Below are 57,671 nucleotides of genomic sequence, written 5' to 3'. Positions count from 1 at the left end.
GAATGCAAATAGGATGCAGCTAATACAATGGCAGGAAAGGTATCTCTTTTTTCAGGTTCAATCAGTAAGGAGACATCCGAGCCTAACTGATTTTGAATAATATCTACTTGTTTAATATTCGTAGAAATATAGACATCGTCCAGGAGCTGACATGCTGCTAATTGCCTCCATAGCCGTTGTACCATGGATTCTCGTTGATCTTGTTCGTTTGCGTTTGTCAGTACTTTCAAAAATTGCTTTGACCTGGAAACGTTAGAAAGCGGCCACAAGCGCTTGCCTGATCCCCCGGATAGTAAGACTAGTTTCATGATTTCACCTCGAATCTATCTCCCTGATGGACTTTATTAACTTGTCTAGATGCAATATTATATGAACAAGTTTTTTGTTAAGGGATAGGTGAAACAATCAAATCAAACGTGAAAAGCCGCCTTGTTTCATAACAAGACGACCTTTGTATCATTGATACGAAAACCTATTTCTTTGTCACATTTACAGTTACTTCGAGTTCTTCCCCACCATATTTGACAACTATTACAGTCGTTCCTTCAGCTTTTCCAGTAATGACACCTTTTTTCACGGTTGCGATGTTTTTGTTTGTAGACAACCAGCTTGCCTTGACCGTGATGTCTTCTTCAAATCCATTGGGATAGTAGGCGGTCAGTACCAACTTGGCGGTTTTCTTTACCTTGATGTCCACTTTAGAGAGGTTAAGCTTGATCTCGTCTGGCTTTTTCTCGTCCATCACCAGCACTTTGATCATGCGTTTCTTTCCACCGTACGTTGCGGTAATCTCGGTTTCACCACTTTTCTTGGCAGTCAGGGTGCCTTCTGCTGAAATAGAGGCAATCTTTGAATCTTTAACGCTCCACTCAATCAGTTCAGTGACGTCTTTTTTGCTTTTGTCCGAAAAGATCGCAGTTATCTTGATTGGCAGTTCATTCTCTGTTTCCAGTACAGCCTGCTGGTGTGTTGCTTCTAGTGAAGTGACGGTTACACTCGTTACCGTAACGGGTATCTCTATCGTCTTACCTTGGTAGCCAATCGTAATGACGGAGGAACCTTCTTTCTTTCCTGCTCGCACCTTTCCTGCTGTTACCGTAACCAATTCGTCTTCTGCTTCATAGAGGGTATCTTTGTTTTTCGTAATATCCTTTTTCTTGCCTCCGCTGACAGCGTAAATTTTGAAAGTCATGGAAGCGTTGGGCTTCAAGCGGAATTCATTCTTGGAAACTTTCAATTGCAAATCTTGTTTCACCACAACCACGGCGGTCGCTGTTTTGTTGCCATCAAGCGTCGTAACCGTAATCTTGGCAGTCCCTTCCGCTTTTGGAGTAACAGTCCCGTTCTGATTGACTTCTGCTACCTCGGGATCGCTACTGCTCCAGGTTACGCTTTTATTCGTCGCATTTGAAGGCAGCACATCCGCTTTCAAGGTGACAGATGCTGCATGCAGCAACAATTCCAATTCAGATTGATCCAGTTGTACTCCTGTAACCGGGTAATAGGTTTGTGGAGGTGGCGGCGGTGGTGGTAGTTGCAGGTTCAGACGGAATTCCACTTTCGTCACATGCTCTGCTTTGTCTGTTACCAACAATGTATAAGAACCGCTCGTACTAACCGTGTTGCCTGATTGGAATGGCGAACCATTCAACGTTGCCGTTCCTTCATTGAAGGTAATGGTTACGGCTTTTTGATAGGTCTCCCCATTCTTAACACCTGTGACGACGGGTGCTGTCGTATCCAGAGTGATGGTATCTGATGCAGTAACGATATTACCTGCAACATCCCGAAGCTCCAAATAAACCGTCTTCAAGCCATCCCCCTCTGCCAGTTTCCACGATTTTGTCTCTTGTGCCGGCTCCCAATCACTCCACGACTTACTATCGTGAGAAAAGCGCATCTTCTTGTTTCCGATCTCACCAGATACATTGATGGCTAATGTCACATCTCTATTTGTCGTATATTCAGCCTCCTGATTGATTACCACGGCAACAGTTGGTGCAGCAATCTCCAGTTCAAAGGAGAGGGAGGTAACATTTCCTGCATGATCGGTGACAATGAGCGTATGCTGTCCATTTGTGCTTACAGTGTCGCCTAATTGGAACGGATTTCCGTCCAGTACCGCTGCTCCTTCATTCCATAATGGTGTCACAGGCGCCTGATAGCTCTTGCCTTCTTCCACTCCAGTAATCTCGGGGGCAGTCGTATCCAAAATGATGTTATCTGATGCAGTAACGATATTCCCTGCAACATCCCGAAGCTCCAAATAAACCGTCTTTAAGCCATCTCCTTCTGCCAGTTTCCACGATTTTGTCTCTTGTACTGGCTCCCAATCACTCCACGACTTACTATCGTGAGAAAAACGCATCTTCTTGTTTCCAATCTCACCTGAAACATTGATTGCTACTATCACATCGGTTTTGGTCGTGTATTCAGCCTCCTGATTAATTACCACGGCAACAGTTGGTGCGGCAATCTCCAGTTCAAAGGAGAGGGAGGTTACATTTCCTGCCGGATCGGTGACAATGAGCGTATGCTGCCCATTTGTACTTACAGAATCGCCTAATTGGAACGGATTTCCGTCCAGTGTCGCAGTTCCTTCATTCCAGGATGGTGTCACAGGCGCCTGATAGCTCTGTCCTTCTTCTACCCCTGTGACGGCGGGTGCTGTCGTATCCAGAGTGATCGTATCTGACGCAGATATTAAGTTACCCGATGCATCCTTCCACGCCAGGTAAACCGTCTTCTTCCCATCACCTGCATCGACATGCCAAGTTTTTGGTGATTGCACTGGTTCCCAAGGTCCCCATGTCTTCTTGTCGTTGGATAAACGCATCATTTCGTTTCCCTTTTCATCGGATGCCTTGATTTCCAGGGTTACTTCTGTCTTGTTGGTATATTCCGCACCTTGATTGATTTGTACTTCAATCGCTGGAGCAAATATTTCCAAAACAAAGGAAACAGTGGTCACATTACCTGCTAAGTCCGTGACAACCAGCGTATGCTGTCCATTTTTTATCACGATTTCACCAGATTCAGTGGAGAGTCCGTCCAGTTTAGCAGTGCCTTCATTCCATTTCGGCGTCACAGGCTCGTGATAGGTCTCGCCATCTGCTACTTCGGTAATGATAGGAGCCGTCGTATCCAGTTCAATGTCATCTGAAACAAAAACGGCCGGATCACCTGATTCATCTTGCAGCTCCAGGAAAACCTTCTTCTGTCCATCTCCATCTGTCAGAATCCAAGGTTTCAAAAGACTTGCACCTGCCTGTTCCCAGTCGCTCCAGGTTTCCTTGTCATGCGAAAAACGCATCTTCAGGTTCCCGCTCCCACCCGATGCTGTTAAGCCTAAGGTTACTTCCTTTTTATTCGTTACGATTGCCCCTTGATTGATTTGTATGGCTACAACCGGTGCAGGGATCGCCATCACAAAGGTAAGCTTTTTTTCATTGCCTGCCGCATCTGTCACCGTCAGCAAATGATTTCCATTTCTTTTCACTATATGACCCTGTTGAATCGATACCCCGTCCAGGATAGCCGTGCCTTCACTCCATGTGAGAGTCACAGGGGCTTGATACGTTTCACCATCTGTTGCTCCCATGATGATCGGTGCCGTTTTGTCCAGCAGTATCTGCTGTTTCAATTTCACCGTATTACCCGCTTGGTCACGCAGCTGCATGTAGACGTTTTTTTGTTCTTCGCCTGTAGTCAAATACCATTCCTTACTACTTCGGTAAGGCTCCCAACTAGACCATGTGGAATCATCATTGGATAACCGCATTTCTACTGATGGGCTATCATCTGATGCGGTGATACTTAATGACACCTTTTCATGATTGGTGCCGAGTGCCCCACCGTTGATCAAAAACTCACCAGTCGGAGGAATGTTATCCGTACGCTCGTACGTTGTAAAGGACATATTAACTAGTCTGCTACCCCATCCATTATGGCTATCATACAGTGTTGCCCACACAGCATTTTCAGGTACAGACTTACCTGTTTGTTCAGTAATTCCATCCGTGCTATACAAATATGTTTGATCAAAACTGTGATTCGGAGCAACGATTACGAATTGGTATATGGTCGCCCATCTCGCATCTGCCGGAATCTTCCATGGATCGTCGATAGTAAGGGTTTCTCCATCCTTGTTGTACATATACCTCGGGCTCTCGATCAATTCATTCCATTTATTTTTGTATTTAGAAACTACAACCCACCTCACGCTATCTGGAATCGTAGTCCCTTCTGATACAAGGCCATCTTTGCTATAAACGTATGTTTCAACCACATAATCAGAATTACCGTTAACAAAATATGATAAAATTTTCCCGGTACGTTCTGCGGCATGGACCACTTGATTCCCATTACCTACTACTATCCCCCAGAGCAATACAAAAACAAAAAACAGATGCAGCCTGCTCCTTCTCATTTCTCCAAATCCCCCCAAGTACGCTATATTCACCCAATGAGTGTAGCAGTAACTAGGGGAAATGTACCCTACCCAAAGGATAGGTAGTTCATATTTTTATTCCCATTTCGGTCACGACAGAGCGAACAATATGTATGGAGTCAAATTGTCCTTCTGAGATTGTGATAATTGGTGCCTCTTTTGGGAATAGTTCTTTGTTTATCTCGGAAATGGTATGCCCTTGCTGATGAAGATAAAGGATTTCTCCACAGATGTTTTCCAGAAAATCCAGTTTCATTTGCAACAGTTGTTTTCCGTCTGCTATATAGCCCGCATGACAGCAAAACATTGATTCGAAATCATGGGTTAGAACCGTTCGGATGGAATGCATAATGGTAGGAACCGATTCGTGGCTCATGATAATCCTTGGCTTCGGAGTAAGAAATAGATCCCCCGAAAATAATTGTCCAGTTTCCTCGTTGTAAAATACGACATGATCTTCAGCATGCCCTGGTGTCTCGATTACCTTCCACGTGTACCGATTGGAATCGATCGTATCGATCAGTGGCTGTGCGGAAAATGGTTCTCGAATTCCCCAAAAATCTTGACGATACTTCTGGTATGTTGTTGGCATCGAACAAAACTCTATGGATGAAGGGTGAATGTAAATCGGGATGCTTTTGTTCTGCTCCAACCAGGCAGCTGTTCCTACATGGTCTTCATGACTATGGGTCAATGCGACGGAGTGAATCGTATTCGTCTCGTAAAACGGGATTAGTTGTTCCAACATGTTATGCGATTGTGTGTCGATTAGCATGCCATCTACTAAATACAGATAGACAGCAAGTGAGGTTCCTCCTTTCACACAAATCACGTTTTCATGGGTGACTATCTCCATCAAATCAGTTCCTCTCCTCTCCATTTCATTTCGGTAGTTTCGTTAGTTTCGGTATAATTTCAAACTCCCTTCTCTCATAGTAAGAAATGGGAGTTGTCTTTCTGTTACAGTTTCTTATTCAAGTTCAATTAGTACGTCTCCTTCATTGACGAAGTCTCCTTCAATGTACGAATCATTGCTGTTACAGCAGATCATCCTTTTATCAAAAGATGAAAAAGTTAAAAATAACGGAAATGTCATCGTTTCAGGTGGAACAATTGTAAGATATGGCAAACAATGCGGTCACAATTAGCGATTTCTCTTGCGGAGCTGATAATACGTGACCGCCAAAGCCAAGGCGAGAACAATTCCCTTGACAATATCGAATGCGTAGTAAGGAAGATTCAACATCGTCAGTCCGTTCAGCAATACCCCGATTAGCACAGCTCCCAAAAATGTGCCAATGACATTTGGCTTTCCAGCACCAAACACAGAGAAGCCTACAAACGCAGCCGCAACGGCATCCATCAGGATCGGTTCACCGCCGTTTACCTGACCTGTTCCAATTCGGGCTGCCATCAGGATACCCGCCATGCCGCAGAACAAACCGGATAAGACGTAGGCTAGCGTCCGATAGCGATCAACAGCAACGCCTGATAAACGTGCTGCTTCGATATTGCCACCAGTCATGTAGAGCAAACGGCCATGTCGTGTGTACTGCAGAAAGAAATGAACGATGATCACGGCCAACAGCATGATAATAACTGGTACAGGCACAGAGAGTACCTCCCCCTGACCAAGCCAAAGAAACCATTTGCCTAACTTGCCGGGTGCTGTTGTATTGTCGGGCAATGGCATGTTGGAATACACGGAATATCCCTTCGTGTATGTTAAATGAATCCCTCTGACGATATACAGCGTCGCTAAAGTCGCAAGTAAATCAGGAATCCGGATTTTCACAATCAAGAACGCATTTAATAAACCTACCAGTAATCCGAGCAGGATTGGTATCAACAAGGTAACCAGTGCGCCTTGTTCATACCAGACCATCATGGATGCTGACACGACAGTAGCAAGCGAGACCACAGAACCTACGGACAGGTCAAATCCATTCACGATCAGCGAAAATGTGACACCAATGGCGACAAGTGTCACGATGGAAATCGACCGCAAGATATCAGTCAGATTGGAATAAGTGAAAAAGTATTCATTCGTGAAGCTAAAAAACGCCAATACAAAAAGAATCACACCGATGGTACCGTATTTATAAATAAATGAGATGAGTTGCTCTTTTGCTTGTATCTGCATGTTATCGACCCCCGCTTGCATAGTACATGATGGATCCCGGGTCCCACTCTTCCTGGCTGATTTCCTTGACGATGGCTCCGTCATACATAACCAGAATTCGGTCAGCGATCCCTAAAGCTTCCTGAAATTCGCAAGTAAAATAAAGAACTCCCTTCTGTTGGGCTGCCAGTTCACCAACCAGGGAGTAAATCTCTCGTTTCGCCCCGATGTCTACTCCTTTGGTCGGCTCATCGAACAAATAAAGCTCGGAATCCGTATACAGCCATTTGCCAATCACGACCTTCTGCTGGTTGCCGCCACTTAAGAAACTAACCTGCTGCTCAATTCCCGCTGTCTTGATTCCCAGCTTCTCAACTAACCCTTTGGCCATGGTGGTTTCCGATCCCTGTTTGATAAAGGAAAGTGTCGTCCATTTCTTCAAGGTTGAGATGGAAAGGTTGTGTTTGACCGTTTCTTCTACTAATAAACCTTCTTTGCGACGTTCTTCGGGTATCAGTACGATCCCCTGCTGGACAGCTTCTCGTGGAGTCGAAACCTTGATTTGTTGACCACGAAGATAGAACTCCCCTTTATCAAGTGGATCTGCAGCAAACAGGATTCGTGCCAACTCTGTCTTTCCTGCACCTACTAATCCGACGATGGCGACCACTTCACCAGCATGTATCTGCAAGTTGACATCACGCACTTTTCTATCCAACGTGATACCTCTGGCTTCAAAAAGCAGTTCACCCACAGAGGGGCCTCGCTCTGGAAACTCTTCCATGAGAGAATGGCCCAGCATGTCATGTATCACGGCATCCATCGTCGTATCTCCCGCTTCCTTCGTACTGATGCGTTGCCCATCACGCATGACGGAGATCCGGTCGCTGATACGAAACACCTCGGGCAATCGGTGGGAGATATAAATGATACCCACTCCGTTTTGTTTTAGCTGAGCAATTAATTCAAATAGCCGTTCGGATTCCGTGGACGAGAGGGGGGCTGTCGGTTCGTCGAATATGATGTATTTCGCCTCCTGAGCAATGGAACGGGCAATCAGAATCAGTTGTTTCTCTGACAAGCTGCATTCTTCCGCCTTTTTGCGGACAGATAGAGAAAAATCCAAACGCTCCAGGATTTCTTCTGCCTCTTGATAAAGCTTCGACCATTTGATTGGGCCTCGTTTGGTGGCTTGCACGAATTGATCCACCAAGATGTTTTCGGCAACGCTCAAATACGGAATCAAGGCCATATCCACTTCTTGATAGACGATTGAGATTCCACTGCGTTTAGCGTCAATAGGAGAATCAATCTGAAGGACCTGACCATCCATCAGAATTTCACCTTCATCGGCTTGGTAAGCTCCCATCAAGATTTTCATGAGTGTGCTTTTGCCAGCCCCATTGGCTCCCAAAAGAGAATGTACCTCTCCTTGTTTCACCTCAAAATCAACGGATCGCAGCGCCGAGACGCCAGAAAACCGCTTGTTTATTCGTCTCATCTGCAAGGTAGCCACACAAATCCCTCATTTTCTTCTGGTAGTAAAAGGTTCCCGCCGGATTACCTCCGGTCGGGAACTCGTTCCATTTCTTATTTTCCTAATTGACTGGCTCCCCAACCTTGTACGTATTTCGCCAGGTCGGTTGTTTTCACTGGTTCTTTCGGAAGTGCCTCACGAGTGACAAGAACGGGATCAAGGACCACGTTTTGCTCAACCGTTTCACCCTTTACTTTCTTAAACAAGTAACGAACTTGCACGCGTCCAATATCTGTTGGATCAACGGCAGCAGACACAACCCACGGAGAATTCGGGTCCTGGATCAATTGCAAATCCTCATCGCTCAAGTCAATGCCATACACTTTGATCTCCGTCCGTCCCGCTTGCTGGATTGCTCTTGTAGCACCTTTCGCAAATTCATCCCATGCTGCCCAAACAGCAGTAATATCACCTTTGTTTGGATATTTTTTGAGGATGGCTTCCATTTGTGTTTGTGTATCAAGCGCTGTATTCGGGGTAGCGGAACCAAATGCCGCTATTTCTTTTATCTCCGGGTATTTTCCTTGAAACGCTTTGTAGGCTTCCTGACGGCGTTCCATTGGAGCGAAGCCCGCTACCCAAACCTTCACGATATTCCCTTTACCGCCAGCATCTTGCGCCAATTTTTCCAACGTCAATTCAGCCATTTTCTGGTCGCCTTGTTGAAGGACCGTCACTCCCGGAACGTTCAGGTTTGCGTCAAATGCCACAACAGGGATTTTACGCTCTACCGCTTTCCTTACACCCTGCTCCAATGCTTCTGGAGTACCGTGGTCAATCAGGATACCGTCAAAGTGCTGGTTGATGGCGGCGTCCAAATTGGAGGACATTTTTCCCAAGTCTCCTTCCGAGTTGAACACCGTTACTTCTGCGCCCTGTTTCTCTACCTCTTCTTTTACTCCGGCAATGTATTGAGAAGAGAAGGTTCCGATATTGAACTGCATCACCAGCGCAATCCTTTTTTTCGACCCATTGTCAGCATCTTCCGAACCTTTCGACTCTTTGTTAGCTGTGCCGCACCCTGTTACAAACAATGCAACTGCAAGAAGTAATGAAAAAGCCCAATGAATTCGTTTTGTTGTTTGACTGTACATGAATCGTTTCCCCCTTACTGATTTTGAAAAATAAAAAAGCCTCTTTCTTGGAGAAAGAGGCTTCGAACCAGGTCTCGCCTCTTATCTCCCAGGTACATGTACCTGCTGGAGTTAGCACCTTAACATTCCTGTAGAATGTTAGGTTGCCGGGCGTCATCGGGCCAGTCCCTCAGCCTGCTCTTGATAAGAGTAATCTACTTATTGTCGATTAAACCCAAGTTAGTCGATCGGGTTTGTATAGATTGGATAATACAATCACCTGTGACTTTTGTCAACAGTCATTCGAGGGTTAAAACAAAAAAGCCGCCCCATCTAGTACAGATGAGACGACCGTTGCTTGTTATAGATCAATGGTGCCTGCTTGCTCAGCACCTTTTTCACCGGCATGGTATACGATTAACTCATTTTTTTCATTTTCTACTACCAGATATGGACAGCAATCATAGATAATTAATCCTCTTAGTTTTCCTTTTACACGGATTGCTTCGTGGTAACCTTTTTTCAAATCTTTAAAATCATTGGCTATAAAAGCTACTGCTTCGTTGCCTGTTTGCTCTGCATAATGGTGAGCCGTCTTGCTTACAATTTTGGCTTGAGGTGTATAAAACACTCGTCCGCTGTCGTATGCTTCTTCTATGTCTTTTTCCTTTCCTTTGGAGAATTCCGGCCATAAATCACTAAAAACCATCAATCCATTTTTATCATTTTTGACCAAGATAAATGGTACCTGTGCAGGTCCATAAGGGAGGACGAATAAGTCTTTTATGGAACCTGCTTGTTGCGGGCCTTTTGTTTGGAATAGTTGTTGACTATCACTGAAAACACGAACGGAGTCGCCGATTTGCAGGGAAGTAAAGGCTCCTGCGGTTTCTAACTTAATATTGCTCGATACTGGAGCGGCGTCTTTGGGTTGCAGTTCTTCAGCACTTACCACACTTGAAGTAGATAAAACTGCTGAAATGACTGCAAAAGAAAAAATCCGAGATAATGCTTTGTTCATTGGGTAATACCTCATTTCTGCGTAATAATTTGTGATCCGATGAAACATATACTACTGTCAAAAAGTGTAAAATTCAGTGGTTCAAACCACAAAAATAAAAACATGTCAAAGCCATTTCGCTCAATCAAAAGCTGACCAAAAGCAGTATACATCTGCAATGGGCCAGCTTTTATCAGTTTTCTTTGTATACAACCTTGTAATTCCCTATTTCCCCTGTCCCTGAGCCTGCTGCTTCGACCGATAAAACTCGTGGAACAGCTTCATTAAGGCTCGCTTTTCGATGCGAGACACATATGAACGGGAGATCCCGAGCTCTCTGGCAATCTCACGTTGAGTCTTCTCCTTGTCTTTATCCAGCCCGAACCGCCCGATAATGACTTCTTTTTCACGGTCATCAAGGATGTGGATATGCTGATAAATTTTGCTGGATTCCAGTTTTAACTGTACGGCATCTACCACTTCGTCGTTTTCGGTGCCAAGGACATCGATTAGCGTAATTTCATTGCCCTCTTTGTCAGTCCCGATTGGATCGTGCAGGGATACGTCCTTACGTGTTTTTTTCAAGCTTCTTAGGTGCATGAGGATTTCATTTTCTATACACCTGGCTGCATAGGTTGCCAGCTTGGTGCCTTTATCCACCTGATAACTTTCAATCGCTTTGATCAAACCGATGGTACCAATAGAAATAAGGTCTTCGCTGTCTTCCCCTGTATTTTCAAACTTTTTGACAATATGAGCAACAAGGCGCAAATTGTGTTCGATCAATTTGTTGCGTGAGTAGGCATCGCCTTTCGCCATCTGTCGTAAAAACTTCTCTTCATCGACCTCCGCAAGCGGCTGAGGAAATGCATTGTTTTTTACATATGCGACGAACATGCACAGCTCTTTAAAAAGTAATGTGAGTACCATAAAGATGCTGGACATAAGCTGCCACCTCCCAAAGTTGCTGTCTACTCTTAACCATATGTAGGCGGGAGCCTATGCGTGCATGTACGATCAGAAAAGACGTAAAAAGCTCCTGAATGACCAGTTTCTAGCCTGAAATGAGAATTTACCAAAAAAAGGACAGGGATAATTCCCCTATCCTTCTTACCGATATCCTGTTTCAATCAAACCAGTCAGTCATTCAAAAAAGTTTCTTCATAATTATAATTAAATAATAATCATCACTATTTGACTCTTTTGCGAATGACACAGGATAATCACCAAAATCAAAATTCAACATACCCATTTGCTTTAAACACTTATGTCCTCCCAAAACTTCTAATCAAATCCCCATTTTATTTAGCATTAGTGGCTCTGTTTGATTATATGTAGTAATGAAGCAATCGAAGGTAAAGTATCAATTCCATAATGTAATGCAATCAAAACCCAAATGTTCCTATATCTCCACCACAAAAATCCTAATATGATACCGATAATAAACACTGGCAAAATAGTCCCTACGAGAACCGAATAAATGTTACCTGCAGTTCCCTCGGCTCCGCTTGCAAGTAAATAACGAGAGGGAAAATGAAATAAAGCAAATAAGATGGCAGATATGGAAATACCTAAAATCGTTCCACATACTTTTTCCAATCGAGTTTGGAGTATATATCTATAGAAAATCTCTTCTGGAATAGCAGCTTGCACAAGTGGCAATAGAAGTCCAACTGTGAATTTTATCCATATCATATCACCACCATTGGCAACAACTCTATAAATCTCAGCTAAGTATTTGCCATTTAGAAGATTTCCAATAATAAAACAACAAAACACAGCCATACATAATTTCCAAGTTAATTTGGTTTTATATATGCAAGAAATTTTATAGCCAAGTTTTCTATAGATATACAAGGGGATAAAAAACAGAAAAATGATTTTAACAAAAACCACATACCATACATCTTGAGTAAAATATATAGCTCCTAATATTGGCATAGGAAAATACAATATCACTACAGAAAATAATGCAACAATGAAGATATATAATATTGAATATAGTGTAAAGATACCCGATTCCTTTATTGGTTTCTCAATTTTCACGAATTTTCATTGCTCCTTAGTGCCGTTTTAATCAAATGCCAATTTGAATTAGTTATTAGGTCATCACTTTATCTCCAACTATTTTATCTCTCCACTCAATAAGTCTCTTTCTGCTTTTATATTCATTAAAGCAATAGCTTTAATAATATCATTGGCTACCTCATAACGGTCATCTTTGCTTATGACTGTTTTCCTAAATAAAAATTCAATTAATACGTTTTCCATCCATGATTTTTTTATACTCAGCATCAATTTTATACTCAACATCAAAATGTGGACGTATGGTTGTTGTTTCTTTTTTTCTTCGGAATATATTAGTTAAAAATTCCATAAACATTTAACTTTAACTACCACCTTCTATTTTGTATTTTGCAAAAATTTATTGCTTAAAATTACTTCCAAATCGCTCTTTTATTGTATTAACTATTTTCTAAAAGTTCTTTCGTAATCTTCGAATCGGATTTTTCTAATTTGCTTTCGGTCTGATGTCCGAACAATGATGCCCTCTGACTTACCAGAAGAGTCAATGCCAACTTTCGTTTTCTCAAATTGTTTTAAAAAATCAAAGGTTTCATCTAAAGATTTGGGAAAATACTCACCATAAACTGTTTCCAGCAACGGAGCATATGCCAGTTCATGACTATCTATAAAACTCATTTTCTCGACTTCAGAGTAAAAAGGCTGTTTGCCGTGCTCACGCCATTCAGCAATTTTCTCTAGTGGTAACTTCATTAAATTATCGAGTTCAACCTGATTAAGAGAGAATACATCAAAAACACGATATCCTTGAGTCTTTTTGTTGGTATAGTTGCTGGCTGCTTTTGTTTTTCCTCCATATGACTCTTGATAAATGACAGTTAATGCCCAATCGCCTTTCGGGAAGATCTCTTCTTGAAGTTTATCGGCTAACGGTTTTAAAAACTCAGCTATATTTCCGTAAGGGTTTCCAATTCTATCTCCTTTGGCATACAAGAGTTCCTCTCTAGATCCAATCAGATAATCAATTTCATTATAGTAATTCTTGAACAAAACAATTCTTGAATTTTCGCCATCAACCTTTTCATACACATAAATTTCATCAGAATAGTTGAATCCTTTGTCTTGAGACAGTTCCTCCCTCAATCGACCTCTATCACCTAACGAATGATAAGTAAGAATACTTGGATACTTAGTTAGCGAATTGATTTTCTTTAAGTCCATATTTTCACTCCTTATAAAATTACCTTTTTATCCTTTAAACTTAGACGGATTTTCAACAAAACTATCAATAACATAACCACAATTTGTACAGATTCTATGAAATATGGCAGAGCCAAAAGCAAACAGCTTATTTAAAGGAATCACCGCCGCATCACCAGCTTGCTTGCCTTTTCCAATCTCATAACTTCCACATCTGGGACACTGGTCTTTTGAGCTTTTCATCTTTTCACCTCGCTTTTGTATCAAGTCTTCATTTTATCTGCTGTTCTAGCTTAACTCTATAAGCAGTTGACGACTCTTCATCGACTAATTTTGTAGCATTTTCAGCAGCATAAAAACGCAATATTATCAGAGTATCCCTCTTTATAAATCCAATAAAGTCTCATAATTAGTCACCTCATTTTTTTGATAGATATGCTTATACTCAGCAATATAACCTGTGCTATTGCATTTCGTACATGTCATAAATGAGATTCCTCCTAATAAAATATTGAATTAGTTCATTACTTGAATTCAAAGACCTATTGTCGATAAGTAGATTTTACACAATTTTACCATATTGGAAATTTTGGATACTGTGACTATTTAATCAAATAGAGTAAAACAAATAATCAAATCAAAAAGGCACTATCCGAAGACAATGCCCTTTGGTTTGATTATTGGATTACCTATAACTTTTTATGCTCATTTATGCAATGAGGATTTCATTTTCTATACACCTGGCAGCATAGGTTGCCAGCTTGGTTCCTTTATCAACCTGATAACTCTCGATGGCTTTGATCAAACCAATGGTACCATTTTTCTAAATGTTCATGTCATTAAGACAATACAGATGGTTTATCCGTGTATTTATAAAACACCTTTTCTTTTTGCTTCGGTCATCCATTGTGGAAATTCATCTAACAGCTTGTCGTACAATTCACTATCGCTAATACTCTCAATATCTGAGATGCTGAAGAAGTTAGCGTTATCAATTAAGCGACCTTTAAGTGTATCAAGCTTTTTTAGAACACCAAAGTCAGAATTGCCGATACCTACGAACTGCCAGAACAAAGGTTGATTTGATGATTCAATGATGATATCGTCAATAGGATCATCTCCACCTTTTTTAACTCCACCATCATTAATAAAAACAACAAAACTAGGTATCTTGCTTGGTTCTTCTTGTAGGTATTTTTTAAGCACATCTCTCATGACTAATGGTTCGTCATTGCGTCCAAACTTTTCTACTGTACTATTGTTAAGAATCTCTCGTTCTACGTAATTAGTAAAATCTTTAGCAGTTACAGAAGGAAGTCTCGTAAAACGATGATCGTAAACCCATACATCTAGTTCCCCATTATCATCAAACGCTTCTGCTACTGATAAAATTCGCTCAACTACTTTCTGAACTACTCCATTTTTGTAAAGAGAGCGCATCGAGCCAGTGATATCTAAAACAAGACCAACTTTAGCAACAACATTTTGCAATTTCTTTTTTTCTAATACTACCTGTACTTCTTTTTTTATAGATATCATATTACACTTCCTCTTTAAGGAATATTTACACTAGTGTATTGGGCAATTTTTACAACATTAAGATATGTGAGGGAAACGCTGATTAGACTTTGCTTCAATCCTCAATAAACTTCTGAAACTCTTCTTCACTCATTACTGCAGCTCTCAATTACAAATAAGACAATTTACCCAATTTTACCATGAATGTAATTTTAATACTGTGACTATTTAATCAATTTTGTTTGGAATGAACCCCTTTTATAATCAAAAAAGCAACTCATTCTTTTTAGATGAGTTGCTTTTTTGATTAGATAAAGCTTGTTTGTACTATTTGAATATAGAGAAAATAGGCTTGGTCCCCATTATCATCATATTTTTTACTCTACTATTTTCACGCAGTGCATTTACAAAATTCACCAAAAGTTAGTATAATTCAACATGTTACCAAAATTAAGGAGGATTTACAGTGAACAAAATACTAAGCGCTGTACTCACACTCGCACTAATATTCGTTCCTATTGTCTCAGCAGATGCACATTCAGGCAGAACTGACTCCAGTGGTGGACACAATTGTTCTGACAAGTCAAAAGCAAAAGGATTATGTACAGGATATCACTATCACAATGGTGGGCACTCTAGCGGTTCCGTTTCTGCTCCTGTATCCGCTCCTGTATCCAAGCCAAAGCCGACCACACCTGCAGCGCCTGTAGTTCAAAAGAAAACAATTGTAGCAGTTGAGAAGGCTAATGTATTTGCTTCTCCATATGATTCAACGCCATCAACTACTTTGTGGTATGGATATGAGATAAACGACCTTGGAAGTATTTACGATGGATTTGTTTCCATTGATAAAGGATATGTATCAAGAAGTTTGCTTACACAGTACATTGTTATCAAGCCAAAAACAGTTAAAGTACAAGCAGATAAAGGTTATTTATTGTCAATTCCTGTTAACACAGCTTCAGCTAGAGGATTTGCTGCAAAGAATTCCGTGGTTTATGTAGTTGGGGAGAATAACGGCTTTTATTATGGATCTACAAAAGATGCAAGCGGAAAAGTGTTAGTTGGTTTTATTTCTAAAACTGTGGCGTATTGATTGAAGACAATACAAAGGACCTCTAAATAGAGGTCCTTTGTTACGTCCTATTTGCTCTTCCTAAAGTAATTCAAGCTGATCATCAAATACATTCCCAACGTAACCACTGTACCCCAAATCGGTGTGGTAAAGAGCACTCCGATAAAGATCGAAACAATCGAAATAATGGCTGCCCACGTGGTATACGGATACCATTTAACGTAATATCCAGTCAATTCCTTCTGATTCTTTCGGCTATTCAAATGAGCCAAACAAATAAAGAACCAAATAATAAGGATCGTATAGCCTAACGAAGCCATGAGGTACTCAAATGTTTTGTTCCCTGCGAAGAATGAGATCAGTACACCGATATAGATGAAAAATGTGCTCGCCAAAATTGCATTCACCGGTACATGTCTTTTGGATAGCGTTGAGAATCCACGCCAAGCTCTTCCATCAACAGCTTGTGTATAGAGCATACGTGAAGCAGCATACATACCTGTATTCATCGCAGATAGCACTGCAGTCAACATAACCGCATTCATGAAATGGCCCACGAACGGAATGCCCATCATCTCAAAAACGGTTACGAACGGACTTTCTTTCGCCCCATCAACCTCATTCCACGGGATCAAGCTGACGATCACCAGGAACGGAAGCACATAAAAGGATAGAATACGCACAAAGGTGCCACGAACCGCCTTGGGAATGACCTTCTCGGGATTACGGACTTCCGCCAATGTCACCCCAATCATTTCGGTTCCACCATAGGAAAAGATGACAACCAGCATTGCTGAGACTATTCCGAAAATTCCATTTGGCAAAAAACCGCCATGGGCTGTCAAGTTCGAAAATCCGACTGCTGGATGACCTCCCATCGGAACAAGCAACACAGCTAAACCAAACAAGATGAACATTACGATGACCGCAATCTTGATCGAAGCAAACCAATACTCTGTTTCTGCAAAGACTTTTACTGAAAAAAGATTTAGCAATGTAATAAATATTGAGACAATTAAGGCTAAAACCCAAATCGGCTGATCTGGCAACCAATATTGCAGGAAGGATGCGGCCGCAACGGCTTCCGCCGCCATCGCACATACCCAAAAGGTCCAATAGGTCCATCCGATAAAATAACCAGCATAGCCGCCCAAAATCGGTTCAAGCAAATCGCGAAATGTTCTGGCTTTGTGATTTTGAACCGCCATTTCTGCCAACCCTTGCATGACAAAAAACATAATAATGCCACCCAGTATAAACGCAAGTACAACACCAGGCCCGGCCATGTTGATAGCGGAACTACTCCCTTTAAAGATACCTGCTCCGATTGCACCACCCAGCGCAATCATCATGATGTGGCGTTCCTTCATTGATCTTTGTAAATCCTGTTGATTACTCTCCATGTCTTCTCCTTCTGACTTATTCTCTCTGTATATATGTTTTTTTCAACTTTTCTGTTATATCTTAAATTGAAGAATAAATCAAATCTATTATTTAACTAATACTATAAAACTATTAAATAAATTTTATTTTTTTAGAAAAAAGTCATGAAAATGACAAATATAATCCTTTCCGATAACAATAGAAATACCCTCCCCGGGCATTCCGAAAAGGGTATCCATCTATACCTCATCATTCTCTTTTGATTCTATCACTACACACCCATCAGCAAGACTTCTTCCCCTTCCTTGATCCCGCTCTTGATTTCGATAAATTCGGCCCCTTCTACGCCAATCTCCACTTGTTTGGGTGTTGGTTCTCCGCTTTTCGGATCTTTGACCATAACTGTACCCTTGCCGTCTTCTAACACTTCAACAGCATTGACGGGGAGGCGCACGACATTCTCTACCTTGTTCACGTTGATGTCGCAGTCACCGGTCATGCCATGCTTGATCTTGCCTCCGTCCTGAATTGCAATCTTTACTTCAAAGCGAACGGTCTTATCTTGTGTCGTGCCTTCTTGTGGTATTTTGATTACTTTGCCAGTAAATACTTGATTGCCAAAAGCGGTAACATAGACGTCTACTGTCTGGTTTTCCTGTATGTAAGGAATATCTACCTCATCCACGGACGCTTTCATAAATACCTCAGACATATTCAGGATCACCATGGCTGGCTTACTCCCATCAATGTTGTTGCCTTCCTTGACATTAACCTTGGTCACTACGCCACTTACAGACGCTGTAACCTGTTTCTTGCTGATATCACGACGCTTTTGCATCAGTTCCAGACGTGCTTGCTTCAGAGAGATTTCTTTTTCTTTCAAATCCATCTCGTTTGATTCCGTATCCATTTCAATTACGAGCTGACCTGCTTTGATCTCATCTTCTTTGTCAATCAACACTTTCGCCACTTTGCCTTCAGTCGTTGCGATGAGGTCGATCTCTTCTGGAGCCTCAAATTTTGTGGCTAAATGACTCATCACTACTTCTCCAGAGGGACTACGGTATTCCACCTGACCAGGATCTCCAACGACTATTCCTGGCACCTTTTTCACCAATACGGTTACGTCAAAAAGAATCCCATTTTTCTCTACGTTCTGACCAACGGAATCAAGCTCAATTACCTCTCCCTCCACAAAAGTAAGGGAGTTCCGTAAGAAAACACGCACTTTTTGCCCTTTTTTGAAGTTATTTGCCTGAGTACCGAAGAACCTCCCGTTGATTTTCAAATGATTCACGTCAATTATTTTTGCGAGTACGGTATTGGGTGTTACTTCGTCTCCCACTTTCACCATGACTTCTTTAACCTTGCCTTGCTTATCCGATTTGATTTCCGGCAACCGCTTGGCTAGCTTCCTGATTTCCTGTTCTGTTTTGGCCAAGGAAATCTCCAGCTTCTGATACTGTAGCTCTGCATCTTCACTGTCGAACGTGAAGAGTACATCACCTTTCTGAACCGATTGGCCTTCTTTCACGAGCAGCTTTTCTACTTTGGCGGACAGTTCCGGTTTTACTTCCTCGTACTCTTTCGCCTCCACAGTACCTGTAGCGTAGATTGTTTTTTTCACTTCGCCTTTATCTGCCATAGCTGTAGGCATCTCTACTTTTTGCTCTGGTACTTGCTCTTCTGCAACAGACTTTGATTCCCAATATTTCCATCCAAAAAATCCCCCAACCAAAACAAGTACAATACTCCCCATAATGATCCACTTTTTCTTGCTCATGTGAACCCTCTCATTCTTCTCACGATATTTTTATTTGATTACATCTCTTCGTCTCTTCTTTATTCCGAACGGATGGCTTGCATTGGACTCAAGCGGGATGCCCGGTATGCGGGGAAAATTCCGGCAAGAATGCCAATGACAAACGAAAAACCAATCGCAAACAGTGCGAGCCATAATGGAATGGTCGCCAATTGAGCGGCAGCCTCTTCGCCTCCCATACTGGCACCGAACAAATTGAAATCTGGATTTTGTTTGGCAAGATAATTGAGTCCATAAACGGCTCCATAAGCCAACCCTAATCCAGTAATTCCTCCGATCAGACCGATAAAGCCAGACTCGATCAGAAAGAGCCAGCGAATGTTGTAAACAGTAGCTCCAATTACCTTCATAATACCGATCTCTTTGGTTCGCTCGAGAATGGACATGATCATCGTGTTTACGATACCGATGGTCGCAACCAGCAATGAAATAGCAGCGATTCCACCCAGAATCATCTGGATGACGAAGAACATTTTGTTGATTTCCTTCAGTGCGCTTGCTGGCGAGTAGATTTCATAGCCCTTCCGTTGGGCTTGCTCCACAACCGCTTCCACATTCTCTCGCTTATCTACCTTGATGAAGATACTTTCAAACTCTTTGTCGTCCGCATTACGCCCCTTTTTTTTGCGTTGTGGTTCACCAGAAAAATCACTGTTTCGCTTATCCTGAGTCTCCATCCACTTTTGCAATTCATCTACCATGGCAAGTGGAACATAGGCAGCTGCCCCTCTTCCTATTCCGTTGTTCTCTTCTTTTTTCAGTTGACCGACAACGCGGACACGGATCTCTTTTTTCTCAAATTTACGATTCCCGTCCTCGTCTTCAAAATCGCGGGTCAAAGTGATTGTCCCGGTTTTTCCCACAGCGTCAAACGGTGCAGAAACCCCTTCATTTTCGCCGCCGAATGGAACACCTCCACCCGTACGTCCAGCACGCTCGCTTGCCCGACGCTTTCGTTCTTCCCGTTTTTCTTTCTCAATATCTCGCATTTCACGGGTAACTTCATAAGAAACGACGATCTCGTTTGCCGCGCCTTTGAGGTACTCCCCTTTTTCAACATCGTCACTTTTCATGAAAGATGATTCCTTGACATCCACGCCGATCAATTGAACATGGCCTTCTCGTCTGCCAATTTTCAGTTTGGTTGACTCGTGCAACGAACGGATCGGCATCACTGCCTTGACCCCGTCGATCTTCTTTAATTCATGGACCGCATCCCAGTTCATGACTTTTATTTCATCTGGTGGAATCTCTTTGTCTTCTTTCTCATTCCAAAACATAGGAGCAACTTCCATTTCCGTCAAACTGCCCCAGCTTTCCAGACCCTTGACGGCATTCTCTTTCAATCCCAAACTAAGCGAAATCATGGCAACGATTGCTGCAGTCCCGATCATGACACCAATCGAGGTGAGAACCGTGCGAAGCTTCATCCGCCACAGGTTCCGCCAGACAATTCGAAAAGAATCAATTATTTTCATGTTTTCCACACCTTCTCATGCGATTAAGCAAGCATGCTTTCTCCCTGCATCACTCGTCCGTCCTTCAAAAAAATCACACGATCTGAATTTTGTGCCACTCCCTGATCGTGTGTAACGATAACGAACGTCGTTTTATGTTCACGGTTCATCTGCCGCAACAGGATAAGAATTTCTTCTTCTGTTGCACTGTCCAGATTTCCAGTCGGTTCATCGGCAAGGACAATACTCGGCTTGGCTACCAAGGCCCGAGCAATACTCACCCGCTGCTGCTGGCCCCCAGAGAGCTCATTTGGACGGTGCTTGACCCGCTCATCCAAACCAACCATTGCTAACATCTCCGTCGCCCGTTTGATTCGCTCACGTCTACCAACTCCGAGAAAAGTCAGCGGCAGCTCCACATTTTCCAACGCAGTCAGGTTGGGCAGGAGATTAAATGACTGAAACACGAAGCCCATGCAACGCCTGCGAAACAGGCATAGCTGGTTTTCATTGTATTTGGAGATTTCTTCTCCATTAATAAAAATTCGCCCTTCCTCAGGTCTGGTCAAACCTGCCATCAGGCTCAACAAGGTTGATTTGCCTGAACCTGAAGTACCGCAAAGTGCGACAAATTCTCCATTGTTGATGTGCAAACCAATATCGTATAGCACTGGAACTCTCATTTTTCCCGCTCCATAGCTGTGATTTACTCTCTCTACCGTGAGTTCTCCCGGTTGATTACTCATCCCCACGACACCTCATTACTCTCTTCTCATTTTTTTCCACTTATATATGACGATTAACTAGTAATACCGTTACATCTTTTTGGAATAAATTATCTTTTTTAACTAATCCTTAATAGATTGAAAAGACCCCAAGTGTTGGCGCACCTGAGGTCTTAGATACTAATTTCGATTTGCTTCCTGTGTATATTTGCTTTGATTGCTTTGATTACTTGGCTTCCTTGTTTTCCCAACCATGATGATTATCCCGGTTATTCCGACGAAGAGAAGAACGGATAGCCAGCCATACTGTGCCACAATTGCACCAATTTGCTCAATATATTGACCAAACGTTCTCCCAATCAAAAACAATATTAGTGTCCAAACAAACCCGGTTGTATAGGAATAGAGGGCATAGCGGGCGAATGACATTTTATTAATGCCGACCAGGTAAGGGACAACATGACGTACCACCGGAAAGAAGTAGCTAATGATCAACGATCGGCTTCCATATCGCTGTATTAACGCATTCCCTTTCTCCACATAGTTACTCATTTTCTTTTTCCGCATGATCGTTTGCAAGGCTGGCGCTCCAATGGTTCTCCCGATCACATATCCGATCGAAAGCCCGGTTACTACTCCCGCATAACACAACAAAAAAGAGGGGAGTGGTTCCAATATTCCTAACGTAGTGACAAACCCTCCACTCATCACTACGACTTCATCTGGAATGGGCATTCCCACAATTCCAAGCCAAAGTAAGAAGAATAGGGCCGCATATCCGTATTGCTCAATGCCCGAAAGTACAAATGCCATATCCATGAATACTTCATCCCCCCACTAGCTTATTTTCTTGCATGTATAGATAAAGGCTGGTGGAAGATTGAATGGGACAAACTCGATGGTCACTTCTTGAAAATGTTTCTCCAGCATCTTCTTCATCTGAAGCGAATATTGAAAAGCAATAAAAAGCCCGCCAGGTTTTAACGTACGAAGGCTAGCTTGCAAGATCCTCTCTCCCTCCGCTGGTGAGAAATTCGCAAACGGCAAGCCTGATATAATGCAATCGACTTGTTTGCAATTTCGTTCTTGGGTAAACTCTGCCAAATCTTCGGCCTCCGTACCGAAATGAAACGAAGGATATTGCCGTTTCAAAGCACTGCGCATTTCATCGTCTTTCTCAATGATTACTGCTGTTGTTGCTGTTTTTTTATGAAGACTGATATATTCTGTAAACACTCCTGTGCCAGCACCTAATTCAACAATGAGATCAATTTCATTCCAGTCAACGTTTTCAAACATTTTTTTGGTCAAAAAGGTTGAACTGGGTGTCACACTGCCAATTTGACCTGGTGATTGAAGAAACTTGGTCAAAAAGGTATAACGGCTATTTGCTGCACTTAACAAGTTACTGCACCCCCAAAAGCTGGATAAGAAAAAGATAAATTCATTGCCTTCATTATCGTGGAATAATGGCGATCCAAAAACGAGCGTGCGCCGGATTATGCACTTGACTGTTGGCGGAGGATCCATCAGACCCAAGACGGATATATTGCCGCTAGTTCCTTCCGGCAGTAAATGAAAAAGAGCCTACCAATAAGGTAGACTCTTTTGAGTAGACTCTATTTATTTCCGTTGTATATTGCGTTTGGCAAACTGCTTTAATTCCCACAACAATTCTGATTCGATCGATTTATCTACATCAAATTGAACTCCGTAAGCAAAGTCCTTGCCACTTGGTTTCTTCCACACAATGTCACCAATCAGGTTTAACTGCTTGTCAATTAGTACAAATGAAAGCAAAATGCGAATTTTTGCTTTATCACTTGGAAGGTCTTGTTTGCATTCAAACTTGGCACCATGAAGGCTTATATCGTGAAGGAAGACGTGCTCTTCCATTTGAATATCATTCACGCCGTTTATTTCAACAATTGTGGACTTCGCATCTAATGGATTATTGAACACCATGCGGAACATCTCTTTGCGTTTATATTCCACAAATACTCCCTCCATCCATGTAACGGTCCACCTCTGATCGAACTAAACGTGTCTGGCAGCATGATTTAATGCTTCTGCAGATGAAGAAACCTTGATCGTCGCTGAACCAATTTCTTCGATGACAAAGACTAATTGTCCGATCTGTTCTTCGACATTCTGAATATCTGCAATACTGCTTCCCATAGACTTTACAATCTGATCAAAAGCTTCCTTCGTTGCTTTCGATTCAACCTGCCCTGTCTCAACCAAAGTCTGAACCTCTTTAATCGATTCTACTACTTCTTCTGAGAATTTGCTAGATTGAGCGATAAGCTCAGTAATCTGTTTGATGGAATGTTTGGTTTGCTCCGAAAGCTTGCGAACTTCACCGGCAACAACCGAGAAGCCACGGCCATGTTCACCTGCACGGGCCGCCTCGATTGCTGAGTTCAAAGCAAGGAGGTTTGTTTGCTCGGCAATATCCTGAACTAATCCGATGACATGGCGAATTTGATTGGAGGATTCATTTAGCTTGATGACAGTCTCTTCCATCTGCTGGGTGCTTGTGAAAATCTCTTCGATCCGCTTCTCCAAATAATTCAGGCGATCTTGTCCTTTGTAGGCGAGTTCCTGACTATCTTTTGATTTTAATGCACTTTGGCGAAATTGATGATTTACCTCGTTGCTATTCGCCACAAGCTGTTCAACCGAAGCACTTGTCTGTTCTGTTAGCGCTGCCAATTCTTCGCTTAAGGAAAGAACCTTGCTCTTTAATTCTTCTTTTACCTTTTCATATTGCATTTCTTGTTGGCGCATATTTTCCTTTTCGTACGCTTCCAACACAAGCTGTTGCTCGAAATTGAGGATTTTGGTAACAACCTTGGTAATCCGGATCATTTCTTCGCTATCTGTAATATTCTGATGAACAATATCTACTAATGTATTCTGCAAATTCTGAAATGCACCCATATACCACTTGGGAGCAAGCCCGATGTGTACATGTCGTTCGGCTACACGAATACGGCGTTGGAGGAACTCCTTGTCGATACGCCCGTTAAACATCTCAATGACATGATTTTGCAGAGTAACTTTCAGTTTATCAATGGTACTGTGTCGCTGAATAATTTGCTTCAAGAGTTCTACTTCCAATACCGATTGGTAAAAGCTTGATACGATTGCGTCCACATTTGTACGAATCAACGATTGAATGGATTTAGCAATTTGAATTTCCTCTTCAGTAAGCTGGATCATTTTCATTTGCAAATGTGTTTCGCTTCCTGGGGCTATGTTTACGGTTACTTTTTCGCTTTTCGCCTTATCAATCCATCTCTTTTGCGACTCTTGTTTCGAACCGAATGCTCTGGAGAAAAAATTCATAGTCGCGTCCCTCTCTTTGGTCGGTTGCACTACTAGCTCCAAATCATCCAAGTGCCCATATAGAGATGATTCTTCAAAGCTCCCATTTGATAAAAATATTTGTAAGAATGGCATTTTTCAACATTGTTATATTGGTAATATTTAATATATATACATTCTTAGCAATTTACAAGTAATTTCTACAAATTTCGACTCTTTTTTATGCATTTTTTGTATATATTTCCATTAAAAATGCCGACTCAATGGCCGGCTTGGTCAATACCTTAATACTCATCAATTCGAATCGTAGCATTGTACCCATTTCGCAAGGCTGCGATGGCTTCATCAACCGAAGCTGTTAGTGGGAAGAGCAGGTTCAGCTTGGAGATCATGAACAGCTCACGGATGATTTCGTCCTGGATAACGATGGCAATCTTTTGGATTCCAACTAACTTGGCGAAGTTAATTAATACCCCGAAACCGGTGCTGTCAATAAATTGCAACTCTGTCAAATCAATTATGAATCCATCTGCTTGACCAATAAATTCTTTCAGCTTGTTTTTGACCGAGTTGGTACTTCCGAATAACAGTTTTCCTTTTATACTGATTTTTTGATAACCGTTACCATTTTGAACCTGTATCTCCACAGGAGTGGAATTGTTGGACAAGTTATTCATTTTTGCGTCACCCGCTTTCTCAAACCCATAATAAACCGACCATCTTCCGCATGGTCATGCCAGACATCATCAACTAAATGACGCATGAACAAAATTCCTCTACCGTCCTCTTCCCAAATCAGGTCCTCCATACATCGCTCTTCCAGTTTTTTTTGTACTTCAAGCGGCAATCCGCCTGCAGAATCGATGATTTTGATTTCTATCTCTTCTTGTTTCACATCTATTTTCAATGATATATTTTGCTCTCTATACGCCTCGCCGTGACAACGTTTCATTGCTTCCACTGAATTAATGATTGCCTCATGAGCAGCAAGAACGAGCCTTTTGGTCTCTACTTGATTTACCCTCATGACTGTCCATTCACAAATTTGATCAAGAAACTCTACCATCTCTACTGTCGCAGGACACTCTATTTGAACATGTATCACGAGCTACCTCCCCCAAAAAATTGTTAGTGTGTCTCACCTGGCATACACACCGATACCACACAAATATCGTCTTTAGTCGTCAAGTCAGTTGTTTTCGCATCAAGCAGTCGGTCGAATAACGATTGGTGGCCTTCAAGGCTATAAGCAATAATCATGCGCTCAAGCTTTTCTCTACTATTCGCAGGTGATGGTCCGTAAGCTGCCAATAATCCGTCTGTATACAATAATAGATTACATGTTTCTTGGTAGGTCAGCTTGCCTTTTTGAAACGGGAAGGAGTCGAGAACCCCTAACGGAATGTTCCCTACATCTAAAAGTTTCAGCTCTCCCTTCTGGTGAAGATAGCCTGTTGGATGCCCTGCATTCACATATTCAATTGTTTTTTGCTTTGTATCGATCACTACATACAAACCAGTGACAAAAGTGACCATCGGTTGTTCTTCGTCTGCGAAAAGGGTAAGCATATGTGAATTCAATTCTTCCATTACCTTTCCAGGATCAGTCACACGGGTGATCAAGCCCCGAAGCAAGGCACGGATGGACATAATCACAAGTGATGCTGACACACCATGCCCCATCACATCAAGTATGATGATTCCATACCGATGCTCATCGATTGGATACCAGCTATACATATCACCAGACAACTGTTCAGAAGGCTGATACCTGGCTTCAATTGAGATATCTGCATTTTGCAGGGGCGGGGTCAACACACTTCGCTGGACTTTCTTGGCTAATTCCAGTTCATGCAAAATCTTTTCCTCCGCCAGTTTGCGAGCAGTGATGTCCTGTTTGATGGTTACATATTGATAAGGGCGTTTTTCTTCATTTAAAAAAGGAACAATCGTTGTTTCCACCCAGAAAATCGAACCATCTTTGGCTCTGTTCTGGATCTCACCTTTCCACACGATCCCTTGCGTAATTACTTTACTTACTTGCCCAAAAAAATCAGGCGCATTCTCTTCCGTATCGATAATCGAGTAATGTTGTCCAATCAGCTCATCTCTCGTATATTTGGACAACCTGCAAAAATTATCGTTAACGTACGTAATTATGGCGTTTTCATTTGTAATAGAGACCAACGCAGATTCGTCCAAAGCCAGTTTCAGATCAGCAAGCTCCATCAACGTTTGCTTTAAGATCATTTCCTGGCGAATATGTTCCGTTATATCCTTGGCCACCACGAATGCACCCGTGATTTGATCGTCTACAAATATCGGTGACGTTTTCACGAGTAGATCAACTTTATAGCCCGCTTTATGTGTGATTTTCGTGTGGAATTCTTGCGTCTCTCCGTTCATCGTATTCGCAAAATATTCCATAATTGTCTTTACACGCTCATCGCTCATAATGGCGAAAATCGCTTTTCCAATCAGCTCTTCAGGTGAGTACCCGATGATTCTCTCAACGGCGGGATTTACACTCGTAAAAACCCCTGCCGAATCAATCGAAAATATAGCATCCCGATTCTGCTCAAATAGTGATTTATACCGCTGCACACTCTCTTCCAAAAGAAAATCCATTTGTTGCTTTTTTTCCTCAAGCTCACAAACCAGGAGACGTCCATATTCCTGAAGCATCTGATACTCCTTTTCCTTCATTTCTCTTTGTCGTGTATCAAACAGGCAGAGTGATCCTATATGCACAGAATGTTTCGTAGTTAAAGGAACTGATAATTGAAATGGATAATCCGACAAATTTTGACGTTTTTCTCCTTTTTCAGAAACAACTACTGTCTTCCCTTCGAAAAATAGAGAGACTGAGCAATACGCAACATTCATGGAATCCACAATCAATGAAACAATCCGATCAATCGTCTGACAAGGGTATAAGGTATTGCGAAAGAGCGATAAATCCACAAGTGGCCTCCCTTCCCGATAAGCGCTTACAACCTTGCTAAGCTTACCAAAATGATACCTAGCAAAATTTAAAAGGACAATACAGGCTATTTGTCAAATTTATTACTTTTTTATAGGAAACGCTTACAAAAATTCGGAAATATGTTACATTATCTGTCATAATATTCTTTTTTTCTACATTTATTTTCACACTAAGGGAGTGCCTGCTGTATGTCATACAAGAATTTCTCGATCGGCTTTAAGCTAAGTGCCATCGTCTTTATAATCAGTCTCTTTTCACTGGTCGGCGTATCTTGGCTTGTCTACGATCAGGCAAAAGGGTCTATGTTTCAGTTATCCTCTGAAACAATCAAAGCGATTGCTTATAATAAATCAAGACAACTGGATATGGCAATCGAAAAGGAAATTTCCCAGCTTGCGGCCATTGCTACAAATGTGCATATCATCGAAGGGACAAGCGCTGAGAAAAAAACGGAATTGGAGCGAGTTTCCCAACAGGTCAGCAATTATGATAAATTATTCTTTGCAACGCCAGAAGGAACTGTGGTCGCAGCATATCCTCTGGCAACCAGTCAACCATCCATCTCCCAAATGGAATATTTCCAATCCGCTCTCAAAGGCACTGCGGGAATATCGGAACTTTCTTTATCTCCTGAATCAGGTAAGCTGGTATACACCATTGCTGTGCCGGTGATGGATGCCAGCAAGCATGTCATTGGTATCATCGGCGCTGAAATGAACGAGGAAACATTGACTACCGTATTACAGACAGATGTTCTGGGAGATACGGGAGAAGCCTATCTGACCGATCATACAGGACTGATGCTTACACAAAGCAAATTCAACCCGGCAACAGCATTCTCTACCAGCGTCGCCAAGGAAATGGCAGATTCTCTTCAATCCGATCATATGAATCCTGTCATGTACCAAAATCATATGGGAGTGCCAACTGTTGGTGTCGCCAAAAAACTATCTTCCCTGAATGGATATCTCGTGGTCGAAAAGAAACAGGAAGTTGTGAATACGGCAGCTTCTCAACTGCTTACATTCATGGGATTTACCCTGGCCGGAGCATTAATTGTGATTACTGCTGTCATATTTATCTCCATGCGGCTGTCACTGCAACCACTGATTCGCCTGGTCGGTTTGGCCAGGCAGTTGGGAGCAGGTGATTTGACCGTCCATGTTCCCATTCAGAATAAGGATGAAATCGGAAAACTGTCAGAAGCGTTCAATCAAATGCAGGAGTCGATTCTGGCTACCATCACCCAGACCAAACATGCTTCTGAACTGGTCGTGACGACAGCCGAACAACTATCAGAGGCCGCTACGATAACTGGTGATTCATCTACACAGGTTGCGGTAACTATCAGTGATATTGCTGCTGGTTCTGGTAAACAAACAGAGCAAGCGTCACAAATGCTCTTATTAATGAAAGATACAGAGAAACAGGTGGAACAGGCCAATCAAAAAGCAGAGCTGACAGCAAAAAATGCCTTACTCTCCGCCAAGGTCGCTCACGAAGGTCAAGCTGCGATCCAAACAGCAATTGACCATCTGACAACAGTAACTAAAACCGTAACATATGCGACAGATTCTATACACAAGTTGGGAAAACGATCTACTGAAATAGGCGGAATCATCACGACAATAGCGCAAATCGCCAGGCAGACCAACTTGCTCGCTTTAAACGCTGCCATAGAAGCAGCAAGGGCAGGAGAACAGGGAAAAGGATTTGCTGTCGTCGCAACCGAAGTACGCAAATTGGCTGAGGAAGCCAGCAAATCGACCGAGCAAATCACTGAGCTTATTCTCGATATTCAGGCTGAGACTTCCGTAACCGTCCGAACTATGGAAAGCAACCTGGAAGCAATCGAAAAACAGGTTGACATCATTAAAATGGGCGAAGAATCCCTTGCCCGCATTGTTCAACAAGTCGATAGTACCAAACAAAACACAGTCGAGGTACAACAAAATTTGCATCAATTGCAAGAGGTTTCTGAGCAGGTGCTTCAATCGGTCAACCAGATCACACAAATTATCGAGCATTCAGCAAGTGCTACTCAGGAAGTTGCTGCTGCCGCAGAAGAACAGACAGCAACAGTAGAAGAAATCGTCGCCAGCATCGAGCAATTAACGGATTTGTCCAAGACGCTGCAGGAGCAAATATCCAAATTTAAAATTGTTGAAGCGTAAAAGATCGAAAAAAAACGAACTGGTTTTTCCTGCGGGAGAAACCAGTTCGTTTTTTTTTAACTGAACACTTGACGAATCACAAACGAAATTGTAAAGTGTTTATCAATATATAAACAAAATGATAATTTGTTTATGTTTTTTCGGAAGGAGTTCACATTATATGTTCAACAATCGTTATGTTCAGACTATTCTTTTATCCCGAGTTCTATTGAATCTTGGAATTTGGGTTAGAAACTTTGCCATCCTCTTGTACGTAACAGACCTTACAAACAACGATCCACTCTATGTCTCGCTTATTTCCGTTGTGGAGTTCGGACCAATCTTTCTGTTTGCCTTAATTGGCGGGACATTTGCGGACAGGTGGCAGCCCAAACGGACAATGGTTTGGTGTGACATGTTATCGGGTTTATCGGTATTGGCTGTACTCGTTGCACTCATTTACGGTTCCTGGCATGCCTTGTTGTTTTCAACACTGTTTTCTGCTGTACTTTCCCAATTCTCACAACCATCTGCGATGAAGCTGTTCAAGCAGCATGTGCCTGCTGAACAATTGCAAAGTGTCATGGCCATGTTTCAGTCTCTGATTGCTTTCTTCACGGTAATCGGGCCGATCATTGGGGCTTTTGTCTATCAACAGTACGGGATTGAGGTATCGATCATCGTGACTGGTGTGTTGTTCGTCGGCTCAGGTCTGATCTTGACATCACTTCCTCGTGACCTGGTTACAAAATCGGAAAAGGGTAAGCAAGATTTCAAAAAAGAGCTGATAGAAGGAATTCGTTATGTAAAGTCCAATCGTGTTTTAAGAACACTTGGAGGCACGTTTGCAACTGCTGGTCTGGCCTGTGGATTGACCCAACCGCTCCATTTATTTGTTGCCATCGAGAATTTAGCCAGGGACAAGGAATTCTTGCAATGGCTGCTGATGGCCAATGGTGCAGCCATGCTTGTGGGAGGTGGGCTTGTCATGGCATATGCCAAAAAAGTACAGCCTCAGCTTTTACTTGCCTTTGGGTTGGCGGTGAGCACATTTGGAACGGTCGGAATAGGCTGGTCCACAAGCGTTCCCTTAACGATAAGCTTTATGATTTTGAACGGTCTGCTATTCCCTTGTATTCACATTGGTATAAACACACTGATCTTGAAGAATACAGATGCGGCTTTTGTTGGAAGGGTTGGCGGAGTTTTGACGCCGTTATTTATGGGGATGATGGTGATTGGAATGACATTCTCCGGTGTTCTAAAAGATGCCCTTTCTCTATTCACAGTGTTCTTTATTTCAGCAGGCCTGTTTTTGCTCGGCGCTCTGGTATTGTTGCCACTTATTCAGATTACCAAAGGAGTTGAAAAGAAGAGCATTTCAAATTAATGTAGCATTTCCTTCCCTCCCCCCTCCCCAGGGGGACTTTTTTTTGCCTTTCACCAGTTACACTTTGGATTCCACGATCTGGGATTTTGTATGTTATGCTGTTTTTAGTATGAAATCCTGCTTTTACATAGGAGGGAGAACGTGTGAAGGTTCTGATCTTTGGAGGTTCTGGCTTTGTCGGACAGCATCTTGCCAAGCGGCTGCTTCAGTCCGATTATCAGGTTATGATTCCATCTCGAAGCTCTCGTCCGCTTCTTTACGGCGAGGTCATTCCCTATTCAACTGGGCAAATAGGAGAGTTGCTCGCCTCGATAAAAGAAAAGTATGCCATAATCAATTTGGCAGGAGAATCAATTAACTCGGGTCGCTGGACTCCCCAGCGAAAAGAGACCATCCTGCAATCTCGTATTCGTTTGACCAACGCTATTACAGAGGCAATTTGTTCTGCTGCCCACAAGCCAGAGGTTCTGATCAACGCTTCTGCTGTTGGCTATTATGGCTATTCCGATACGCAAACTTTTGATGAATCTTCCCGCTCAGGTGAAGGTTTTTTAGCAGAAGTGACAAGACAATGGGAGCAGGCGGCACAGCAAGCTTCTACTGATACCAGGGTTGTTACGGCCCGCATCGGCGTTGTGCTTGGTCGTGAAGGCGGTGCCCTTCCCCGAATGGTATTGCCTTATCGCTTATTGGCAGGCGGTCGTGTGGGAAGTGGTCGTCAATGGATGTCCTGGATACATATCACAGATGTAACGAGAATTTTTTTGCACATCCTGCAAAATGAAAAAATGACAGGACCAATCAATGTGACTGCGCCCCATCCGGTTACGATGGATCAGTTTGGTCACGTGATCGGTTCTGTCATCAATCGTCCCCACTGGATACCTGTTCCAGCATTTGTTTTGCAAATCATGTTAGGTGAGAAGTCCGAGATTGTTTTGCAAGGACAAAAAGCAGTTCCACTCGCTCTGCAAAAACACGGATATTCGTTTGAATACCCAACTGTCGAATCGGCACTGTCTAATCTTCTCCAAGCATAGACTTGCACGTTAACTGCCCGGAATTTCGGGATAACCGGTGATTTGCTGAATGGATTGATAAAATGTCCGCAGCCTTCCGTACAATTTGCCATAAATTTGACGGTACAATTGATCATACACAAGTGCGTTATCCCGATTGGGTTCAAATACGTCACCGACTCTTGCCATCTCTCGTACAGCTGTCTGCAAGTTCGGATGTAAGCCAACACCCACGCATGCCAGCATCGCAGCTCCCAGACCTGATGTTTCGCTTACTGCCGGTCTTCGGGTTTCCAATCCAAACACATCGGCGGTAATTTGCATCATTAAGTCACTTTTTGATCCGCCGCCACTTACGTACAATTCAGTTATTTTTGCCTTGCTGCGCCTCTCAATCCGTTCTCTTCCTTCCCGCACGGCAAAAGCCAATCCTTCCAAAAGAGAGCGGTACATATGCGCCTTGGTGTGAACACTGCCGAAGCCGATGATTGCCCCTTTTGCCTCCGGATGTGGATAGCGAATGCCGGGTGACCAATAAGGCTGGAGCATCAGCCCCATTGAGCCAGGCGGTACCTCCCGGGCCATTTCATCCAGCAATGCCTCTGTTGCGATGCCTAGCTCAAGTGCCAATTCGTTTTCCTTGGCAGCGAACTGCTCTTTGAACCAGGAGGCCATCCAAAAACCACGGAATGTCTGTACCTCCAAATTGTATTCACCGGCATTCGCACTCGGATACGCTGGTACGAGTGGAATGGGCTCAATATATTTTTGCGAGTTGACAATGATGGTAGCCGTTGTCCCATACCCGATACAGCCTTGATTCAACAGATGACAGCCTGAACCGAGGACTTCACAAGCTTTGTCAGAGGCTGCTGCAATCAGCGGCAATCCCTGTGGCAATCCGGTTTCTCTGGAGGCGCTGGCAGTGACAACTCCAAGTCTCTCACCCGGAGGCAAGAGAGGGGGAACCGTGTCAGGCGAGACAGGAATTGCTCTCCACTTCCAGTCTTTCTGGCGCAACCATTTTTGATTCTTGTAGTCAAACGGGACATACCCCACCTGAGTGCCAATGGAATCGATCAAGTTCCCCGTTATGCGGTACGTCAAATAACCTGAGAGAAACAAGTAGGTTTTGGTTTTTTCCAGAATTTCCGGCTGTTGCTCGCCGATCCAGTTTATTTCTGCCTCTGCTTGCAAATAGTTGACTGTTTTATGTAAACCCGTGAGTTTAAAGAGCAGATCCCAGCCAGCTCCCACCGAGGGGAGTTGTTTTGCCCTGCGCTGGTCCAACCACAAAATGGCAGGTCGCAAGGGCTTCCCCTCTTCATCCAGATTGATCACCGTTCCACGTTGAGTGGTTAACGCTACCGCTTTCAAAGAATGCGGTGTAACGATTCCATTCTTCCACAGTCTCTGACAGGCTTCCACAATGCATTGCCAGTAATACTCCGGGTCCTGCTCCGCCCAACCCGGACGAGGCGAGAAATAGGCTGGGGAATAGACTACCTGTGCCAGATCCACCACATTTCCTTTCATATCAAAAACAAGGGCACGAACACTCTGCGTACCCACATCAACTGACAGTACCGTTTCATCTTGTAGCCCCATATGCTTCCCCCTACTTGACGTAAACAACCAGAAAATCAGTTACACAAGACGTGATTTCAGTTAAAGATTAAAAATATAGATAAGGAGTTGCACTGTAGGCACGTTCCCAGATGGATAAATATCTTGTCCATTCTGTTTCCCATTTCTGATCTGCCCAACCCAACTCCGTTTGAACGATCTGTCTGACCTGATCCTTGAGCATGCGGGCACCATCCGGAAGAAGCAACCCCAGACGTGTCCTGCGCAACAACAGATCATCCAGATGGACGACCATTTCATGTCTCAATGCCCAGCGCAATTCCAGCCAGCATGTATCCGTCCCTGGGACAGACTGCAACTCTTCGGGAGAGGTTGATTGCAGCATGGCAATCGATTGCTCTCCATGCCGGCCACGCAGCCTCTCGGGTACCTTTACCTGAACACCTTTGTCGAACAAGTTCTTTATTTCTGCATCTTGTGAAGATTTCCCTGCGGATGGGGTATTGATCCATTTGCGTGCTTCCTGTAGAGTCTCCCGAGCTAACAAGTGAAATGTCGTCAGCTTTCCTCCCGTCACACTAACCACTCCTCGGTCCGACCAGACCAGATGATCTCGTGATTCCTTGGACGGATCTGCCTTGCCTGAATCCAGAATCGGTCGTACTCCTGAGAAGGTCGAGAGTACATCGTGTTCGGATAATTGCTTCGATGGGAAGTATGATTGGATCGCCTCGAGCAAGTAGTTGCTCTCACTTCTGCTGATTGCCGGTTCCTCTGAAAGTGGATGCTCGTGATCAATATCGGTCGTTCCGAGCAGTGTTACCCCTTCCCATGGCATGACATAAAGCGACCGACCATCTCTCGGGTGTGTCATGCTTACAGCTTGAGCCAGAGGAAGCCGCCAATGCGGAAAAATGATATGACTGCCACGAAGTTTGCGAAGTCTGGGAGGCTGGTTCATTTTTTCATTCAGCTCATCCACCCATACGCCTGTAGCATTAATCACGACCTGACTCTCCAACTCCGTGACGGACTGGTTCCTTTCATCATAGATCGCAACTCCACGGACTCTGCCATGGGTGTCCTTGAGTAATTCTTTCACAGGCGCATAATTGCATGCTGTTCCTCCCCATGCGATCCCTTCCTCAATCGTCCGGTAAACCAACCGGGCATCATCAGTCCGTGCATCGGTAAAGCTGAATCCGCCGGCTAAACGATTCGCTTTCAATCCTGGGGCAAGCAGTGACAACGAGCCAGCATCATAATAGGTATGCTGCCAGCGCAAGGCCATGCAATCGTAAATAACCAAACCCAGCTTCAGCAAGAGCGACTGTGATAGGCGTGAATTGTATACTGGCAAGAGAAACCCCAAAGGCTCCACCATCCCCCTGTACTTGTGCAGGAGTTTTTCCCGTTCGCGTACGGAATGAATCGTGGTCTTGAACTGTCCCTGCCTTAGGTAGCGCAATCCGCCATGGACGAGCTTACCGGAGCGGCTGGATGTCCCCCAGCCAAAATCTCGTTGTTCGGCCAGTAAACAACGGAATCCTTGCCGGCACGCTTCCTGAAATACTCCGGCTCCCGTAATCCCGCCACCGATAATAATCATATCCCACTTTTTAGGCAAATCCTTTATCATCATGACCACCCTTACTGAAACAGTTTTCCAGGATTCATGATCTGTTCTGGATCAAGCGTCTGACATAAGGAATGCATCATACGCATCCCTAGCTCGCCCTTTTCTTTGGGAAGGTAGGGAAGGTGATCCTCACCCACACCATGTTGATGGCTGATTGTTGCTCCCCTTTCGACAATCGCTTGACTTGCGGAAGACTTTAGCTTTTGCCAACGCCTCAATGTTTCCTCAGGAGTAGCTGCCACTCTGAACAAAAATGTGGTGTAAATACTTGACCCGTGCGGATAGACGTGGGATAGGTGAGTGAATGCGTGCACCTTTTCTCCAAATTCATCCAATGCCATTTGAAGTGCCTGTTCAATTGCCTTTACTGTCGCAGGAACATTTTGCCATGTTGTTGCGGTCTCCAGGGTATCAACAGCCAAGCCCGCCTCCCAAAGGGTATTGCGGAGATAGGGCATGCGAAAACGATTTTTGTACCACTGTTTCCCTGGTTTTTGGCCGACGGAAACGCCCTTATGTGCCTTGATAATGGCTATGGACTGCTGTATCGCAAATGAAGTCTTCTGCTTGCTTCCGCTTGCACCAAACAACAGCATACATTTTTTCTCTCCGATTCCACGGAAAGACAAATACCGCTGCAACCATTCCATCGCAGTACTTTTTCCGTTGAGCATCAGCATCGTTGCAGTCTCGGTCGGCAGGCTAAGCCGCATCATGGTTAGCGGAATTTTTGCTTGAGAAATCATGCGAACTGCTTTTATCGCTTGCTCCTGATCGGGAAAAAATGCCCCGTAAAAACTTTCTGATTCCGGCAGTGGCGTGACCTTGACTGCACTTTCAGTAACGATCCCCATGCGCCCTTCCGAACCGAGAATCATTTCACGAATATCTGGTCCTCCCGCTGAAGCGGGGTGCAAAGGAATCGTCATCTTTCCCTGTGGAGTCATAATCGTTCCGCCGACAAATAATCGTTCGATTCTGCCGTATTCCAGTGAAAACTGTCCTGCCGATCGAGTCACGACCCATCCACCAAGTGTCGAGTACTCAAACGACTGTGGGAAATGCCCCAACGTATAGCCCTGCGCACGTAAAGCCGCTTCCAGATCAGGGCCTTTGATGCCTGCTTGGAATATCGCTATTCCAGACTCCCTGTCGAGCGTCAAAAGTTTGTTCATTCTGCCCATGTCAACTGAAATGACGGGCCTCTCTCCTTTGGGAACGGTCAAATGACCAACCACACTTGTGCCGCCACCGTACGGAATGACGATTGCTCCTGACTGTCTGGCGAAGCGCAGAATCTCATGCACCTCATCTTCTGTTTCGGGATATGCGACTCCATCTGGAAAGGCTGTAACTCGCCCTCCACGAATCGCAATCCAATCAGGCATACTTTGTCCGACACTGTGGGTGATTCGCTCAAATTTGTCTTTTTTGATTAGGGAGTGATCCGGTAACCGAGATTCCGGGACAAGCTTTTCCATCTCATGTACAGAAATATCAGAAGGGGCGGCTGGCATACCGAGTACACTTGCTAAATACGCTTTTGCAGAGGCAGGCAACGGAAAGTCGATTGATTCCTCTCCCCATCCATTCCAACGAATCATCTTCTACTCCTCCTCGTGACTTGCTTTCCTTTTTTTCCATTGATCCATGCTTTCTTTCATCGCAGTCCATGTGACAGTTTTTGCTTCCTCGTAGTTGCACTGCATGGCTGTTTGCAACAACCTGCGATAGTACGAAAGTGAATGACTCCGGTTTTCTTCATAGAAAAAATAGCGAAGCGCCATCGTCTGATACATGCATTCAAAGCTGTTGATCAGTAAGAGATAGAGTGGATTTTTCGAAAGACCTGCCAGGTTCGTTTGCAGTTGCCAATCAAACGTCGCATAGTCGGATGCTTCATCACTAAGCTCTTCGATACAAGCCAGAAAGGAAACAACCTTGGCCGGGTTTTGCTTGACTGCGTCAGCAACAAATGTCGTAGAAAGAGAGAGCCGCAGCTCCAAAAGATAAATAATTAAATCATCTGATACTTCTTTTGTATGGCGGGCAATTGCTGCCAACGTTTGCAGATTCCCTTTTTTCCAGTAATCTGTGACGATGGCTGGATGACCTTTGCGAATCGTAATCCATCCATCTCTTTCCAACCGCTGCAATGCTTCTCGAATGGTTGGTCGGCCTATACCAAAGGCAACGGCAAGCTCCCTTTCTGCTGGAAGCGTACTTGCTGGGGGATACTCACCTGCTAAAATTTTGCTGATCATTTCATGTTCAACCAGATCGGAGGATCGCACTTGTTCAATCAAAACCATATCACCGTCCATTTGGGATATTTCATTTGCCTAAACGGCATTTGTGGTATTACCAATTATTACTTGTGGTATTACCACTAGTTTACATTTTGTGTATATGCTGTCAATATTTTTTGAATAATTTGTAATTTTAAATTGTAAAGACACATTATAGTTGTATTAATTTCAATACACGTAAAAAAAGAGACTTCCTCAGCAGAAAGTCTCTTTCATCATACCGAAATGACATCTTTTTATTTCACAGGTATCCAAATCTCCGAATAGCAATCAGGGCTGTATGGGTCATCCTCTGTATATAATTCGAATTCAATTGATCCCCCATGCTCATATCCACTAGATGGAAACCATTCTGAGTAAATCTGTTTCCACGCTTTTTGCATGGCATCCGGCATTGCACCGATTACTTCAAATACAACCCACTTGGATGCTGGCACTTCCAATTTGGAAAGACCATCCGGTACTTCTCCCATGTGTTCTGCTGCAATCCAGTATTCCATGGACTGATTAGCCTGTGTTTCCTTCGTGCTGACGCATACTCCCAGCACACCTTTGAGCGGACCGTCGTTCAATTGACAAATTCGCTCACAAGTACCGTCACTATTGACCTGGTTCCAAAGCTTCGGAATTTCTATCAGGTTTTGCTCATTCACATAGGAAAACTCACGCTTGATGCCTACCAATTGAAAACTGTCCTTCTGCACAACTTTGAATTTCATCGGTTCTGCCCCTTTCAAATGCACCTGTATCACCAGGCGGTTATACGATACAAGCCCTCCCGAATATTTCTGTACTTCACTCGGGCTTACACCATGCTGCCTGCGAAAAGCCTTGGAGAATGCCTCGGGTGTGTCGTATCCGTATTTGTAGGCAAGATCGATGATTTTGCAATTGCTCCTGGATAACTCCTGAGCTGCCAATGTCAAACGTCTCCGCCGAAGGTACTCACCAACAGACAAGTCCGTTAATATGGTAAATGTCCGTTGAAAGTGATAGGCAGATGTATTTGCCTGCTTGGCAATGCTTTCAATGGTGATATTATCCAGCAAATGCTCCTCCATGTAATCGATCGCCTTCTGTAATGATTCGACCCAACCCAATGCACTCACTCCTTGCCCTTGATTCTATCAACCCAACGGGAACAAATCCTGTCATTTTATGCTTTGTGCGGACAGCAATAAAACAAACTGCCAGAAAAATGCCTCTTTTTACAATAGCAAATAATACTGCAGTAAGGTAGATTTAGACCTGCTATGTTAAGAATAAAGCTCCGGCACACAAGAGCCAGATGACCTGAGCCTGTGTGCTGGAGCTTCTATAATATGTAGTGGAGCGGAATAACCAAAATGGATAAGCTGATACCTGCCAAACCCATGGCAAAACCGCTCACACTTGCTTGAATTTGTGACTCGTTGATCAGCCTCGCCGTCCCGATTCCATGAGACGAAGTCCCAATCGCTACACCAAGAGCAATATCCCCTTTTACCCCGCACAGATTGAGCAGTTTCGGCCCTACCATACTGCCCACCAATCCGGTGAGAACGGTGAGAACGGCACCCAATTCAGGAGCACCGCCCAACACTTGCACCAATTCGATTGCAATCGGTGTTGTTACCGTCTTTGGGATCATCGTCAGCATCAATTCCCTGCTTCCGCTCAGGGCAGCCACAATTCCGCCTGCTGATAGCATCCCTGCCATACATCCAATGAGAACACCCGTTACAATAATGGGTACTTGTTTCTGCATCTGTTCGAAATGCTTGTAAAGCGGAACGGCTAATGCAACTGTCGCAGGGCCAAGCAGCAAAGCGAGTATGTCACCACCCAGCTTGTACTCCTGGTAAGGGATATCCATCAAAACAAGTAAAAGGATGATGCTTCCTGAAGTTGTGATCAGTGGATGCAGCCAACGGATTCGAGTGTATAAATAAGTAGCACCGAAGAATGCGGCGACTGTAACCGTCAGCCCAAACAATGGTGTATTGCTTATTTCCATGAAGCTGTACCCCCTTGCTCTTTTGCTGCTCTATGTGGATCAGATGACTTCTCGGGACGCAATACCTGGATTGACCAGCCCGTGACAAGCATGACGACGACGGTGCTTCCGATCAGTCCAGCGAGCAATGGTATTAGTTGTGATTCAAAACGGGGAAAAATCAGAATCACCCCTACGATAATGGGTGTAAAAAACAACATCATGTGTTGAAGCAAGAGCTGTGCAGCATCCTCAATCCACTCCAGCTTCACCCAGCCAAGGAACAGGCTTGCGGCAAGCAGGATCATCCCCAGAACGCTTCCAGGCAAGGGCACGAACCACTGATGAAGCAAATATCCAGTAAAGTGAAAGCCCAGGATTATCGTTAATCCTCTCACCATGTCCGCCTCCTTTTTTACTCAACCTATCACTGAAAGAGAGAAGGAGCACCTTCTCACAACCACGTTGCCAGAAGATGCCCCACCTGCTCTGTATTACTTGTGAGAAAATTGTTCTGTTTCAGTTGAACCAGACAATGCTGTGGTGGAAGAAGTTCCTCCACTGATTACTTGGGCTACCTCATCGAAGTAGCCAGTACCTACTTCACGTTGGTGTCTTGTAGCGGTGTAACCATGGATCTCAGCCGCAAACTCTGCTTGCTGCAATTCGGAATAAGCAGCCATTCCACGATCTTTGTAGCCGCGAGCCAACTCGAACATGCTGTAATTCAGTGCATGGAAACCAGCGAGTGTTACAAACTGGAATTTGTAGCCCATTTTGCCCAACTCTTGCTGGAATTTGGCAATCGTCGCATCATCCAGCTTTTTCTTCCAGTTGAACGAAGGCGAGCAGTTGTAAGCGAGCAGTTTGCCTGGGAACTTGGCATGGATGGCTGCAGCAAACTCACGTGCTTCCTCGATGTTAGGCTCCGAAGTTTCGCACCATACCAGGTCTGCGTACGGAGCGTAAGCAAGGCCTCTCGCAATAGCCTGTTCGAGTCCCGCATCAGTACGGTAGAACCCTTCTGGCGTGCGTTCCCCTCTGATAAATCGTTGATCGTATGGATCGACATCGCTTGTGATCAAATCGGCCGCATTTGCATCTGTGCGAGCAACCAGTACGGTTGGCACTCCCATTACGTCGGCTGCAAACCTTGCAGCAATCAGGTTTTTCACAGATGTCTGTGTTGGAAGCAATACTTTTCCTCCCAAGTGTCCGCATTTTTTCTCAGAAGACAATTGATCCTCAAAGTGTACGCCGGAAGCGCCTGCTTCGATCATTGCTTTCATCAGCTCGAATACGTTGAGCTGACCGCCAAAACCTGCTTCAGCATCGGCTACGATCGGTGCGAACCAGTACGTATCACCTTTGCCTTCCATCGTTTGAATCTGATCGGCTCTCTGCAATGCCTGGTTGATGCGTTTTACGACAGCAGGCACGCTGTTCGCAGGATACAAGCTTTGGTCTGGGTACATATGTCCGGATAGGTTCGCATCTGCTGCAACTTGCCAGCCGCTCAGATAAATCGCTTTGAGCCCAGCTCTTACTTGTTGCATAGCCTGATTTCCTGTCAGTGCTCCCAGTGCATTTACATAATCTTCATTGTTAAGTAAGTTCCAAAGGCGCTCTGCTCCCACTCGAGCCAGCGTATGTTCAATTTGCAGTGATCCACGCAGGCGGACTACATCTTCCGCAGTATACGGGCGTGTAATTCCCTTCCAGCGATCAGCTTTCCAGCTTTCTTCCAATTGTCTTACTTGTTCTTCTCTTGTCATACGGTTTCATCCCTCTCCATATTGTTTTTTTCTATTCAAAATGCTTGTAACCTGGTATTGTGAGAAACTCTGAGAACTCATCTTCCTGAATCAAATTGGTAAACAGTTGGGTAGCAAGCGCAAATTTACTCGCTTCGAATGCCTGTTCACCGATTTGCTGTTTGATCTTGTCTAATTCTTCCCGGATGATCTGCTGGACCAATTCCAGTGTGATTTTACGACCATCTTGCAGCTCACCTTTGGGATGACGAATCCATTGCCATACTTGTGCCCGGGAGATTTCAGCCGTTGCTGCATCTTCCATTAGATTGAATATTGGGACAGCTCCAGATCCACGCAACCATGCTTCGATGTACTGGATACCGACGCTGACATTGGTTCGAACTCCCTCTTCCGTGATGACTCCCTCGGGGACAGCAAGCAAATCTTGAGCTGTTACATGTACGTCTTCTCTCTTGCGATGGATTTGGTTGGCAGTAGGCATGTGCTCGTCAAACACCTCGAGAGCAATTGGAACCAGCCCAGGGTGAGCTACCCATGTTCCATCATGACCGTTCTTTGCTTCCCTTTCCTTGTCTGCTCTCACTTTGTTCATCGCCACTTCATTGGCTTCAGGGTGATTTCTTATCGGTATTTGTGCTGCCATACCACCCATTGCGTGAGTGTTGCGCCGATGACAGGTTTGGATGGTGAGTTCAGTATAGGCAGCCATGAAAGGTACAGTCATCGTCACTTGTGCTCGGTCTGGCAGGATGACGTCGTGGCGATTCCGCAGTTTTTTGATAAAACTGAAAATGTAATCCCACCGTCCGCAATTCAGTCCAGCACTGTGCTCTTTTAATTCATACAGGATTTCATTCATCTCAAAGGTGGCAAGAATGGTTTCAATTAGTACAGTTGCCTTGATTGTTCCTTGCGAGATTCCCAGTCGATGTTGTGCGTAGACAAACACATCGTTCCACAATCTCGCTTCCAGATGACCCTCCAGCTTCGGCAAGTAAAAGTAAGGACCGGACCCTCTCGCTACCAATTCTTTGGCATTATGGAAAAAATACAGGCCAAAATCAAACAAACTTCCCGAAACCGGTTTCCCGTCAACCAGCATATGCTTTTCTTCCAGATGCCAACCTCGAGGGCGAACGAGAAGTGTGGCAATTTGGTCGTTTAAAGCGTACTGCTTGCCTTCCGGGCTTGTGTAATCAATAGTGCGGCGAATGGCATCACGCAGATTAATTTGACCTTGAATCGAGTTCTCCCAGGTAGGCGAGTTGGCATCCTCGAAGTCAGCCATGAACGCCTTGGCGCCAGAATTGAAAGCGTTGATTACCATTTTGCGATCCCCGGAAGGCCCTGTAATCTCTACACGGCGATCCTGCAAATCTTGTGGCACGGGAGCAACTGTCCATTCACTATTGCGAATCTGCTCTGTCTCCGGAAGAAAATCCGGCAATCTTCCCTCGTCAATCTCTTTTTGTCTTTGTGTTCTTTTCGCAAGAAGCTCTTCTCGATACAGACCAAAAATTCGCTGCAGGCGAGTGACAAAATCAACGGCATCTGGTGTCAATATTTCAGCGTATTCCGTCGGTATGGGTGTTACAAATTCAACACCTACGGGATACTTTTTGATAGCAGAAGGCATGGTAGCGGTATTCCCTCCTCTCGTTTAACAGGTAACTCCTATCTTTCTATTATGCAACAGTTATAAGTTTACGTTTTGTATTATAATACAGATATTTTCGAATTGACAACAATTTTCTGACATTTATTTCACTTTTTCAGCAAATAGGTTTGCCAAATATCTGCGTGCTGCTTCTGGGCTGGACAGTGCCTTATCCTCACGCTCTTTGTCTTTTTGCAGTTTGATGATTGCTAGTTGCAGCACTTCTTCCGTTCTTGCTTTTGGAATAACAATTACCCCATCAGCATCACCTACGACGAGATCACCAGGGTGTACTACAACACCGCCGCATGATATCGGCACATTCGTCTCCCCAGCACCGGATTTTCCGCTTGCTGCAATGGTACTGCCTTTACAAAATACCGGAAAATTCAGCTCTTTGATGCCACGAATGTCCCGTACAACCCCATCGATCACTACACCCTGTATGCCTAGAATCTGTGCAAGACCGATGACGAAATCTCCGCAAACCGCATTATATTCATATCCTTTTGCATCGATAACGAGGACATCACCAGGCTCTGCTTCATAGATCGCACGCAAAACCATCAGGTTGTCTGCGGCTCTTACCTTGACTGTGAATGCCTTGCCTCTTACTTTGAACTTCTCGTGGATTGGTTTGATCGAAGGATCCAGATTGTTCAACCCACCCAGTGCATCAGACAAGCAAGTAGTTGGTATGCATCTTGTTTTTGTTTGCTCGACCATTCATATGCACCTCCTCTGTTCTAGTCAACATTACCTGTGCCACCACAAGTAATACAAAAAACATGACCGTCTCCCAGACAATTCGCACAAGTCTCTGCATGCTGGTCGTACCCTGTTCCCAGGCAATGTGGGCAGTTTCTTTCACCGTGTCCTTCACAACGTTGGCAATTCATTTTTTCATTCCTCCCTATCCAATTTGGCTGTAGAATATTTCTCTCCCGCTTCTGTACTAATACATTATCTATCGTTTGATAGTTATTATATAACAGCGTTTCAGGGGGATCAATATCCTTTTTCTATTTTTTTGCAATTTGGGCTTGACTGGTGCCTATGCTGCTATCGATTTTTTCAATTGCACCTATCGATTCTTTTGTTTTTACAAGCATCACCGTATCCGCTACTATTGTTCTATGATTCGAAATATCCAGACTACATAATGGGCAAGGAGTGAATGAAATGACAGTTGATACAAACCAATCCCACCAACCCTCAAACAGGCGAATGCACTACGCCTGGGTGGTAGCGATACTTACATTTTTCATCCTGTTAATCGGTGCAGGTATTCGTTCGACTCCTGGTGTCTTGATGGTTCCACTTGAACAGGAATTTGGCTGGACTCGGTCAACGATATCATTCGCTTTGGCAATCAACCTTTTGTTATACGGGCTGGTTGGTCCCTTCGCCGCAGCATTCATGGAGCGATTCGGCATCAGGCGTGTCACACTGGTTGCACTTTCGCTTCTCTTTATCGGGGTTTCGCTTACGACCTTCATTCATATGTCCTGGCAGCTTACTTTACTGTGGGGCGTAGTCGTTGGACTTGGAACCGGCTGTACAGCATCTGTCCTGGGAGCTGTTATCGCCAATCGCTGGTTTGTAGCCAAACGTGGACTGGTCGTTGGTATCTTGACAGCGAGTGGAGCTACTGGTCAACTGGTGTTCTTGCCGTTGTTGGCACATTTGGCAGTTACCTATGGCTGGCGTTCGGCATCCTGGACTACGGCCATCGCAGCTTTGCTGATCCTGCCATTTGTTGCGTTGTTGTTGCGGGATCGCCCGAGCGACAAAGGAATTTTGCCTTATGGTGCAACAGAACCTGCCCCGGATGAAGGCCGCTCCAAAAATAACCCTTTTAAAGCTGCATTCCATGGACTCCGATTAGGTTCACGCTCAGTCGACTTCTGGTTGCTTGCCTTCAGTTTTTTCGTTTGCGGACTTTCAACGAATGGACTAATTGGAACTCATTTCATCCCTGCCTGTATTGAACACGGCATACCGGAAGTAACTGCTGCAAGTCTGTTGGCATTAATCGGAATCTTCGACATCATTGGAACCACTGCTTCCGGCTGGCTGTCCGATCGGCTCAACAATCGTTGGCTTTTATTCTGGTATTATGGTCTGCGCGGGTTGTCTCTCTTGTTGTTACCATCCGCACTGAACTCATCACATTTCAGTTTAGGGTTATTCATCGTCTTTTATGGCTTGGATTGGGTAGCAACTGTTCCACCGACAGTACGCCTCACAACGGATATTTTCGGAAAACAACACGCAGGGATTCTGTTTGGCTGGATTCTCGCTGCCCACCAATTGGGTGCTGCTGTAGCTGCTTATGGTGGTGGTGCGCTCCATACCATGTTAGGCAGTTATACCTTTACTTTCTTCACAGCAGGGATCTTTTGTATAATCGCAGCCGGTATCGTTATGCGAATTGGGAAAAATCAAAAGCTGAGCGTCAGCCTTCCAAACTAAAGGGAAAGTGTGGATTATTTATATTTTTTTACATTTCCTTTGTGTAAAAAAGCTTGCTAAAACTAATGGAAATAGAGTAGGATGTAGTTACTGTTTTTTTAGGCAATTGCCTAAATTCCAATGAAAAGGGTGACCATTAAGACAATGATCTTCTAATCCTCATCTCACGTAAAACATTCGTCTCATAACGAAAATGTTTCTGGATAGGATTAGTGCGCTCTTTTTCACATGGAACAATAAAGACAGCCTTGTTTCTGTGAAAAACGTCTCGACGTTTTTCATAAAAAGTGGATGTGACCGCTTGCGGTCAACAAAACGGTCATGACCGTTTTGTTTGTCTTTATTTTTTCCCTTCGACTGCCACCTCCTATCCAGATAATGGATAAGGAGGTTTTTTATTTTGAGAGACAATACGAATAGCAGGGATACTGAAAATCTTGAAGTAACCAAGGAGGACGTAATGACTGCCACATCCCCAAAAGTATCCATGGGATCATTGTTCCGCAATCAAGTAATTCGAACCATACTGATGTCTGTCTTTTTCCTGCAAATTGGGATCTGGGTACGTAACTACTCGATCCTGCTCTATGTGATGGAACAAACCAATGAAGATCCAGTTGCTGTTTCGCTCATTTCTGTTGCGGAGTTCGCTCCAATCTTTTTATTCTCGTTTATCGGTGGTACATTCGCTGATCGCTGGCGCCCCAAACGCACAATGATCTGGTGTGACATCCTCAGTGCTGTTTCCATCTTCGTCGTGCTCTTGACCTTCATCTTCGGAAGCTGGAAGGCAGTCTTTTTCGCAACGCTGGTCTCGTCCATCCTTTCTCAGTTCTCCCAGCCATCCGGGATGAAGCTGTTCAAGCTGCATGTTGCTGAAGAACTGATCCAAATGGGGATGTCGATGTATCAAACGCTGTTTGCGGTATTTATGATTCTGGGGCCGATTATCGGGACTTTTGTCTTCCAGCATTATGGTATCAACGTAGCCATTGGCGTGATGGGAGTGGCCTTCCTGGTCTCTGCTGCCATCTTAGTCCTTCTTCCACCCGATCGTGACACGGAAGAACAGAAAGAGAAAACTACGTTGTGGCAAGAAATGAAAGCAGGATTTGCTTACGTGCTAGACAATCGAGCTTTGATTGCACTAGGTGGCTGTTTTGCAGCAGCAGGCCTAGCCATTGGGCTTACTCAGCCGTTAACAGTATTTCTCGTAACGGAACGTTTAGGGTTGCCTAAGGAACAACTTCAGTGGCTGATGGCAACCTTCGGAGTGGCCATGATCCTCGGTGGTGGCTTGACGATGGGGTTAGCAAGAAAAACCTCTCCACTCAAACTGCTGATTTTGGGGATGTCGGTGAGTGCATTGGGATTCCTGATCATGGGACTGTCTACTCAGTTGTGGATAACGCTCGTGGCAGAATTTATTTGCGGCCTCGTCATGCCATGTATTCATATCGGTATCAATACGATGATCTTGCAAAATACTACTTCCGATTTTGTAGGGCGTGTTAACGGAATCTTGACACCTCTGTTTATGGGAACCATGGTGTTGTCGATGACAGGCGCAGGCTGGCTGAAGGAAATGTTCTCACTTGTTGGGATCTTTGAGCTTGCAACCGTGATGTTTGTCATCGGAGTCATCGTGATGTTGCCTTTGTTAAAGCACAAACCATCAGACGGTCAGAAGCTAAAAGAAGCTGTGGGCTCCGAGTAAAAATTCAAATAGCACAGTAAGATCATTCGTCATAAGATAGAGCGATCCCTCAAACCGCATCTTCGGTGAAAGGAGGAGTTCTAATTGACGACACTGTATCTTACTCCCAGAGCATGGAAACAAATCGACCAAGCGGTTCGCAAACAACCCACGATCGAAACGGGCGGCATTCTGATGGGCTTTGAGACACCAGAGGGGGATTGGGTTGTTGGCTATGCCAGTGAACCTGGACCTAGGGCAGTTCAAACACGAAATGCTGTTCTATTTGATGATTCTCACCTTAAGAGACTCGCAAAAAGGGTTCGCCTTAAAACTGCCGGCAGACTTCACTATATCGGAGACTGGCATAGCCATACCATTCGGAGACTTGCTCCCAGTCGAAGCGATCGGGAAACCGTGTACCATAAAAGCACCAATAAGGTTTACACCTCAGCTTCACCGGTGATGTTAATCGTTGGTCTGAACAAGCGTAATGATCTTGTTGCTCGTGCTTTTATTCTCTCCGGTAAGTTTCGGGAAGTGGATCAGATTGAAATTTATCAGAAGCCAGTGAGACGACGACTCTTTTGAACAACTGTGTCGCTTTGTGAGAAGCGTGGGCAGGGAGATTCTCCATGACAACTGCAATCGCATATTTGGGTTTATCCACAGGAGTAAACCCGGCAAACCATTGATGATCGACGTTCTGCCCAGCCGATATGGTCTGGGCAGTTCCGCTTTTTCCAGCGACTTCCCAAGGCAAGCCCTGAAGCGCTTCTCCCGTTCCCTCACCAACAACATTGGCGAGAAAAGTGGTCAGCTTTTTGGCTGTGAGCCTGTCTATACCTGCTGCAGCAAGTGGTTGTCGGGAAAAGTGGTGAAAGGTTATACCATTCCGATACGTTATTTCTGACACGAGCCGTACTTGTTGCGCTTGGCCTTGTCTGGCAATTGTCGCCATCATATTGGCAGCTTGCAGGGGCGTCATCCGAACATCACGTTGTCCAATCGCTGACTGAATCAGTATCCCTTCGTCATCTTGTGAACTGTTCGCTGCAAAAACTCTCCCTTGTTCCTCTCCATCCAACTGCTTGAAATTCTCCAGCTTGTAGAGATGTTCTGTCGTCCAGCCGACCGGTACAGCCACCCCCATGCGTTTGGCATATTCATCGATTCGCGCGCCTCCTACTTTTTTGGCAATCTCCGCAAAAGCAATGTTGCATGATTGGGCAAACGCCTCTTGCATGGTAATATGTCCGTGCCCCTTTTTATTCCAACAGGAAAAACCATACTTGCCGTACTCACCCTCACAAAGAAACGTGTCATTCGGCGATACGACACCTTCACCTAATGCTGCAGCAGCAACAACAGTCTTAAAAACTGACCCGGGTGGTAGCTGGACATACGCATGATTGCGCCATGCACCATTGTTCACATCTACATGTGCCGGGTCATAGTCAGGTCTGCTCACCATGGCGATGACATCACTCGTCTCGGCATCGAGCACAACGATTGATCCCTCCCGCATCTTCATCTCATCTGCCACTCGTTCCAGTTCCTGTTGGATGGATTGATCGATCGTCGTGACCAAGGTAAGCGGGTAGAAAGCATTGTCATTTGCTTTATGTCTAATCTCTAGCCCACGTAGTGGATGGCCTTTTCCATCGACATAATACGAAAGACTGGATGGCTCGTTACCTTGTAAAAAACGGTCAAAACTTCGCTCCAATCCACTGGCACCAATCATTGATTCCAACGTGATCTGACCTGTGATGAGCTCTGTTTCGTATTTTTGCTTGATCAGTTCCGGATTTTGACTGACATAGCCAATCAGTTGTCTTGCGCCACCGTCCTGCTTGTATCTTTCAGTAACAGATAAAGCAAGGATTCCTGATATTTGCAGTTCATTGATATCTTTCGCCTGTTGCTCAGTTATTCTGATGATTTCTCCTTGTTCGTTTCGCAGCATGGAAGGCGTTTTCCCCTGCCGAATGGCTTTGGAGATGACTTCTTCTGGCTGATTGATGATCGAAGCCAGCTTTGTTACAGATTTGGTTCCTTCTATGCTGCCTCTTGCCAGCGGGAAAATGATCAGCCCTATCTGATTTTTGCCCGTCAACAGTACTCCGTTGCGATCGGTGATGTCTCCCCGCCCATGGTTCAGGATGATGGTTTGTTGTCTTTGTTTGACGGCATTCTTGACCAAATCGATGTCGTGCTCGGTAAAGTGATGGGTAAATCCAACTTGAATCCACCACAGGCGAAGCAGTAATCCTCCAAATAGAGCCGTAATAAGCAACAAAATGATAAAATGTCTTCGCTTAATTGATCGAATTAGTTGCAAAAGAGCGTCACCCCGCATTTCCTGATGGTCATCAGTTTTTCCATAATGTTGGGGTGATAAAACAAAAAAGCGCCACCGTGTGATCCACGATGACGCCTTCTTTATTCGATCTTATCCGCTTTGTTTTTCAGCTAAAATATCACGAATCTTGGTTGACAAAAGGTCTATGGCTACGAGATTAAACCCACCTTCTGGGACAATAACATCTGCATACCGTTTCGTCGGTTCAATAAATTGCAAATGCATGGGACGAACGATACCAAGGTATTGGTTCACGACTGAGTCTAATGAGCGTCCGCGTTCTTCCATATCACGTCGAATTCGTCTGACAATCCGGACGTCTGCATCCGTGTCTACGAAAACCTTGATGTCCATCATCTCTCGAATTCGCGGGTCTTCCAGAATTAACATACCTTCCAGAATAATTACGTTCTTGGGTTGAACCAGTATTTTTTCTTCCGCCCGGTTATGGACCTTGAAATCGTATACTGGTTTGTAAATTGCTTTGCCATTCAACAGCTCATGCAAGTGAGTGATCAACAGATCGTTGTCGAACGCAAACGGGTGATCGTAGTTGGTGAGACAGCGCTCTTCCATACTTAAATGGCTTTGATCCTTGTAGTAAGAATCCTGCTCAATCATGATCACGCTCTCGTCCTGAAATTGACGATATAACTCTCGTGCTACAGTGGTTTTGCCGGAACCGCTACCGCCGGCTACCCCAATTAATACGGGGTGACCCATGGTTTAAATCTCCTTCCTCATCATGTCGTAAGCCACTACTGGCTTATCGACCTTCACCTTTACTAATTGCATCGCATGGCGGGCAGCATCCAGTTCATTGCCAGCTTCATCCCAGATCTTGCCAATGGTTTGTTGGAAGAACGTATCAGGTCCAAAGAACTCTACCTTGGAACCCGGCTTGAAATGATTGCGTACTTGAACGGTTGCCAATCCCGTATCCTTATCGTAGTCTACCACAAGTCCAGCGAATTCGTAAGGTACTGGTTGATCAGGAATACCGAAGATTTGTTCCTCTGTACTTGGATTGCCATAGAAAAATCCGGTTGACAGTGTTCTCGGTGCCGATTTGTACACTTCATCAATCCACTCCTGCTTCATCTTGAAGTTAGAAGGATCTCTGAAATACTCATCAATAGCCAAACGGTAGGCACGGCTCACTGTTGCCACATAGTGAATGGACTTCATACGCCCTTCTACCTTGAGTGAATCAACTCCAGCCTCAATCATATCAGCAATGTACGGTAGCATGCTGAGATCTTTCGGAGACATCGTGTACTGTTCTTCACCCTCTTCAAAGAGTGGTGTTCCTTTGGCCTCATGTGCCTCGAAATCAAACCCGTCCTCGAACAAATCATACTTCCAACGACAGGACTGAGCACATCCACCACGGTTAGAATCACGCATCGCCATATGGTTGGAGAGCACACAGCGTCCAGAGTAAGCAATACACATCGCACCATGGATAAATGCTTCAATCTCTACGTCTACTTTATCCTTGATCTCACGGATTTCACGCATGGAAACCTCACGAGCCAGCACGATACGAGAGATCCCTTCGTCCTTCCAGAACTTCACCGATTTCCAGTTGGTAGTCGATGCTTGTGTACTCAAGTGCACTTCCAGATTGGGAGCCGCTTTTTTGCTGGCTTGAATCAAGGCAGGATCGGCAACAATGACGGCGTCAATCCCGATATTGTAAAGCTCTTTGAAGTACTCTTGCATGCCACCCAAATCTTCATTGTGGGCAATGATGTTGGCTGCTACAAATACTTTGGCATTGCGGTCATGAGCGAACTTCACACCTTCTCGCATCTGGTCATAGCTGAAGTTATCAGCGTTGGCACGTAACGAGTAGGATTGTCCACCAATAAATACAGCATCCGCCCCATAGCGAATAGCGAATTGTAATTTTTCAAGATTACCTGCAGGTGCAAGCAATTCCGGTTTTTGTGTGATTATCTTTTTGCCAGATGTTGAAGGAGTCAAGATGGTTGACATTCCTTTCACCTCACTTCTTAGGATGTTTGATATGGAATCGGTGGTTTATAGTAGAACCCGGTATTTAGAGGTCGTTCCTTTGGTTGAATTTCTTCGATCGCTTCCAGGAAAGAAAACGCCTGATCCCGATAAGCATCGATATCCTCAACACATAGATCAAGTGCTTGTCGATACAGTTTTGTAACAGCGATAGTATACTCGTCAGGCTTTAATACACCTTCGATTTTTAAGCTGTCAATTCCGCCTGTTACGAAATCCTCCAGGCCATCAATCATGCAAATATCTTCTGCACTAAAGATATGTGTACCATGCTTGTCTTCGTAAACAGGGTAATTAATCGTATGGCGCTTCTCTTCTTTGATAAACAGCTTACGTTCCATTCCCGTAGATTCTTGCTCAATATCTCTTCCCTGATAGCCAAAGTAGGCTGAGACCAGATCACGCCTGGATTGGAAGATGCAGGTAGCCCCGTGAACTTGCGCCTGAATTTCGATAGGTGAGTTCTCACGATTTTCGATCGTCTCATCAATCGTCAACTCACGGGCAAGAACTGCTCGAGATGCACCTTTCGAAGCCCAGTAGGAAATTGTATCAAAGTTGGTTGAGAGCATTTCCATACTCCAGTGAAGCTTGAGATTCGGAGCCACTTCCCTTGCTGTGATGAGAACCGATGGATCACCGAAAACAATCGCATCCACTCCGATTTTTTCCAGATGAATCAAAAAATCATCCAGTTCATCCAACTCTTCGTTATGCAAAAGCGTATTCACATTGACATACACTTTGACGCCTCGTTCATGAGCGATAGCCACTGTTTGTTCGATTTCTTCTATGGTAAATGGTCCAGCATTGCGCAGCCCGTAGCGAGCCTCACCGATGCTCAGTGCATCCGCTCCCGCTTCAATCAATGGGAATACACTTGAAAAGCTGCCTGCTGAAACCAAAAGCTCAGGTTTCTTCACGTACATCCGACCCTTTCTATCTCTTAATACTAAATGAAAAACATCTCGATGTTTTTCATAAAACTTAGTTCACCGTTTGCGGTCAGCTACAGACAGTCACGACCGTTTATAACTAAGTGAAAAACGTCTCGACGTTTTTCATAAAACTTAGATGCATCGCTTGCGATCAGCTATAAGCGGTCACGACCGTTTATAGCTGATCGCAATTCCGTCACCGATGGGCACAATCGAAGTATCCAACTCCGAGTGATTCATCAACAACTGATTGTATTGATTAATTTTCTCCACCAGTGGACGTTGTCGTTTGTTACATTCATCAGGTGTGGCGACAAGTCCCCGAAACAATACGTTATCACTGATAATTAATCCACCTGGCACAAGTAAAGGCAGATACAACTCCAAAAACGCACGATACTGTCCCTTGGCGGCATCGATAAACAGGCAATCAAATTGATAGCTATTTGGTAAACCCCTGGTCGCATCCCCTTCGATCAACTCGATTCGGTCCGCAACACCAGCCTCAACAAAATTTTTTCTAGCTTGGCTAATTCGGTCCTCATCCATTTCCATTGTTACGATGGATGCTTCTGGAGCGGCTTCTGCCAACCAGATCGTCGAGTATCCGATCGCCGTTCCTACCTCTAGGATTCTCTTTGGACGATGAGTTAATAAGAGCAGCCTCATCATTTGAGCACTGGGTAGCTGCACAATGGGAATACCCTCCTCATGTGCCTGTTGTTCCAGGCGCATAAGAAGGGGGGAACGTTCGGGAATTAATGAATGAAGATAATCTTCGATAACTGGATTGGTAATCATCCGTAATTTAGCTCCTCATTGCAATAACGATTTATTATATCACATTTTCAACATACAAAGATTGTTTTCTACCAATTTCCACGACTTTTTGCGTCTCTGGCCATGTGCTCTTCCAACGTTTTGGAGAAAAAGTGCTGGGACGATCCATCTTTCTTTGTTACAAAGAAAAAGAAATCATGTTTCGCCGGTTGAACGACTGCAGCGAGTGACGCTCTACCTGGACTCGCAATTGGACCGGGCGGCAGCCCTGGATTCAGGTAGGTGTTATACGGACTTTCGATTTTCAGGTCATCAAAGGTAATGCGATCCCTCTGTTTTCCCAATATGAATTGAACAGTCGCACAGGATTGTAGCATCCAGTTATCACGAATGCGATTGAAAAAGACACCCGCAACCACTGGTCGTTCTTCATCCACGACAACTTCACGTTCTACAATCGATGCCAACGTAACTGCCTCGTCAAGGCTGAGGTCTCGTTTTTGCAGTTGCGTAATCCACTCGGGCTTCACTTCTTTTTGGAATTGCGAGAGCATCTTGGCGATGACCTCATGTTCACTCGCACCTTTTTTCACTTCGTATGTTTCTGGAAATAAATAACCTTCTAAGCGATATTTTCGCCCTTCTTTGACCGGGATAGACTTCACAAATGCATAATCGCTAAAATCTCCCTTGTTCACCTCTTGGAGGAACTTCTCTTTGTTTACAATTCCCTTGTCAGCCAGTCCTTTAGCGATCTGTTCTACATTCCAGCCCTCAGGAATAGTGAATCGGGTCGTTTGCATAACAACCTCTCCAGAAGCCATGGACTCCAAAAGCGTGTCTAGAGATTGTCCTCTTTGAAAATGATAATTTCCCGCTTGCAAGCGATTGCCAACATCTTTTGTACGTACATACAAGCTGAAAAGCGCTGCATTTTTAATAAGCCCTTCCTTTTGAAGGATATCACCGATCTCACGTACGGATGAACCCGACGGAATGGTTACATTGACTGGGGTAGAACCACTTGCTGCTGGTGCCTGAAGTTGTGAATATACATAAGAAGCTGAAATTCCTACGACGAGTAGTAACAGCAGTATTCCCCACAACATGAGCTTAATTGGGCGATTTCTTCTTTTATTCTTGGTAATTTGCATCGGGGTTTTCTCCCGTTCTTTCTTTACTTGGTTCAAAGGGTGAGCCTCCTCTTCCATCCATCGTTTCCCAATTGTATATCCAGTTCAAATAAGGAGGAAGTTTGTCCGATGTTCTGACATTTTAGCTCCTCGAACTGGTTGCATCTTACCTATTTTACCTTTCTTCTTGTGGAGGCTCAACCAAATAAATATAAAAAAGACCCACTCTAAATGGGTCTCATAACTAGCTATCAATTTTTGATTGCGAAATCGTTTATATATTTACGTATTAGTATCCGTACACCATCGCTTCTTCATCAAACCATTTCACTCGTACAGCCTCATCATTAAAGGTAATTTCCTGATCTCCCAATTTCAACGAATGACGCTCCTGCTCACACTCTTGGAATTCATAGAACGGGATGGATTCAATCATCTTCACGTCGCCTGATGCAAACACTACGACAACTGTACCCATTTCTTCTGCAGCGACCTGTTCCTCGACTACTTCCCGTTCGATTACCATTTTCATGATTTTCATCTCCTATAATTTCTCATCTAAACTTTATTTGAAAATTACTTACACCCCTATTCTACGAGAAAAATTTGTTTTAAGAACCATGGAAATATGGATAAATCGTTAATAAACCGTGAAAAGTATGTCACATATGTAAATTGTGCTATACCAAAATTAACAATATTCTGTCTTCAAGCGCTTACATGTAAAATTGCTGAAAAATGCTGATAAAATGAGCATTTCTAAAGTTCAATCATCCAGAATTGCCTGTCAATAACGGGAGAATATGTGTAGCGCTTTCATAATTTGATTCTGTTGAAAAGCCCATGGAACGATATAGTCTGTCTGCTTCCGGATTGTTTGTGCGTAAAGTAAGTTCAAGGTAATATTCCTTTGCTTCATAGATGATTTGGGAGACTAACGCTCTGGCTATCCTCTGTTTTCGAAACTCCTTAGCTACATACAAATGTCTGACACGTCCGATTGTTGACTGTTTCTCGTAGGGATCTTGATTCAATCCGCAGATTCCAACAATATTATGATCGAAACGTGCGACATAAAGCGCCTCTCCTCGCTTGTCAAATCGATTCTGTCCTGTGACATACTCATCCTGCAGCTTTGTCATAAAAGTAAATCCCTCAAGTGTGCACTCGTCGATGAGATGCTTGATTTCTTCAATGGTTAGATTATTCACCCGCAAAATTTGAAATGTGCTCACTGATACTCCCCCTGTTTTCTGAGTTCAAGTTTTGGAACTCACCTTTTCATACAAGTACCAGATAAAATGAAAAAGCATGTGACAGGAAATTGCGGCCAACAAGCCATACTTCCAGAAAAGCCAACCGCAACAAATCCCTACAAACATATTGGCAAAAATAACATATGTTCGCAAAACAGGAGTCAGCTTATCTACGATCTGGTATGCTCCTGGGAGATGAAATAATGCAAATAAGAGAGAACTAATAAGAATGGCAATCCAATAAGTAAGATCGATTCTACCGATCAAAAAACTGGTCGCCCAAACCAAAATGCTCACTACACCCCAGCGAAAAATAACTTCTTCAACGACCCCACCATAAAAAATCCGAGGCATTATTCCCAATTCTTTTCTCACCGTATCAATTCGTTTAATTGTGTCTTTTTCCGTGTGTTTTACGATATAGCCGTAATAGTACAGCAAATGAATCAATGCACAAACAAATCCGATAAGCAAAACAGTAGAATTGACTTCAGAAAAACTCGGTTTTTTAAAACCAGCATCATCATAAGTCCATGCTCCCGCTAAAGCAAAGGGGGTTACCATGATGAGATGAGTGATAAAGCTTACAGAAAACGGTATTTCTTCCTCTTCTGGTTTTAATAGTTTAACAATTTTTGATTCTCTCCATGCCATGAATAGTATCCCAGGTAGCACCATTCCCATCATAAGTAAAAACGTCAACCAATCCATACAAAGCACTCCTTGTTCATGAAAAAAGAGAGGAGACTATCTCCTCTCTCTTTTTTCAGTCCAACTTACATTTCGTCATTCTCTAATTCGGCAATCAGAGTCTCAAACGTTGCTTCTACCTGTTCCCATTCTTCGTCATCCTCAATTGGAGAGAGGGTATCTGTACCGTCATAGCGCAGGAAGTGAACTTCGTACTCTTCTTGTTCTTCCTGATCAACTGGTACTAATACCAGGTAGGATCGTTCTTCAATATCAAAAATGTACATAATACGGAAATCGCGTGTATTATCGTCTCCGTCTTCCGAAAGGGCAATAACTTCCCCAACCTCAAACTCATTTACCATTTCGTCACTCATGATTGATTCACCTCGACTTGGCATCCAAATATCCCTGCAGGATGAAAGTGGCCGCCATTTTATCTATTACTTGTTTGCGTTTCTGTCTGCTTACATCGGCTGCGATCAACATCTTCTCTGCAGCCATGGTGGTTAACCGTTCATCCCACATGTGCACAGGCAGGGAGGTTTGCTCTGCCACTTGAGCCGCAAATGCTTGACAGCTCTCTCCCCGATGTCCAATCGAGCCATTCATATTCTTGGGCAGTCCGACAACGATCTCTTCAACCTGGTACTGTTGGATCAGTTCTTTTAACCGGATGAAGTCTTTTTCTTTTGATTGCCGTCTAATGGTTTCGACACCTTGGGCAGTCCAACCCATCTCATCACTGACAGCAACCCCGATCGTTTTCTCCCCGTAATCTAATCCGAGTATCCGCATCTACAGCTCCTTAAGACTGACGGTTAGTGGAGAGGTATACCTTCACCAACTCTTCAATAACACGGTCACGCTCTATCTTTCCAATCAAGCTGCGTGCATTGTTATGGCGTGGAATGAAAGCAGGATCCCCAGAAAGTAGATACCCTACAATTTGCGTGATAGGATTATAACCCTTCTCCTGAAGAGCATCGTAGACAACGGTTAATGTCTCCTTCACTTCGGATTCATTTGTCTCTCTAGGTACCGTAAACTTCATGGTATTGTCCATAGAACTCATCACCAACACCTCG

Annotated in this window: 53 protein-coding genes, 1 pseudogene and 2 riboswitches (1 of these 56 running past the window's edge); of the genes and pseudogenes, 7 read left to right on the top strand and 47 right to left on the bottom strand. The window is 44.0% G+C overall.

Annotated features, from left to right (window positions below):
- The 13 genes and pseudogenes from ACPW7N_RS15620 to ACPW7N_RS15560 all read right to left on the bottom strand — a co-directional run.
- Positions 1-308, bottom strand: partial view of a sugar phosphate nucleotidyltransferase gene (locus ACPW7N_RS15620; protein ID WP_425652031.1) — the beginning only. It extends 1,066 nt beyond the left edge of the window; only the first 308 of its 1,374 coding nucleotides appear in the window; the start codon lies at positions 306-308; its stop codon lies off the left edge, out of view.
- 164 nt (positions 309-472) lie between these two features.
- Positions 473-4,429: an Ig-like domain-containing protein gene (locus ACPW7N_RS15615; RefSeq protein WP_425652030.1), complete on the bottom strand. Its 3,957-nt coding sequence runs from the start codon at positions 4,427-4,429 to the stop codon at positions 473-475.
- Between the two features lie 88 nt (positions 4,430-4,517).
- Positions 4,518-5,306 carry an MBL fold metallo-hydrolase gene (locus ACPW7N_RS15610; RefSeq protein WP_425652064.1) on the bottom strand — a complete coding sequence of 263 codons (789 nt, stop codon included), beginning with the start codon at positions 5,304-5,306 and terminating at the stop codon, positions 4,518-4,520.
- A 288-nt stretch (positions 5,307-5,594) separates the two neighbouring features.
- Entirely contained in the window at positions 5,595-6,593 is a 999-nt protein-coding gene (locus tag ACPW7N_RS15605; protein ID WP_425652029.1) for an ABC transporter permease, read from the bottom strand.
- Position 6,594: 1 nt separating this feature from the next.
- Positions 6,595-8,088: a sugar ABC transporter ATP-binding protein gene (locus ACPW7N_RS15600; RefSeq protein WP_425652028.1), complete on the bottom strand. Its 1,494-nt coding sequence runs from the start codon at positions 8,086-8,088 to the stop codon at positions 6,595-6,597.
- A gap of 74 nt (positions 8,089-8,162) precedes the next feature.
- The gene (locus tag ACPW7N_RS15595; RefSeq protein ID WP_425652027.1) at positions 8,163-9,203 is read right to left on the bottom strand and encodes a sugar ABC transporter substrate-binding protein; all 1,041 of its coding nucleotides are present in this window, start codon (positions 9,201-9,203) and stop codon (positions 8,163-8,165) included.
- Positions 9,204-9,281: 78 nt separating this feature from the next.
- A riboswitch (SAM riboswitch) is annotated at positions 9,282-9,393 on the bottom strand.
- A 150-nt stretch (positions 9,394-9,543) separates the two neighbouring features.
- The gene (locus ACPW7N_RS15590) at positions 9,544-10,203 is read right to left on the bottom strand and encodes a hypothetical protein (protein WP_425652026.1); all 660 of its coding nucleotides are present in this window, start codon (positions 10,201-10,203) and stop codon (positions 9,544-9,546) included.
- 204 nt (positions 10,204-10,407) lie between these two features.
- Positions 10,408-11,127 carry an RNA polymerase sporulation sigma factor SigK gene (sigK, locus tag ACPW7N_RS15585; RefSeq protein ID WP_425652025.1) on the bottom strand — a complete coding sequence of 240 codons (720 nt, stop codon included), beginning with the start codon at positions 11,125-11,127 and terminating at the stop codon, positions 10,408-10,410.
- Between the two features lie 366 nt (positions 11,128-11,493).
- Positions 11,494-12,228: a CPBP family intramembrane glutamic endopeptidase gene (locus tag ACPW7N_RS15580; protein ID WP_425652024.1), complete on the bottom strand. Its 735-nt coding sequence runs from the start codon at positions 12,226-12,228 to the stop codon at positions 11,494-11,496.
- 423 nt (positions 12,229-12,651) lie between these two features.
- The gene (locus ACPW7N_RS15575) at positions 12,652-13,428 is read right to left on the bottom strand and encodes an RNA ligase family protein (RefSeq protein WP_425652023.1); all 777 of its coding nucleotides are present in this window, start codon (positions 13,426-13,428) and stop codon (positions 12,652-12,654) included.
- A gap of 27 nt (positions 13,429-13,455) precedes the next feature.
- Entirely contained in the window at positions 13,456-13,650 is a 195-nt protein-coding gene (locus ACPW7N_RS15570) for a transcription initiation factor TFIIIB (RefSeq protein ID WP_425652022.1), read from the bottom strand.
- A 472-nt stretch (positions 13,651-14,122) separates the two neighbouring features.
- Positions 14,123-14,224: pseudogene (locus ACPW7N_RS15565) on the bottom strand (sigma factor); the annotation flags it as partial.
- A gap of 53 nt (positions 14,225-14,277) precedes the next feature.
- On the bottom strand, positions 14,278-14,946 hold the full coding sequence (locus ACPW7N_RS15560; protein ID WP_425652021.1) for a vWA domain-containing protein: 669 nt from the start codon (positions 14,944-14,946) through the stop codon (positions 14,278-14,280).
- A 445-nt stretch (positions 14,947-15,391) separates the two neighbouring features.
- On the opposite strand from ACPW7N_RS15560, the gene ACPW7N_RS15555 reads away from it, so the two are divergent.
- Positions 15,392-16,021, top strand: coding sequence for a YHYH domain-containing protein (locus ACPW7N_RS15555; protein ID WP_425652020.1), 630 nt, complete (start codon positions 15,392-15,394; stop codon positions 16,019-16,021).
- 47 nt (positions 16,022-16,068) lie between these two features.
- On the opposite strand, the gene ACPW7N_RS15550 is transcribed toward ACPW7N_RS15555, so the two are convergent.
- The 11 genes from ACPW7N_RS15550 to ACPW7N_RS15500 all read right to left on the bottom strand — a co-directional run bounded on the left by ACPW7N_RS15550 (position 16,069) and on the right by ACPW7N_RS15500 (position 27,681).
- Positions 16,069-17,403 (bottom strand): amino acid permease, encoded by a 1,335-nt coding sequence (locus ACPW7N_RS15550; protein ID WP_425652019.1) that lies wholly within the window; start codon positions 17,401-17,403, stop codon positions 16,069-16,071.
- Between the two features lie 251 nt (positions 17,404-17,654).
- Positions 17,655-19,166 carry an efflux RND transporter periplasmic adaptor subunit gene (locus ACPW7N_RS15545; RefSeq protein WP_425652018.1) on the bottom strand — a complete coding sequence of 504 codons (1,512 nt, stop codon included), beginning with the start codon at positions 19,164-19,166 and terminating at the stop codon, positions 17,655-17,657.
- Positions 19,167-19,225: 59 nt separating this feature from the next.
- Positions 19,226-20,683 (bottom strand): ABC transporter permease, encoded by a 1,458-nt coding sequence (locus ACPW7N_RS15540; protein ID WP_425652017.1) that lies wholly within the window; start codon positions 20,681-20,683, stop codon positions 19,226-19,228.
- Between the two features lie 23 nt (positions 20,684-20,706).
- On the bottom strand, positions 20,707-21,408 hold the full coding sequence (locus ACPW7N_RS15535) for an ABC transporter ATP-binding protein (RefSeq protein WP_425652016.1): 702 nt from the start codon (positions 21,406-21,408) through the stop codon (positions 20,707-20,709).
- 159 nt (positions 21,409-21,567) lie between these two features.
- The gene (locus ACPW7N_RS15530) at positions 21,568-22,206 is read right to left on the bottom strand and encodes a DedA family protein (protein WP_425652015.1); all 639 of its coding nucleotides are present in this window, start codon (positions 22,204-22,206) and stop codon (positions 21,568-21,570) included.
- 18 nt (positions 22,207-22,224) lie between these two features.
- Positions 22,225-22,791 carry a class I SAM-dependent methyltransferase gene (locus ACPW7N_RS15525; RefSeq protein ID WP_425652014.1) on the bottom strand — a complete coding sequence of 189 codons (567 nt, stop codon included), beginning with the start codon at positions 22,789-22,791 and terminating at the stop codon, positions 22,225-22,227.
- Between the two features lie 219 nt (positions 22,792-23,010).
- Positions 23,011-23,382, bottom strand: a complete 372-nt coding sequence (locus ACPW7N_RS15520) for a PilZ domain-containing protein (protein WP_425652013.1) — start codon at positions 23,380-23,382, stop codon at positions 23,011-23,013.
- A 42-nt stretch (positions 23,383-23,424) separates the two neighbouring features.
- Positions 23,425-24,738, bottom strand: coding sequence for a protoglobin domain-containing protein (locus ACPW7N_RS15515; protein ID WP_425652012.1), 1,314 nt, complete (start codon positions 24,736-24,738; stop codon positions 23,425-23,427).
- 10 nt (positions 24,739-24,748) lie between these two features.
- A riboswitch (cyclic di-GMP riboswitch) is annotated at positions 24,749-24,831 on the bottom strand.
- A gap of 170 nt (positions 24,832-25,001) precedes the next feature.
- Positions 25,002-25,394 carry an STAS domain-containing protein gene (locus tag ACPW7N_RS15510; protein WP_425652011.1) on the bottom strand — a complete coding sequence of 131 codons (393 nt, stop codon included), beginning with the start codon at positions 25,392-25,394 and terminating at the stop codon, positions 25,002-25,004.
- Positions 25,391-25,822: an ATP-binding protein gene (locus ACPW7N_RS15505; RefSeq protein ID WP_425652010.1), complete on the bottom strand. Its 432-nt coding sequence runs from the start codon at positions 25,820-25,822 to the stop codon at positions 25,391-25,393. Before ACPW7N_RS15505 ends, ACPW7N_RS15510 begins: the two co-directional genes overlap by 4 nt.
- 23 nt (positions 25,823-25,845) lie before the next feature.
- Complete coding sequence (locus tag ACPW7N_RS15500; protein ID WP_425652009.1) at positions 25,846-27,681, bottom strand: SpoIIE family protein phosphatase; 1,836 nt, start codon at positions 27,679-27,681, stop codon at positions 25,846-25,848.
- 210 nt (positions 27,682-27,891) lie between these two features.
- Between ACPW7N_RS15500 and ACPW7N_RS15495 the strand changes: the two genes are divergently transcribed.
- The 3 genes from ACPW7N_RS15495 (at position 27,892) to ACPW7N_RS15485 (ending at position 32,286) form a co-directional block, all read left to right on the top strand.
- On the top strand, positions 27,892-29,877 hold the full coding sequence (locus ACPW7N_RS15495; protein WP_425652008.1) for a methyl-accepting chemotaxis protein: 1,986 nt from the start codon (positions 27,892-27,894) through the stop codon (positions 29,875-29,877).
- Positions 29,878-30,037: 160 nt separating this feature from the next.
- Entirely contained in the window at positions 30,038-31,246 is a 1,209-nt protein-coding gene (locus tag ACPW7N_RS15490; RefSeq protein WP_425652007.1) for an MFS transporter, read from the top strand.
- A 143-nt stretch (positions 31,247-31,389) separates the two neighbouring features.
- The gene (locus ACPW7N_RS15485; RefSeq protein WP_425652006.1) at positions 31,390-32,286 is read left to right on the top strand and encodes a TIGR01777 family oxidoreductase; all 897 of its coding nucleotides are present in this window, start codon (positions 31,390-31,392) and stop codon (positions 32,284-32,286) included.
- 9 nt (positions 32,287-32,295) lie between these two features.
- Here ACPW7N_RS15485 and ACPW7N_RS15480 read toward each other — a convergent pair whose 3' ends face one another.
- The 11 genes from ACPW7N_RS15480 to ACPW7N_RS15430 form a co-directional block, all read right to left on the bottom strand.
- Entirely contained in the window at positions 32,296-33,873 is a 1,578-nt protein-coding gene (locus ACPW7N_RS15480; RefSeq protein ID WP_425652005.1) for an FGGY-family carbohydrate kinase, read from the bottom strand.
- Positions 33,874-33,940: 67 nt separating this feature from the next.
- The gene (locus ACPW7N_RS15475) at positions 33,941-35,491 is read right to left on the bottom strand and encodes a glycerol-3-phosphate dehydrogenase/oxidase (protein ID WP_425652004.1); all 1,551 of its coding nucleotides are present in this window, start codon (positions 35,489-35,491) and stop codon (positions 33,941-33,943) included.
- An 11-nt stretch (positions 35,492-35,502) separates the two neighbouring features.
- Entirely contained in the window at positions 35,503-37,095 is a 1,593-nt protein-coding gene (locus tag ACPW7N_RS15470) for an FAD-binding oxidoreductase (protein WP_425652003.1), read from the bottom strand.
- A 3-nt stretch (positions 37,096-37,098) separates the two neighbouring features.
- Positions 37,099-37,797, bottom strand: coding sequence for a GntR family transcriptional regulator (locus tag ACPW7N_RS15465; RefSeq protein ID WP_425652063.1), 699 nt, complete (start codon positions 37,795-37,797; stop codon positions 37,099-37,101).
- A 239-nt stretch (positions 37,798-38,036) separates the two neighbouring features.
- Positions 38,037-38,900 (bottom strand): AraC family transcriptional regulator, encoded by an 864-nt coding sequence (locus ACPW7N_RS15460; RefSeq protein WP_425652002.1) that lies wholly within the window; start codon positions 38,898-38,900, stop codon positions 38,037-38,039.
- Positions 38,901-39,115: 215 nt separating this feature from the next.
- Positions 39,116-39,796, bottom strand: a complete 681-nt coding sequence (locus ACPW7N_RS15455; RefSeq protein ID WP_425652001.1) for an LrgB family protein — start codon at positions 39,794-39,796, stop codon at positions 39,116-39,118.
- On the bottom strand, positions 39,787-40,176 hold the full coding sequence (locus tag ACPW7N_RS15450) for a CidA/LrgA family protein (RefSeq protein ID WP_425652000.1): 390 nt from the start codon (positions 40,174-40,176) through the stop codon (positions 39,787-39,789). The genes ACPW7N_RS15455 and ACPW7N_RS15450 overlap by 10 nt, the downstream gene beginning before the upstream one ends.
- 93 nt (positions 40,177-40,269) lie before the next feature.
- Positions 40,270-41,550: an isocitrate lyase gene (gene aceA, locus ACPW7N_RS15445; protein WP_425651999.1), complete on the bottom strand. Its 1,281-nt coding sequence runs from the start codon at positions 41,548-41,550 to the stop codon at positions 40,270-40,272.
- Between the two features lie 31 nt (positions 41,551-41,581).
- Entirely contained in the window at positions 41,582-43,189 is a 1,608-nt protein-coding gene (gene aceB / locus ACPW7N_RS15440) for a malate synthase A (RefSeq protein WP_425651998.1), read from the bottom strand.
- A 123-nt stretch (positions 43,190-43,312) separates the two neighbouring features.
- Positions 43,313-43,936: an RraA family protein gene (locus tag ACPW7N_RS15435; protein ID WP_425651997.1), complete on the bottom strand. Its 624-nt coding sequence runs from the start codon at positions 43,934-43,936 to the stop codon at positions 43,313-43,315.
- A gap of 20 nt (positions 43,937-43,956) precedes the next feature.
- Entirely contained in the window at positions 43,957-44,109 is a 153-nt protein-coding gene (locus tag ACPW7N_RS15430) for a hypothetical protein (RefSeq protein WP_425651996.1), read from the bottom strand.
- A gap of 283 nt (positions 44,110-44,392) precedes the next feature.
- On the opposite strand from ACPW7N_RS15430, the gene ACPW7N_RS15425 reads away from it, so the two are divergent.
- From ACPW7N_RS15425 to ACPW7N_RS15415, 3 genes are all read left to right on the top strand, one after another.
- The gene (locus tag ACPW7N_RS15425) at positions 44,393-45,685 is read left to right on the top strand and encodes an MFS transporter (protein ID WP_425651995.1); all 1,293 of its coding nucleotides are present in this window, start codon (positions 44,393-44,395) and stop codon (positions 45,683-45,685) included.
- 460 nt (positions 45,686-46,145) lie between these two features.
- Positions 46,146-47,402: an MFS transporter gene (locus tag ACPW7N_RS15420; RefSeq protein WP_425652062.1), complete on the top strand. Its 1,257-nt coding sequence runs from the start codon at positions 46,146-46,148 to the stop codon at positions 47,400-47,402.
- An 84-nt stretch (positions 47,403-47,486) separates the two neighbouring features.
- Positions 47,487-47,972: a Mov34/MPN/PAD-1 family protein gene (locus tag ACPW7N_RS15415; RefSeq protein ID WP_425651994.1), complete on the top strand. Its 486-nt coding sequence runs from the start codon at positions 47,487-47,489 to the stop codon at positions 47,970-47,972.
- Here the strand turns inward: ACPW7N_RS15415 and ACPW7N_RS15410 are convergent.
- From ACPW7N_RS15410 to ACPW7N_RS15355, 12 genes are all read right to left on the bottom strand, one after another.
- The gene (locus ACPW7N_RS15410; RefSeq protein ID WP_425651993.1) at positions 47,896-49,725 is read right to left on the bottom strand and encodes a peptidoglycan D,D-transpeptidase FtsI family protein; all 1,830 of its coding nucleotides are present in this window, start codon (positions 49,723-49,725) and stop codon (positions 47,896-47,898) included. The two genes, ACPW7N_RS15415 and ACPW7N_RS15410, sit on opposite strands and share 77 nt — an antisense overlap.
- A gap of 111 nt (positions 49,726-49,836) precedes the next feature.
- On the bottom strand, positions 49,837-50,469 hold the full coding sequence (gene udk / locus ACPW7N_RS15405; RefSeq protein ID WP_425651992.1) for a uridine kinase: 633 nt from the start codon (positions 50,467-50,469) through the stop codon (positions 49,837-49,839).
- 3 nt (positions 50,470-50,472) lie between these two features.
- Entirely contained in the window at positions 50,473-51,747 is a 1,275-nt protein-coding gene (locus tag ACPW7N_RS15400) for a peptidase U32 family protein (RefSeq protein WP_425651991.1), read from the bottom strand.
- A gap of 17 nt (positions 51,748-51,764) precedes the next feature.
- Positions 51,765-52,709 carry a peptidase U32 family protein gene (locus tag ACPW7N_RS15395; protein ID WP_425651990.1) on the bottom strand — a complete coding sequence of 315 codons (945 nt, stop codon included), beginning with the start codon at positions 52,707-52,709 and terminating at the stop codon, positions 51,765-51,767.
- A gap of 180 nt (positions 52,710-52,889) precedes the next feature.
- Entirely contained in the window at positions 52,890-53,525 is a 636-nt protein-coding gene (locus ACPW7N_RS15390) for an O-methyltransferase (protein WP_425651989.1), read from the bottom strand.
- Positions 53,526-53,593: 68 nt separating this feature from the next.
- Positions 53,594-54,694, bottom strand: coding sequence for an endolytic transglycosylase MltG (mltG, locus tag ACPW7N_RS15385; protein WP_425651988.1), 1,101 nt, complete (start codon positions 54,692-54,694; stop codon positions 53,594-53,596).
- 232 nt (positions 54,695-54,926) lie between these two features.
- Positions 54,927-55,169, bottom strand: coding sequence for a hypothetical protein (locus ACPW7N_RS15380; RefSeq protein WP_425651987.1), 243 nt, complete (start codon positions 55,167-55,169; stop codon positions 54,927-54,929).
- A gap of 238 nt (positions 55,170-55,407) precedes the next feature.
- Positions 55,408-55,872: a GNAT family N-acetyltransferase gene (locus ACPW7N_RS15375; protein WP_425651986.1), complete on the bottom strand. Its 465-nt coding sequence runs from the start codon at positions 55,870-55,872 to the stop codon at positions 55,408-55,410.
- A gap of 24 nt (positions 55,873-55,896) precedes the next feature.
- The gene (locus tag ACPW7N_RS15370; protein WP_425651985.1) at positions 55,897-56,604 is read right to left on the bottom strand and encodes a CPBP family intramembrane glutamic endopeptidase; all 708 of its coding nucleotides are present in this window, start codon (positions 56,602-56,604) and stop codon (positions 55,897-55,899) included.
- A 65-nt stretch (positions 56,605-56,669) separates the two neighbouring features.
- Complete coding sequence (locus ACPW7N_RS15365; RefSeq protein ID WP_425651984.1) at positions 56,670-56,960, bottom strand: DUF1292 domain-containing protein; 291 nt, start codon at positions 56,958-56,960, stop codon at positions 56,670-56,672.
- A gap of 7 nt (positions 56,961-56,967) precedes the next feature.
- Entirely contained in the window at positions 56,968-57,381 is a 414-nt protein-coding gene (gene ruvX / locus ACPW7N_RS15360) for a Holliday junction resolvase RuvX (RefSeq protein ID WP_425651983.1), read from the bottom strand.
- A 10-nt stretch (positions 57,382-57,391) separates the two neighbouring features.
- Positions 57,392-57,658: an IreB family regulatory phosphoprotein gene (locus ACPW7N_RS15355; RefSeq protein ID WP_425652061.1), complete on the bottom strand. Its 267-nt coding sequence runs from the start codon at positions 57,656-57,658 to the stop codon at positions 57,392-57,394.
- Between the last annotated feature and the right edge of the window lie 13 nt (positions 57,659-57,671).

The organism is Brevibacillus nigriterrae (assembly GCF_049846925.1).
In the GTDB taxonomy this organism is placed as follows: domain Bacteria; phylum Bacillota; class Bacilli; order Brevibacillales; family Brevibacillaceae; genus Brevibacillus_H.
This window is presented reverse-complemented; position numbering and strand designations above follow the sequence as displayed.

Coding starts and splice junctions, on each gene's coding strand:
- ACPW7N_RS15615 (WP_425652030.1), bottom strand. CDS start 4,429: ATGAGAAGGAGCAGGCTGCATCTGTTTTTTGTTTTTGTATTGCTCTGG.
- ACPW7N_RS15610 (WP_425652064.1), bottom strand. CDS start 5,306: ATGGAGATAGTCACCCATGAAAACGTGATTTGTGTGAAAGGAGGAACC.
- ACPW7N_RS15605 (WP_425652029.1), bottom strand. CDS start 6,593: ATGCAGATACAAGCAAAAGAGCAACTCATCTCATTTATTTATAAATAC.
- ACPW7N_RS15595 (WP_425652027.1), bottom strand. CDS start 9,203: ATGTACAGTCAAACAACAAAACGAATTCATTGGGCTTTTTCATTACTT.
- ACPW7N_RS15590 (WP_425652026.1), bottom strand. CDS start 10,203: ATGAACAAAGCATTATCTCGGATTTTTTCTTTTGCAGTCATTTCAGCA.
- sigK (WP_425652025.1), bottom strand. CDS start 11,127: ATGTCCAGCATCTTTATGGTACTCACATTACTTTTTAAAGAGCTGTGC.
- ACPW7N_RS15575 (WP_425652023.1), bottom strand. CDS start 13,428: ATGGACTTAAAGAAAATCAATTCGCTAACTAAGTATCCAAGTATTCTT.
- ACPW7N_RS15570 (WP_425652022.1), bottom strand. CDS start 13,650: ATGAAAAGCTCAAAAGACCAGTGTCCCAGATGTGGAAGTTATGAGATT.
- ACPW7N_RS15560 (WP_425652021.1), bottom strand. CDS start 14,946: ATGATATCTATAAAAAAAGAAGTACAGGTAGTATTAGAAAAAAAGAAA.
- ACPW7N_RS15550 (WP_425652019.1), bottom strand. CDS start 17,403: ATGGAGAGTAATCAACAGGATTTACAAAGATCAATGAAGGAACGCCAC.
- ACPW7N_RS15545 (WP_425652018.1), bottom strand. CDS start 19,166: ATGAGCAAGAAAAAGTGGATCATTATGGGGAGTATTGTACTTGTTTTG.
- ACPW7N_RS15540 (WP_425652017.1), bottom strand. CDS start 20,683: ATGAAAATAATTGATTCTTTTCGAATTGTCTGGCGGAACCTGTGGCGG.
- ACPW7N_RS15535 (WP_425652016.1), bottom strand. CDS start 21,408: ATGAGTAATCAACCGGGAGAACTCACGGTAGAGAGAGTAAATCACAGC.
- ACPW7N_RS15530 (WP_425652015.1), bottom strand. CDS start 22,206: ATGGATATGGCATTTGTACTTTCGGGCATTGAGCAATACGGATATGCG.
- ACPW7N_RS15515 (WP_425652012.1), bottom strand. CDS start 24,738: ATGAATTTTTTCTCCAGAGCATTCGGTTCGAAACAAGAGTCGCAAAAG.
- ACPW7N_RS15510 (WP_425652011.1), bottom strand. CDS start 25,394: ATGAATAACTTGTCCAACAATTCCACTCCTGTGGAGATACAGGTTCAA.
- ACPW7N_RS15495 (WP_425652008.1), top strand. CDS start 27,892: ATGTCATACAAGAATTTCTCGATCGGCTTTAAGCTAAGTGCCATCGTC.
- ACPW7N_RS15490 (WP_425652007.1), top strand. CDS start 30,038: ATGTTCAACAATCGTTATGTTCAGACTATTCTTTTATCCCGAGTTCTA.
- ACPW7N_RS15480 (WP_425652005.1), bottom strand. CDS start 33,873: ATGGGGCTACAAGATGAAACGGTACTGTCAGTTGATGTGGGTACGCAG.
- ACPW7N_RS15475 (WP_425652004.1), bottom strand. CDS start 35,491: ATGATAAAGGATTTGCCTAAAAAGTGGGATATGATTATTATCGGTGGC.
- ACPW7N_RS15470 (WP_425652003.1), bottom strand. CDS start 37,095: ATGATTCGTTGGAATGGATGGGGAGAGGAATCAATCGACTTTCCGTTG.
- ACPW7N_RS15455 (WP_425652001.1), bottom strand. CDS start 39,796: ATGGAAATAAGCAATACACCATTGTTTGGGCTGACGGTTACAGTCGCC.
- ACPW7N_RS15450 (WP_425652000.1), bottom strand. CDS start 40,176: ATGGTGAGAGGATTAACGATAATCCTGGGCTTTCACTTTACTGGATAT.
- aceA (WP_425651999.1), bottom strand. CDS start 41,550: ATGACAAGAGAAGAACAAGTAAGACAATTGGAAGAAAGCTGGAAAGCT.
- aceB (WP_425651998.1), bottom strand. CDS start 43,189: ATGCCTTCTGCTATCAAAAAGTATCCCGTAGGTGTTGAATTTGTAACA.
- ACPW7N_RS15435 (WP_425651997.1), bottom strand. CDS start 43,936: ATGGTCGAGCAAACAAAAACAAGATGCATACCAACTACTTGCTTGTCT.
- ACPW7N_RS15430 (WP_425651996.1), bottom strand. CDS start 44,109: ATGAATTGCCAACGTTGTGAAGGACACGGTGAAAGAAACTGCCCACAT.
- ACPW7N_RS15425 (WP_425651995.1), top strand. CDS start 44,393: ATGACAGTTGATACAAACCAATCCCACCAACCCTCAAACAGGCGAATG.
- ACPW7N_RS15420 (WP_425652062.1), top strand. CDS start 46,146: ATGACTGCCACATCCCCAAAAGTATCCATGGGATCATTGTTCCGCAAT.
- udk (WP_425651992.1), bottom strand. CDS start 50,469: ATGGGTCACCCCGTATTAATTGGGGTAGCCGGCGGTAGCGGTTCCGGC.
- ACPW7N_RS15400 (WP_425651991.1), bottom strand. CDS start 51,747: ATGTCAACCATCTTGACTCCTTCAACATCTGGCAAAAAGATAATCACA.
- ACPW7N_RS15390 (WP_425651989.1), bottom strand. CDS start 53,525: ATGATTACCAATCCAGTTATCGAAGATTATCTTCATTCATTAATTCCC.
- ACPW7N_RS15380 (WP_425651987.1), bottom strand. CDS start 55,169: ATGAAAATGGTAATCGAACGGGAAGTAGTCGAGGAACAGGTCGCTGCA.
- ACPW7N_RS15370 (WP_425651985.1), bottom strand. CDS start 56,604: ATGGATTGGTTGACGTTTTTACTTATGATGGGAATGGTGCTACCTGGG.
- ACPW7N_RS15365 (WP_425651984.1), bottom strand. CDS start 56,960: ATGAGTGACGAAATGGTAAATGAGTTTGAGGTTGGGGAAGTTATTGCC.
- ruvX (WP_425651983.1), bottom strand. CDS start 57,381: ATGCGGATACTCGGATTAGATTACGGGGAGAAAACGATCGGGGTTGCT.
- ACPW7N_RS15355 (WP_425652061.1), bottom strand. CDS start 57,658: ATGAGTTCTATGGACAATACCATGAAGTTTACGGTACCTAGAGAGACA.